The sequence below is a fragment of the Kibdelosporangium philippinense genome (genome assembly GCF_021390435.2).
GTDB lineage: Bacteria > Actinomycetota > Actinomycetes > Mycobacteriales > Pseudonocardiaceae > Kibdelosporangium > Kibdelosporangium philippinense.
In genome coordinates, this window is the sequence record NZ_JAJVCN010000006.1 from 56,521 (window position 1) to 98,499 (window position 41,979).

General features: G+C 64.9%; 42 protein-coding genes and 4 pseudogenes (1 of these 46 only partly in view). 27 read left to right on the forward strand and 19 right to left on the reverse strand.

What is annotated here, in order from left to right; all coding sequences use genetic code 11:
• Both LWC34_RS56310 and LWC34_RS56315 read left to right on the forward strand, forming a co-directional pair.
• Positions 1 to 586, forward strand: partial view of an ATP-binding protein gene (locus LWC34_RS56310; RefSeq protein ID WP_233735165.1) — the 3' portion only. 2,141 nt of this gene lie to the left of the window's left edge; 586 of the gene's 2,727 nt are visible here — the last part of the coding sequence; its start codon lies off the left edge, out of view; it ends in the stop codon at positions 584 to 586.
• A 58-nt stretch (positions 587 to 644) separates the two neighbouring features.
• A pseudogene (locus tag LWC34_RS56315) lies at positions 645 to 947 on the forward strand (mycothiol transferase); the annotation flags it as partial.
• A 131-nt stretch (positions 948 to 1,078) separates the two neighbouring features.
• Here LWC34_RS56315 and LWC34_RS56320 read toward each other — a convergent pair.
• Both LWC34_RS56320 and LWC34_RS56325 read right to left on the reverse strand, forming a co-directional pair.
• The gene (locus LWC34_RS56320) at positions 1,079 to 1,831 is read right to left on the reverse strand and encodes an SDR family NAD(P)-dependent oxidoreductase (RefSeq protein ID WP_233735167.1); all 753 of its coding nucleotides are present in this window, start codon (positions 1,829 to 1,831) and stop codon (positions 1,079 to 1,081) included.
• 62 nt (positions 1,832 to 1,893) lie between these two features.
• Positions 1,894 to 2,754, reverse strand: coding sequence for an RNA polymerase subunit sigma-70 (locus LWC34_RS56325; RefSeq protein ID WP_233735169.1), 861 nt, complete (start codon positions 2,752 to 2,754; stop codon positions 1,894 to 1,896).
• Positions 2,755 to 2,779: 25 nt separating this feature from the next.
• Here LWC34_RS56325 and LWC34_RS56330 point away from each other — a divergent pair, with 25 nt between their 5' ends.
• A complete protein-coding gene (locus LWC34_RS56330) occupies positions 2,780 to 3,232 on the forward strand; it encodes an SMI1/KNR4 family protein (RefSeq protein WP_233735171.1) in 453 nt (150 codons plus the stop codon).
• Complete coding sequence (locus tag LWC34_RS56335) at positions 3,217 to 4,719, forward strand: amidohydrolase family protein (RefSeq protein WP_235731566.1); 1,503 nt, start codon at positions 3,217 to 3,219, stop codon at positions 4,717 to 4,719. The genes LWC34_RS56330 and LWC34_RS56335 overlap by 16 nt, the downstream gene beginning before the upstream one ends.
• Here the strand turns inward: LWC34_RS56335 and LWC34_RS56340 are convergent.
• The 3 genes from LWC34_RS56340 to LWC34_RS56350 are packed head-to-tail and all read right to left on the reverse strand — an operon-like array spanning position 4,608 to position 7,310.
• Positions 4,608 to 5,846 (reverse strand): MFS transporter, encoded by a 1,239-nt coding sequence (locus tag LWC34_RS56340; protein ID WP_233735173.1) that lies wholly within the window; start codon positions 5,844 to 5,846, stop codon positions 4,608 to 4,610. The two genes, LWC34_RS56335 and LWC34_RS56340, sit on opposite strands and share 112 nt — an antisense overlap.
• Positions 5,843 to 6,382: a TetR/AcrR family transcriptional regulator gene (locus LWC34_RS56345; RefSeq protein ID WP_233735175.1), complete on the reverse strand. Its 540-nt coding sequence runs from the start codon at positions 6,380 to 6,382 to the stop codon at positions 5,843 to 5,845. Before LWC34_RS56345 ends, LWC34_RS56340 begins: the two co-directional genes overlap by 4 nt.
• A 22-nt stretch (positions 6,383 to 6,404) precedes the next feature.
• A complete protein-coding gene (locus LWC34_RS56350; RefSeq protein WP_233735177.1) occupies positions 6,405 to 7,310 on the reverse strand; it encodes an NAD(P)H-binding protein in 906 nt (301 codons plus the stop codon).
• Between the two features lie 79 nt (positions 7,311 to 7,389).
• Between LWC34_RS56350 and LWC34_RS56355 the strand changes: the two genes are divergently transcribed.
• The 3 genes from LWC34_RS56355 (at position 7,390) to LWC34_RS56365 (ending at position 10,340) form a co-directional block, all read left to right on the forward strand.
• The gene (locus LWC34_RS56355) at positions 7,390 to 7,851 is read left to right on the forward strand and encodes a GtrA family protein (RefSeq protein WP_233735179.1); all 462 of its coding nucleotides are present in this window, start codon (positions 7,390 to 7,392) and stop codon (positions 7,849 to 7,851) included.
• A gap of 16 nt (positions 7,852 to 7,867) precedes the next feature.
• Positions 7,868 to 8,626 (forward strand): alpha/beta fold hydrolase, encoded by a 759-nt coding sequence (locus tag LWC34_RS56360; protein ID WP_233735181.1) that lies wholly within the window; start codon positions 7,868 to 7,870, stop codon positions 8,624 to 8,626.
• Between the two features lie 118 nt (positions 8,627 to 8,744).
• Positions 8,745 to 10,340 carry a hypothetical protein gene (locus LWC34_RS56365; protein ID WP_233735183.1) on the forward strand — a complete coding sequence of 532 codons (1,596 nt, stop codon included), beginning with the start codon at positions 8,745 to 8,747 and terminating at the stop codon, positions 10,338 to 10,340.
• 61 nt (positions 10,341 to 10,401) lie between these two features.
• Here the strand turns inward: LWC34_RS56365 and LWC34_RS56370 are convergent, their stop codons facing one another.
• The 7 genes from LWC34_RS56370 to LWC34_RS56400 all read right to left on the reverse strand — a co-directional run bounded on the left by LWC34_RS56370 (position 10,402) and on the right by LWC34_RS56400 (position 16,323).
• The gene (locus tag LWC34_RS56370; protein WP_233735185.1) at positions 10,402 to 11,550 is read right to left on the reverse strand and encodes a fibronectin type III domain-containing protein; all 1,149 of its coding nucleotides are present in this window, start codon (positions 11,548 to 11,550) and stop codon (positions 10,402 to 10,404) included.
• A gap of 172 nt (positions 11,551 to 11,722) precedes the next feature.
• Positions 11,723 to 12,517, reverse strand: a complete 795-nt coding sequence (locus LWC34_RS56375; protein WP_233735187.1) for an SDR family oxidoreductase — start codon at positions 12,515 to 12,517, stop codon at positions 11,723 to 11,725.
• A 61-nt stretch (positions 12,518 to 12,578) separates the two neighbouring features.
• Complete coding sequence (locus LWC34_RS56380) at positions 12,579 to 14,174, reverse strand: thiamine pyrophosphate-binding protein (protein ID WP_233735189.1); 1,596 nt, start codon at positions 14,172 to 14,174, stop codon at positions 12,579 to 12,581.
• On the reverse strand, positions 14,171 to 14,920 hold the full coding sequence (locus LWC34_RS56385) for a cyclase family protein (RefSeq protein ID WP_233735191.1): 750 nt from the start codon (positions 14,918 to 14,920) through the stop codon (positions 14,171 to 14,173). The genes LWC34_RS56380 and LWC34_RS56385 overlap by 4 nt, the downstream gene beginning before the upstream one ends.
• Positions 14,907 to 15,254 (reverse strand): GNAT family N-acetyltransferase, encoded by a 348-nt coding sequence (locus LWC34_RS56390; RefSeq protein ID WP_308200335.1) that lies wholly within the window; start codon positions 15,252 to 15,254, stop codon positions 14,907 to 14,909. Before LWC34_RS56390 ends, LWC34_RS56385 begins: the two co-directional genes overlap by 14 nt.
• On the reverse strand, positions 15,211 to 15,507 hold the full coding sequence (locus LWC34_RS56395; protein ID WP_233735193.1) for a GNAT family N-acetyltransferase: 297 nt from the start codon (positions 15,505 to 15,507) through the stop codon (positions 15,211 to 15,213). The genes LWC34_RS56390 and LWC34_RS56395 overlap by 44 nt, the downstream gene beginning before the upstream one ends.
• 3 nt (positions 15,508 to 15,510) lie before the next feature.
• Positions 15,511 to 16,323: a PaaX family transcriptional regulator gene (locus LWC34_RS56400; protein ID WP_233735195.1), complete on the reverse strand. Its 813-nt coding sequence runs from the start codon at positions 16,321 to 16,323 to the stop codon at positions 15,511 to 15,513.
• Between the two features lie 75 nt (positions 16,324 to 16,398).
• On the opposite strand from LWC34_RS56400, the pseudogene LWC34_RS56405 reads away from it, so the two are divergent.
• The 7 genes and pseudogenes from LWC34_RS56405 to LWC34_RS56435 all read left to right on the forward strand — a co-directional run.
• Positions 16,399 to 16,977 (forward strand): annotated as a pseudogene (locus LWC34_RS56405) (SDR family NAD(P)-dependent oxidoreductase); the annotation flags it as partial.
• Positions 16,977 to 17,420: pseudogene (locus LWC34_RS56410) on the forward strand (amidohydrolase family protein); the annotation flags it as partial. The pseudogenes LWC34_RS56405 and LWC34_RS56410, both read left to right, overlap by 1 nt.
• Positions 17,417 to 17,875 (forward strand): MaoC family dehydratase, encoded by a 459-nt coding sequence (locus tag LWC34_RS56415; protein WP_233735197.1) that lies wholly within the window; start codon positions 17,417 to 17,419, stop codon positions 17,873 to 17,875. The pseudogene LWC34_RS56410 and the gene LWC34_RS56415, both read left to right, overlap by 4 nt.
• Before the next feature lie 56 nt (positions 17,876 to 17,931).
• Positions 17,932 to 18,612, forward strand: a pseudogene (locus tag LWC34_RS57850) (AMP-binding protein); the annotation flags it as partial.
• Between the two features lie 67 nt (positions 18,613 to 18,679).
• Entirely contained in the window at positions 18,680 to 19,327 is a 648-nt protein-coding gene (locus LWC34_RS59440; RefSeq protein ID WP_284052018.1) for an AMP-binding enzyme, read from the forward strand.
• A gap of 40 nt (positions 19,328 to 19,367) precedes the next feature.
• Complete coding sequence (locus tag LWC34_RS56430) at positions 19,368 to 20,201, forward strand: class I SAM-dependent methyltransferase (protein WP_233735199.1); 834 nt, start codon at positions 19,368 to 19,370, stop codon at positions 20,199 to 20,201.
• Complete coding sequence (locus LWC34_RS56435; protein ID WP_233735201.1) at positions 20,201 to 20,770, forward strand: TetR/AcrR family transcriptional regulator; 570 nt, start codon at positions 20,201 to 20,203, stop codon at positions 20,768 to 20,770. Before LWC34_RS56430 ends, LWC34_RS56435 begins: the two co-directional genes overlap by 1 nt.
• Here the strand turns inward: LWC34_RS56435 and LWC34_RS56440 are convergent.
• Entirely contained in the window at positions 20,763 to 21,755 is a 993-nt protein-coding gene (locus LWC34_RS56440) for an alpha/beta fold hydrolase (protein WP_233735203.1), read from the reverse strand. The two genes, LWC34_RS56435 and LWC34_RS56440, sit on opposite strands and share 8 nt — an antisense overlap.
• 96 nt (positions 21,756 to 21,851) lie before the next feature.
• On the opposite strand from LWC34_RS56440, the gene LWC34_RS56445 reads away from it, so the two are divergent.
• Positions 21,852 to 22,460, forward strand: a complete 609-nt coding sequence (locus tag LWC34_RS56445) for a class I SAM-dependent methyltransferase (RefSeq protein ID WP_233735205.1) — start codon at positions 21,852 to 21,854, stop codon at positions 22,458 to 22,460.
• Positions 22,461 to 22,504: 44 nt separating this feature from the next.
• Complete coding sequence (locus tag LWC34_RS56450; protein ID WP_250109487.1) at positions 22,505 to 23,305, forward strand: AfsR/SARP family transcriptional regulator; 801 nt, start codon at positions 22,505 to 22,507, stop codon at positions 23,303 to 23,305.
• Positions 23,306 to 23,307: 2 nt separating this feature from the next.
• On the opposite strand, the gene LWC34_RS56455 is transcribed toward LWC34_RS56450, so the two are convergent.
• From LWC34_RS56455 to LWC34_RS56465, 3 genes are all read right to left on the reverse strand, one after another.
• A complete protein-coding gene (locus LWC34_RS56455; protein ID WP_233735209.1) occupies positions 23,308 to 26,418 on the reverse strand; it encodes an ATP-binding protein in 3,111 nt (1,036 codons plus the stop codon).
• 82 nt (positions 26,419 to 26,500) lie between these two features.
• Entirely contained in the window at positions 26,501 to 27,118 is a 618-nt protein-coding gene (locus LWC34_RS56460) for a VC0807 family protein (RefSeq protein WP_233735211.1), read from the reverse strand.
• A gap of 119 nt (positions 27,119 to 27,237) precedes the next feature.
• Positions 27,238 to 27,450 (reverse strand): hypothetical protein, encoded by a 213-nt coding sequence (locus LWC34_RS56465; RefSeq protein ID WP_233735213.1) that lies wholly within the window; start codon positions 27,448 to 27,450, stop codon positions 27,238 to 27,240.
• Between the two features lie 204 nt (positions 27,451 to 27,654).
• Here LWC34_RS56465 and LWC34_RS56470 point away from each other — a divergent pair, with 204 nt between their 5' ends.
• Together LWC34_RS56470 and LWC34_RS56475 are read left to right on the forward strand one after the other, a co-directional pair.
• Entirely contained in the window at positions 27,655 to 27,948 is a 294-nt protein-coding gene (locus LWC34_RS56470; RefSeq protein WP_233735215.1) for a hypothetical protein, read from the forward strand.
• A gap of 14 nt (positions 27,949 to 27,962) precedes the next feature.
• On the forward strand, positions 27,963 to 29,081 hold the full coding sequence (locus LWC34_RS56475) for an alpha/beta hydrolase (protein ID WP_233735217.1): 1,119 nt from the start codon (positions 27,963 to 27,965) through the stop codon (positions 29,079 to 29,081).
• On the opposite strand, the gene LWC34_RS56480 is transcribed toward LWC34_RS56475, so the two are convergent.
• Together LWC34_RS56480 and LWC34_RS56485 are read right to left on the reverse strand one after the other, a co-directional pair.
• Positions 29,046 to 29,852, reverse strand: a complete 807-nt coding sequence (locus LWC34_RS56480) for a cytochrome c biogenesis CcdA family protein (protein WP_233735219.1) — start codon at positions 29,850 to 29,852, stop codon at positions 29,046 to 29,048. The two genes, LWC34_RS56475 and LWC34_RS56480, sit on opposite strands and share 36 nt — an antisense overlap.
• Complete coding sequence (locus LWC34_RS56485; protein WP_233735221.1) at positions 29,853 to 30,341, reverse strand: redoxin domain-containing protein; 489 nt, start codon at positions 30,339 to 30,341, stop codon at positions 29,853 to 29,855. It lies immediately after the preceding gene.
• A 69-nt stretch (positions 30,342 to 30,410) separates the two neighbouring features.
• Between LWC34_RS56485 and LWC34_RS56490 the strand changes: the two genes are divergently transcribed.
• Positions 30,411 to 31,253 carry a spermidine synthase gene (locus tag LWC34_RS56490; RefSeq protein ID WP_233735223.1) on the forward strand — a complete coding sequence of 281 codons (843 nt, stop codon included), beginning with the start codon at positions 30,411 to 30,413 and terminating at the stop codon, positions 31,251 to 31,253.
• Between the two features lie 159 nt (positions 31,254 to 31,412).
• Here LWC34_RS56490 and LWC34_RS56495 read toward each other — a convergent pair whose 3' ends face one another.
• Positions 31,413 to 31,970: a DUF6000 family protein gene (locus LWC34_RS56495; protein WP_233735225.1), complete on the reverse strand. Its 558-nt coding sequence runs from the start codon at positions 31,968 to 31,970 to the stop codon at positions 31,413 to 31,415.
• 113 nt (positions 31,971 to 32,083) lie between these two features.
• Here LWC34_RS56495 and LWC34_RS56500 point away from each other — a divergent pair, with 113 nt between their 5' ends.
• The 8 genes from LWC34_RS56500 to LWC34_RS56535 all read left to right on the forward strand — a co-directional run bounded on the left by LWC34_RS56500 (position 32,084) and on the right by LWC34_RS56535 (position 41,755).
• Complete coding sequence (locus LWC34_RS56500) at positions 32,084 to 32,524, forward strand: L,D-transpeptidase (protein ID WP_233735227.1); 441 nt, start codon at positions 32,084 to 32,086, stop codon at positions 32,522 to 32,524.
• 361 nt (positions 32,525 to 32,885) lie between these two features.
• Positions 32,886 to 33,887, forward strand: coding sequence for an extracellular solute-binding protein (locus LWC34_RS56505; RefSeq protein WP_233735229.1), 1,002 nt, complete (start codon positions 32,886 to 32,888; stop codon positions 33,885 to 33,887).
• 14 nt (positions 33,888 to 33,901) lie between these two features.
• On the forward strand, positions 33,902 to 35,374 hold the full coding sequence (locus tag LWC34_RS56510) for an ABC transporter permease (RefSeq protein ID WP_233735231.1): 1,473 nt from the start codon (positions 33,902 to 33,904) through the stop codon (positions 35,372 to 35,374).
• A 34-nt stretch (positions 35,375 to 35,408) separates the two neighbouring features.
• Positions 35,409 to 36,404: an ABC transporter ATP-binding protein gene (locus LWC34_RS56515; protein WP_233735233.1), complete on the forward strand. Its 996-nt coding sequence runs from the start codon at positions 35,409 to 35,411 to the stop codon at positions 36,402 to 36,404.
• A complete protein-coding gene (locus LWC34_RS56520; RefSeq protein ID WP_233735234.1) occupies positions 36,401 to 38,773 on the forward strand; it encodes an AMP-binding protein in 2,373 nt (790 codons plus the stop codon). Before LWC34_RS56515 ends, LWC34_RS56520 begins: the two co-directional genes overlap by 4 nt.
• Before the next feature lie 39 nt (positions 38,774 to 38,812).
• The gene (locus LWC34_RS56525) at positions 38,813 to 39,811 is read left to right on the forward strand and encodes a FecCD family ABC transporter permease (protein WP_233735235.1); all 999 of its coding nucleotides are present in this window, start codon (positions 38,813 to 38,815) and stop codon (positions 39,809 to 39,811) included.
• Positions 39,808 to 40,812 carry a FecCD family ABC transporter permease gene (locus LWC34_RS56530; RefSeq protein ID WP_233735237.1) on the forward strand — a complete coding sequence of 335 codons (1,005 nt, stop codon included), beginning with the start codon at positions 39,808 to 39,810 and terminating at the stop codon, positions 40,810 to 40,812. The genes LWC34_RS56525 and LWC34_RS56530 overlap by 4 nt, the downstream gene beginning before the upstream one ends.
• A gap of 16 nt (positions 40,813 to 40,828) precedes the next feature.
• Positions 40,829 to 41,755 (forward strand): ABC transporter substrate-binding protein, encoded by a 927-nt coding sequence (locus tag LWC34_RS56535; RefSeq protein WP_233735239.1) that lies wholly within the window; start codon positions 40,829 to 40,831, stop codon positions 41,753 to 41,755.
• The last annotated feature ends 224 nt before the right edge of the window (positions 41,756 to 41,979 follow it).

Consider the following 41,979-nt stretch of genomic DNA (forward strand, 5'->3'; position numbering starts at 1 on the left):
GTCGGTGCTGTGCGGTTTGGTCGTACTGGCCGCGCAATTCGGCGACAAAGAAACGGCATCGGTTGCGTACCAACGGTTGTTGCCGTACGAGGAGCTCATTCAGTGTGGCGGGGCCGGTGTGGTCACCATTGAAGGGGCTGTCGCTGGCTCCTTGGGGCTTGCGGCGGCTGTGTGTGATCGCCTTGACGACGCGGTCCGTCACCTCCGGAAGGCCATCGAGATCAACGAACGCGTTGGGTTGCCGCCGTACGTCGCCATGGCAATGCTCGACTTGGCCCGGGTGCTGACGCGCCGCGACCGACCCGGAGACGCCGCCGAATCCGTCGCGATCGCGCTGTCCGCACGCGCGATGGCTGAGCAGATGGGCATGCGTCGCCTTGTGGCTTCCTCGGAATCCCTTACTGGGCCTAGAGTTCTGTCGCCACGGGAAGGCGAGATCGCCCGGCTCGTCGCACAGGGCTTGACGAACAGGCAGATCGCCGCGGCCGTGCACATTTCCGTGCGCACTGTGGAGACACACGTGCAGAACATCCTCGGCAAGCTCGGCGCGACCGGCCGCGCCGAAATCCGAGCCAAGATGCCCTAATTTGCCGGAACAGCAACTTTCCGTGCCAGATCGTGGCCTGGCGGGCGAGACTGAGCGCATGCCGACAACAGCCCGCCGCCGCAAAGACACCCCGCCGCCCCGGACCGGAGGCAGCGAGATGGAAGTCCTCCGCGGCTTCCTCGACTACCTCCGGACATCGATCCCCGCAAAGGTCGACGGCGCGCCCGAACCTGACGTCCGAACAGCCGCCGTACCATCGGGCACGAACCTGCTCGGCCTGCTCAACCATCTCACCTTCGTCGAGCGTTCGACCTTCCTCGGCGTCAAAGTGACCAATTGGAAAGCCACATTCCACGCCGCGCCAACGGACAGCGTGGCCGATGTCGTTGCTGAAGCCCGTGTCCACCGTTCCTGAAGGGTGTGTCCACCACTCCTGCATGCCGTGTTGACCGTTGCTTGCGAGCGTGTTCGGCTTTGGTTGCCGGTTTATTTTGCTTTCCAGCGTCGTGGACACCTCCGATGCCAGCGGGGCTAGTCCACTGCCGTGCCGCAGGTCATGTTGATCTCGGTGCCGGTGATCGTGCGGGCCCAGTCCGACGCCGCGAACGCTGCCACGTTGCCGACATCCTCAAGCGAAGCAGTACGGCCGGTGAGCGTTCCCTTCTTGAAGCTTTCGACGATCATCTCGCGGTTTTCGTAGTCGAGGGGGATCGACTCCACCAGGCCACTGGTTCGCAAAGTGAGCACACGGATCCCATACCGCCCCAGTTCCACCGCGAGTTGGCGGCGCATCGACTCCACCGCGTCGAACGTGACTTCCATGCCGCCGAAGTTGTAGTCGTGCATCAGCGGGCTGCGCTCCACCGACCCGCCGAAGGCCATGATCACGCCGGACTTCTGCTTGATCATGTGCCTGGCCGCCGCGCACGAGGTGAGGAATTTCGAGCTGACGGCCGTGATCAGCGGGCTGATGTAGTCCGCGAGGGTCATCTCGACCATCGGGGTGCCTTGGATGTCCGTGTCCGTGATGACGTTCATCGAGATGTCGATACTGCCTGCCTGCTCGACGACAGCGTCCGTGTGCGCGTTGACCTGGCGTTCGTCGAGGGCGTCGACCTGGGCGATCGCCACGTTTCCGCCGATGCGTTCCGCGGCCTTCTCCAGGGTCGCCAGTGTCCGGCCGACCAGGAAGACCCGGGCGCCTTCGCGGACGAAGGCGCTGGCCACGGCCGTACCGACGGTTCCGCCGCCGTAGATGATCGCGTTCTTTCCGTCGAGCAACATGCCTGCCTCCTGGGTTGTGTTTTGCCTCTACAACCCGGCAGGTCAGCCGAACTCATCGCGGTTCAGGCAGGAAGTTCGGCAGGCAGCCCGTACTTGGGGAAATCCGCGGTCAGGAACGACACGACCTCGGCGATCCGGTCGCCTTCGAACCGCAGCAAGTCCAGCCCGGTGGGTAGGTAGCGGGCACCGTCGAGGCGGTACGTGCCGAACGCGAGTTGGCCGTTCGCCCGCACCGGCAGGAACTTCCAGCGGAACTCCAGCGGTGTCGCCAGGAAGCCGCGGATGGCCTCGTGGCCCTGGTACCACTCGGGCAACGGAGGCATGGCGTACTTCGCGTCCTCGGTCAGCATGGCCACGATCGCGTCCACGTCACCTTCTTCCCAGGCCGCGGCGTACTGATCGGCCGCCTTTTGCAGCTCAGGCCCGGGTTCGACGTACTCGCGCGGTGTGACGATCTTGCGTGCGCGCTGCAAAGCGCTGTTCACGGCAGCGACCGTGGTGTCGAGCTGCGAGGCGACCTCCTGGGCTGAGAACCCCAGGACTTCGCGCAGGACGAGCACGGCCCGTTGGGTCGCCGTCAAGTGCTGCAACGCGGCGACGAAGGCGAGCTCGATGCCTTCTCTGGCCAGGTAAGTGGCCTCGGGGTCGTCCGGGTAGGGCTCAAGCCACACGGGATCGTCGGTGTGGGACAGATCGGTCGGCAGCTCCCGTTTCGCTCGTTTCTCCAGCAATGTCAGGCACCTGTTCGTGGCGATCTTGTACAACCACGCCCTGAGGTGCACGCCGTCGAACCGGTCGGCCGTGCGCCACGCCCGGACCATCGTCTCCTGCAGCGCGTCCTCGGCGTCCTGCACGGACCCGAGCATCCGGTAGCAGTGTGCCTGCAACTCGCCGCGCAGCACGTCGACCTCAGCCCATTCCACCAGGTCAGCGTATACAGTGCGGCCCATGCAGGCGTGGGAGAACTGGTTGGCCGTGCTGGAGTCCCATGGTTTCGCGGCACGCGCGATGACAAAGCCGGGCGCGTCCGAGCAGGACATCGCGGCGTTCAGTGCCAAGACTGGCATCCAGGGCGAACTGCTGGACCTCTACCGGATCAGCGACGGCCAGCTCGAACCGTGGCGCAGTGAACTGCCTGGCGCTACGGATCTGTTCCCGTGCGCCAGGTTCGTGCCGATCGCCGACGCTCTTGAGCTGTGGCAGGACTGGCAGGAGCCGCGTGTTCCGTTCACTTTGGACGCTGGCGGCGAGTCGCTCGCGGTGGCGCTGTCCGGCGAGGTCGTCGATATGGAGACCGGTGCCGTCCACGCTGCGACATTGGTGGGGTATCTGGCTCAGCTGGCCACATCGCCGCTGGAGATCAGCGATGATGATGGTGTGCTGACTTGGGACGTACGCTAGTGGACTTGGTGCTGACCGGCGGCCGGGTGATCGACCCGGAGAGCGGGTTCGACGAGGTCGCGGACGTCGGCATCGCCGGTGACCGGGTCGTGTCGGTGTCGACCGCGCCGCTCGAGTGCTCGAATCGCATCGACGTGTCCGGCCTGGTGGTGTGCCCTGGGTTCATCGACCTGCACAGCCACGGCCAGGCGATTCCCGAACAACGCCTGCAAGCGTTGGACGGCGTGACCACGGCGTTGGAACTCGAAGCAGGCACCACGACTGTCGCTGCCGCGTACGCGCATGCCGCGTCTCAGGGACGGCCGCTGAACTACGGCTACGCCACCTCGTGGGCGCTGGCCAGGATGATCGAGCTGATCGGTGCGACGCCTGCGCCGAATCTGCAGGCGATCCTCAAGCATTTGGGCAATCCGGCCTGGCAGGTACCTGCTTCGGTGAAGCAGCGGGCGCGGATCTTCCAACGGCTGTACCAGGATCTGGCCGACGGCGCGCTCGGCATCGGGATCCTGGTCGGGTACGCGCCACAGGTCGATCCCGACGAGTTCGTGATGGTCGCGGGGCTCGCGGCGCAAGCGGGCGTGCCCACGTACACCCACGCGCGCCCGTTGATCGAGGTCGACCCGGGCGTCCCGGTCGACGGCGCCTCGGAGATCATCCGGGCCGCTGGCGAGACCGGCGCGCACATGCATTACTGCCACGTCAACAGCACCTCGGCGCGGCGCATCGAGAAGGTGCGGACACTCCTGGACAAGGCACAGGCCGAGGGCGCGCCCGTGTCGGTCGAGGCCTACCCGTATGGCGCCGGATCCACCGCGATCGGCGCGGCTTTCCTTGCCCCGGAAGCGTTGAAGCGCTCAGACCTCAAGCCGAGCGACATTGTGGTCGTCGCGACGGGCGAGCGGATCGCCGACGAGAAACGCCTGCTGGAGTTGCGGGCCGCGGATCCCGGCGCGTTGGTGATGGTGTACTTCCTCGACGAGACGAATCCGGTTGACCACAAGCATCTGGAGCGCGCCCTGACCTATCCGGGCGGCGCGATCGCCAGCGACGCAGTGCCGTTGACGTGGCCAGGACAGCCGCCGCCACCGATGACCTGGCCGTTGCCGCCTGGGACCCTTGTACATCCGCGCAGTGCGGGGACTTTTGCCAAGGTATTGCGGACTTTGTGGCGGGAAAGCGGATTGCTGTCGCTGCCAGAGGCGATCGCGCGGTGTTCACTGATTCCCGCGCAGATCCTGGAGAAAGCGGTGCCCGCCATGTGTCGTAAAGGACGGCTCACGGCGGGCAGTGACGCGGATGTACTGGTTTTCGACCCTGTTCGGATCGCTGACCAAGCGACCTATGTGGACGGTGTGCGGCCGTCGGTCGGCGTGGTTCACTTACTCGTCAACGGTTCCTTTGTGGTCCGTGACTCGTCGCTGGTACTGGATTCGTTGCCGGGCAGGCCGGTTCGCGCCTCGATGTCCCTCAGTGCGAACGCCGAGTAGAGAGCGGCGAGCAGGCAGCCCGCGCCCATCAGGACGAACGCGAGACCCGCGCTCGCTCCTTCGAGCAGCGCGCCGGTCAGCGACACCCCGATTGGCCCGGCGATCAACGCGAGCGACGCGATACTGCCGATCACCCTGCCGCGCAACCGTTCCGGCGTCCGTTCCTGGATCAGGACGGCCGTGATCGGGTTGATCGGCGCGGCCGCGACGCCGACGAGCGCGGCAAGCACAGCCATCGGAATGCCCGACGCGAACAGCATCAGCCCGACCCCGGTAATCACCAGGCCCCACAGGAGAACCGGGCGACGCCGGAGCTTGGTCGCGATGGCTCCGTACACAATGGCGCCCACAATGCCGCCGACCCCGAACATGGTCATGACCAAGCCAAGCAACCCCGGGTTGCCCATGCTCTGGGCCTGTGCCGTCAGCACGATCGAGATCGGGGCGACGAACAGGATCAGCAGCATGGCCGACAAACCGGCGCCACGCAGAATCGGCTGACGCCAGACGAACGTGAAACCCTCTGCCACGGAACGGAAGTAGTGATCCGGGGCGGCATGCCTTGTGTCACGCGGGACCGTCAGTCGCGTGAGGACAACGGCACCGAAGAACATGCCGACCGTGACCCACAACGTGTTGGTGGCACCCGCAAGCGCGATGAACAATGCGGCAAGCCCTGGTGCCACGATGTTCCCGAGACCTTCGATCGCTTCGCCCCACGCGTTCACCCGTTCAAGCGGGATCTTCGCGTGCCTTGCCACGTCTGGCCGCAGTGATTCCCGTGCCGCCATACCGGGCCCGTCGAACAATGCGCCGAGCGCGACAAGGATCGCGATGAGGGCCGTGTTCAGGCCGAGCGTGCTGTCCAAAATGGGTAGTGCGGCCACGGCGAGTGCGCTGAAGATGTCGGCGATGATGCTCAGTCGCCGGCGTCCCCATCGGTCGATCAGCGCGCCGCCGAACAATGTGGACAGTGCCAACGGACCGAGCGCGGCAGCGGCAAGCAGACCGGCGAGCCCTGGGCTCCCGGTCCGTTCCAGCACGAGCCACGGGATGGCGATACCGGTGATCGCGTTGCCCGCGACCGAAAGACCGGTGGCGCTGAGCAAGCCGATGACCGCAATCATGTCCCGAGGCCCTGCATGACGGTTTTCATCACGAGCTTCGGCGCGTCGAGCGGCGCGAGCTTGCCGAGGGAGATGGCTTCCCACGCGGTGTAGAACGCGGCGTCCAACGTGGACAGAATCCACCAGTCCGGCACGTCGGTCCTGAGCTTGCCAGCCTCCTGGCCACGCCGAATGAGCCGCAGCAGCGGCTCGCCGGACTGTTCGTAGCGGGCAAGGAGGTCGGGCACGTCGTCGAGGCCGATCTGGCGGTACATGAACTCGATCCGCGGCCCTAATGGGATCAGGGCCGTGATCGCCCGCTCAAGCGCCTCGACGACGTCCTTGCCGGGCACGTCGAGCTGCGCGTCGGTCATCGCCTTGTCGACGCGGTCGTAGGCATCGTGCGCCAACGCGACGAGGAGGTCCTGCCGGGTGGCGTAGCGTTTGTGCAGCGTGGTGCGGCTGACCCCGGCCGCTTTCGCTACGTCCCCCAGCGAGGCACTCGGGTCAGCCAGCAGCACGGCGGTGGCTACATCCAAGATCGAGTGAACACTCATGTTCAGAAGTGTACATGAGTGTTCACCGTCTTGCGTGCACGGTTTCCGCGATCTCCGCGTCCAAAGAGCGTGGCGCCGTGAGGTCCAGGTACATCTCGTGCCGGTACACGTCGTCCAAATACCCGATATCCAGGATCTGAGCGGGCATGCGGGTCAGCTTCGCCACCGCGCCGCCGAACCGGGCCATCCGCTGCAGCACGTGCGTCGGAACCTCACGCACCGCGGGTGATTTGCCAGAGGCGGCCGCCATTCGAAGGATCAACTCCTTCCACGACAGGTTTTCCTCAGCGACTGGGATATCGGCGTTCGATTGCTCTTCGAGTGCCGTCACAGTCGCGTCGCCAATGGCCTTGAGGCTGGCGACGGCTGTGCCGCCGGTGGGAACGACCACAGGGAAGGGGGAGCGCAACCACTTCACCCACACGGTCGACCATTCAGGCACTCGACCGGGTGCCACACCGAACACATAAGGAATCTGAACAGTCGCCAGCGACATTGACCCGGCAACTTCACGGGCCTCGTTCGCCTGCGATAACCGTGCCCGCACATACGGGTGCCGGGATAACCGCCATTCCGGGTGAAGACGCTGGAAGTGCACGAAATACGAGCCCAATAACACCGCCCGGGTGCAACCCGCGTCCCTTGCGGCACGCACAAACTTCACGGCCGGATCCACATAACCGGTACGCAGACGGTCCTCAACATGCGCAGGACCTTCATCCAGCACGCCGCCCGCGAACACCACCGCGTCGTAGCCAGCCAATAACTCGGTTAACGAGTCGTGGCTCGCGGTGCACAGGTCGACCGCGTGATCAACGCCTGACCTGCGGGTTCGTGCCATCACTGCTACTTCGTGCTCGCGTCGGCGGGCCTGCTGCACCACGTGGTGCCCGAGCAGGCCGCTACCACCGGCGACCATGATCATCATGGCTGCACCCTCTCATGAGTTTCGAAACACGTTGATCCTGAGTCGCCTTTTCGACATCTGTTCTTGCCAGGCTGCCCGCGTGCAGACAACCGCGGTCGAGCGGGGCCGCAAATTCAACAACGTCATGGCCGCGATCGCCGCCCGCCTCCCGTTCGGGCTCAGCCGGATCGTGCCACCGAGCCTGCTCGGCTTCGCCGTCATCAACAGCTTCACCTTCGGCGTCGATCTGCTGCTGCTCTTCCTGCTGCACGGCGTGCTCGACGTCGTGCTCTGGTTGAGTATCACGATCGCGTACGCATGCGCTTTCGCGCTGAGTTATTTCCTGAACCGGGCGTTCAACTTCCGGTCGCACGCGCCAGTTGGCCCGCAGTTCGGCATCTATGTCGTCGTTGTCGTCATCAACTATCTCGCGTGGATCCTCGGGGTCGGCAGCGGTCTCGCCGCTCTGGGCGTCGACTACCGGATCGCCAGACTGGCCGCTGGGGCATGCGAAGCCGTCTACATGTACGCCGCAATGCGCTGGGTGGTCTTCCGTAAATGACCACTAGTGTTCCCCTGTGGGGATCACTGTTTTCATCGTGCCCGGATTGGCGCTCGCACCAGCTGAATGGTGGCCGTTGCGTGATCGGATCGGCGAGTTCGCCGATGTGATCGTGTGGGAACGGCAGGCAACGGCCATCAAGGCGATCGTCGATGAGGCGGTCGACAGGCTCAAGAGCGTTGACGGACCGATTGTGCTCGTCGGGCATTCCCAAGGCGGCCTTTACGTCGACGCGATCGCCCGCGTGATCACCCCGAGTGGCATGGTTCTGCTCGATCCCGTGCATCCCCGAAACGACCGGCTCTGGGCGGAATTGCCCGCGAAGTTGTTTCGTAACAGCGGGTCGGATATCGGCATGCGCATGCGGACCGCCCGTTTCTTCACCAGGCTCAAGCTCGGCGGGCTGTTCAAATCCGCTCTGCTGAAGAACTATCAGGGGCATCCCGCTGTTGACAGTATCTGGCAGTACGTGAATCGCGTCGAGGTCTACGACAACGCCTTGGCCGAGTACGAGCGGAACATCCCGTGTGATCTCGACGAGTTCGGCCCGTTTCCGGACATCCACGTGGTCAACCTGGTACACGATCCCGGTGTCCTTATTGGACAGTTCAGGCTGTCCGCGGAGGACGGCCAGCGCGTCGAGACACTGTGGAGCGAACTACTGCGCGACCACCCCGGTACCGAGGTCGTCGAAGGCGCTGGGCACCTGATCCACATCGACCGGCCGGACGCCGTCCTGCACGCCGTGAAACGAGTCTGTGACCTGGTGGGGTGACGATTTGCCGGTTCGGCCACGGCGCGGCCTTGACGCTGTTACCGTGAGACGCCGAGTTGCGGACTGAGCAGCCGGGCCCCACGATGAGGCCGGTTTGAGTCCGATGTGGAGGGGAACAGTGTCCAGCGGGGGACGACTCACGGTTCTGTTGTGTGCCGGTGCATTGCTGCTGACCGCGTGCGGCGGGGACGGCAACAAGTTCGCCTACCTGTTCGGCGAGCAAGGGGCGACCGGCGGCGAGCAGCCACAGGCTGAGGCCCCGTACGTACCGGACTACCCGGTCGCGGACTACGAGAAGGAGAACATCCCGGTCCTGCAGGCCCTTCGCCAGATCGACCCGTGCGCGATGCTCGACCTCGAAGTGATCAAGAAGATCTCCGAAGGCCCCGAGCTGAACTCGATCGCCCCCGGCGACCTGCTCAACGAGTGCACGGTCAGCGTCGGCCAGAACGATCTCAAGGAGACCTGGTCGTTCGAGGTCATCGCGGGCGTGCCGGTTGGCGCGGACGGTGCGGAGGACATCGCCGGGGTGCAGTTCACCAAGTTCTCGTCCAGGCCAACCTCGTGCAATTACACCACCCCGATGAGTAAGACGTTCGGCCTCGCGCTGCAGACGACGTGGCACGGCCTGAGCAGTGAGCAGCCGCCGAAGCCCTCGTGTGACGTGGCCAAGCAGTACCTGACCGACACGATCGCCAGGTGGAAGACGCCGCCGAAGCGCTCGGAGCACAAGACCACGCCCGCGTTGCCGCTGGCCACGATCGACCCGTGCATCGCGGCGAAGACTCTGCTCGGCACTGGCGAGGGCCACGTGCGGATCTCCGCGCCATATCGCTGCTCGGTGCAGCCGAAGCAGGGCGACCGGCCGGACAAGACGGCCCCGAGCCAGAACATCGACGTCTCGTTGTTGTTCGGCAACGATCCGGTGCAGCAGATCCCGGTCAACCCGACGAGCTTCAAGCCAGCGCAGATCAAGGGCAAGCCCGCAGCCGTCTCCCAGTCGAGGTCAAGCTGCCGGATCACCGTTCAGTACAGCGCGGATACCATGGTCAAGGTGGACGAGGCCAAGGGGCAGGAGCCGGCCCGTACCCAGGTCATCGAGGTCAATGCGGGCACGTGCGAGGCCGCGAACGCCGCAGCGGAAACGGTCGTCGGCCGGATGCTCGAAGTGAAGGTTCCGCCCGCTCGTCAGCCAGCGCCGGGCGCGGTCAAACTCGGCGACCTCAACCCGCCCAAGTCGTGGCAGGAAGTCGGCGCGCCAGCCGACCCGTGCACGGTGATCGGCTGGGAGGCGTTCCCGCCGGAAGCCCGTGACTCCAAGGGCCTCAAGCCAACCCGCCGCCCGCCGGAGAAGGACAGCGTGTTCAAGGCCGCGTGCCGGTTCGAGGCAGGCGGCGCGGAACTCACGGTGGACAAGGACAAAGGGGCGACCTCGAAGCTCTCGGTCATGATCGCGCTGATCGTGTGGGGCGACGACGCCTCCGGCATGAGCGCCGATCCTGCGAAGCGCAAGGGATCCGTGGCCAAGGAATACAGCGGAAAGCCAGGACTTGAGGAGGGCGGCACGAGCTCGAACGGCGACCCGGAATGCCTTGGCATTGTGCAGACTTCCAAGGGCTACTGGGGTATTTCGGTCACCAACGCCGCGTTCCCGAACGTGCAGCCCTGCGCGATCAGCAACAGCGTGCTGACCGCGATCGCCGCCAAAATGTGAGGTCAACCCTCGTGAGTGGTTACGCCGGTTAGAACCGGCGTAACCACTCACGAGGAGTTCTCTAGCACGAAGTGGACAGTACGTCCCGCAACGTGAAGTCGACCCAGGCGAAGCCGTGCGCCTGGCGCGTCACGCCACTGAGCTTGCGGCTCAGCGTTTGCGGGATCGGCTTGGCTTCCTTGCTCCACCAACCCTGGTCGGCCTCGTAACCGATCTGGTACAGCACCGGGTTCGGGTGGTAGAGGTCCGCCCATGCCTTCATCTCGGCCACATAGTCGGTGACATTGGTGAAGTACTGCGTGTCATCGACGAACACGATCTGGCCGCGGTAGGTCTTCGGCAGCGCCGCCGGGCTGAAGTGCTTGAGGAACAATGTGTACTGCGCATTGTGGCTCTTCACGCGCGATTCCCACTGCTGCGCGAGCGAATCCGTGACCGGGTCGTTGAGGTCCGCGCCACGCGGGTTGAACCACTCGACGTCGACACCGAACCCGAGCACGCTCGGGTGATGCTTGTAGCGCTTGAGCACGAGGTCGATCAGCGTTGGCATGTCAGCGAAGCCGGACTCGATCTGCAGCCAGACCTTGATGCCGTGGGTGTCGAAGTAGTCGAGGAACGGCTCGTGCTTGTCACTGCTCGCGAACTTGATCCGTGAGCCATAGTTGCGGCCGTCGCCAGGGTGCGGGAACTGCAGCGCCACACCGTTGTTGGAGATGTTGCCGACGATCCAGACGTTCGCTGGCGTCGACCCAGGGAAGTAGCCGGCCATTTGCTTGGTCGCCGTCTCCCAGCCACACGAGTTGGGGAAGGGGCTGATGCCGTAGCTGGAAGAGCGTGCGCCACCCCAGCGAACCGGGCCGTTGCCACCGCCCGGGTCACTCGTGGTGGTCAGGGTGAAGGGCGCGGAGTCGGGCGAAGTTCCGCTGGACCCCTTGGCACGTACGCGGAAGGTGTACGAGGTCGACGGGTTCAGACCGGAGATGACCGCGTTCGGGATGGTCGCCCCGATGACCTTGGACGAACCGGTCCATCTGACTTCGTACTCGGAAGCACCCGACGATGTGTTCCATTCCAGCGTGACCGAGGTGCCGGTGACACTGAACGCCCGGACATTGGTCGGAGCAGGCGGAGCGGCGGCGGCGGTTGCAGGGAAGGCGGTCGCGACAGTGGCCGCGATCGCCAAGAGGACCAGGGACTTTCGGAATCCCATGGAGGTGTCGCCTTTCGCTGACGCGCGGCAGTACCCGGAGCGCGGGCATTGGCGGCGACCGCGATAGTTAACAAACTTTCCTAATGAATGATGCCAGTCCTGTCAACAGGCTGGTCCAGCCTCGTGAGTGGTTATGCGCGTTCTAACCCGCGTAACCACTCACGAGGGCTCATTAACTCTGCTGGGCCGCATTCCACAGGTCTTGCATGGCCTCCAGGTAGACCTCTGAGTCCACGGCCCTCAGCCTCGCCGCCGGGATGATGTCGTCGGGATGGGTCTGGATCAAGAACCGTTCCTCAATCAACCCGCGCACCGCGATATCGGCCACGTCAACCGGGGCCATCGCATGATTGTCCAAGCCCATTCGGACGGCTCGGCCGACGGGATCGTCGTCCACCGCGAGCATCAGCGGCGTCTCGACCAACCCCGGGCACAGGCACGAGAAGCGAACCCCAGTGTGGCTGTACATCACGGCATAAGACTCCGCGAGCGCCAGAGCCGCGTGTTTGGTCACCGTGTACGGCGCCGCCCCAGGAGTCATGATCAAGCCGGCGGCGGAAGCCGTGTTGACCATGTAGCCCTCGCCGCGCTTGATCATCGCGGGTAGCAAGGCGCGCATCGCCCAGATGTGCGACATCACATGCACATTCCACTGCAGTTGCCAGCCTTCGTCGGTGACCTCAAGGCCGCCGATCGGCAATGGGACGCCCGCGTTGGAGAAGTACACGTCGATCTCGCCGTAGCGCTGTTCGGCTTCCGCGATCAGCCGAAGGATCTCCGATTCCCTGCTGACGTCGGCTTCGATCGCAAGACCGTCCACACGGAACGCCGTCTCCTGCGCGCCTGCGAAATCCTTGTCCGCGATGGTGATCCCTCGCGGACACTCCTTGGCGAACCGTTCGGCCAGCGCGGCTCCGATTCCGCTACCGCCGCCGGTGATCAGGACATGCCTGCCGCCGAACTCCATACTTTCAATTTTAGTTGCGACAACTTCCTATCGTCTGTCAACTTCTTGCCACTCGGGGGCCTCAGCCGAAAGCCTCGGCCAGCCACCACGACCCGCCATCAGACGCGATCTTCGCGTCGATCAGCAACGGGCGATCACGGGGTCCGTCCACCCATTCTGCCACGCCGTCGAGGTCGCCGACACCGTGGACCGTGAGCGCGGCACAGCCGAAACCGCGCGCTATCTCGGCTATTCCGGGATCCGGAAAGACTACAGTGGACAAATCGGCATCGTGTCCGAAGTGGTGGATCTCGGCACCGTACGCCGAATCGTTGTAGACCACGATCACCATCGGCAACTTGAGCCGGACGACCGTTTCAAGCTCGGCGATGCTCATCATGAACCCGCCGTCCCCGACCGCGGCGACCGGCAGCCGGTCCGGCCGGGCAAGCGCCGCGCCGATCGCGGTGAACAGACCGAGCCCGATCGACTGGAACGACTGGGTCATGCAGTACCCGAACTCGTCGGGAACGGACAGATAGGCGCTGGGATAACCCATGAAGTTCCCGGAATCCACCGAGACGAGCCGGTCACGCGGGAGCAGTTCGTCCAGCCGAGCGGTCAGCTCACGCGGGTCGATGTGGGTGTCGGTGGACAGGTCCGGCACCGGCCACCCTGGACCAGCGGCGAGCCTGGATTGGACGGAGTCGCTGCGATATCCCTCGCGGACAGTGACCAATTCCGTCACGTCCTGTGCGGTCTGCCCGGCGTCGCCCTGCACCACCAAATCGACGGGCTGGTGCGCCTGACCGCCGATGTCCACCTGCGCGGTCGTGCCCGTCAGCAGCTTGCCCCGGCGCGTTGTCCACTTCGTGAACGCCGAACCCCAGCCCACGACCAGGTCGGCCTCGGTGATCAAATCGGCGGCCAGCGAAGACGAGAACCCGCCGGAAATGCCCAAAGACCACGGGTCGTCGTGGAAAAGCCCATGCGCTACGGCCGTGGTGGCCAGCAAAGCACCCGTCTTCGCGGCCAGCTCACGCAGTTCTTTCGCCGCGCCACGCGCACCACGCCCGGCGATGAACACCGGCCGTTGCGCCTGTTCGATCATCGCGGCCAAATCCTCGACTGCCTTGCGGTTGGGCCGCATTGGCAGCAACGGTTCGACCGGCGAGAACGTCGCCGGGACGGCAGGAGCGGCCTGGACGTCCAACGGCAGGTTGAGCACGACGGTCCGGCGCTCGTGCACAGCCGTCCGGTAGGCCCGCACGGTGTCCGCGACCGCGGTCTCCGCCGAATGCACACGTTCGGACGTCGCACCCACCGCGATCACGGCCGAGTCCTGATCGATCCGGAAGTTGGCCAACACAGCCGAACCAGGGGTGTCCGCGGTGAGCACGATCATCGGCGTGCGCGCTTTGGCCGCTTCGGTGATCCCGGTCATCGCGTTCGTCAGGCCACAGCCCTGATGGAGGGACACCAGCGCGACCCGCCCGCTCATCCGGCCGTACGCGTCGGCCATGGTCGCCGCGCCCGCCTCGTGCCGGGTTGCGACAAAAGGGACGCCATGGGCACGAAGAGCGTTCGTCACATCGAAGTTGCCACTGCCCACAACGCCGAATGCCTGCGCCACACCAAGTTCCGCCAGCGTCTTGCCGACGATTTCAGCGACGTTCATCGTTCCACCATCGCAAAAACCCTGGCGGGGCTGCCCGATCCGCCGACGATCGGCAACGGCGACACCACGAGCATCGTGCCTGTCGCGGGCAGCGTCTCCAGGTTGCGCAGAAGGGTGAGCCCGTGCTTACCCGCGCCCATCATGTAGTTGTGACACGGGAAAGGCGGGTCGAAACTGTGCGCCGCACCAGCATCCGTGCCGACGGTTTCCACGCCTACACCCGTTAACGGTGTCTCCTCAGCGAGCCATCGAGCGCACTCCGCCGACATGCCCGGATTACGCGCTTCGTTGAGGACGTCGGGCCGCGCGGACCAGCCGCTGCGCACGAGCAGCCACCCGCCGTCGGGCAGGGCTCCGTGCGCGGACTCCCAGCGCTTGACGTCGTCGATCTCCAGCAGGAAGTCGTCGTTTCCGGCGACTGCGCTGGACACGTCGATCACGACCGCGGGCGCGACCAGGGTCTTGATCGGGACCTGGGACACGTCGTGGCCGTCCTTGCCGGACACCCAGTGCACGGGAACGTCCAGGTGCGTGCCCGTGTGCTCGCCGGTGTGGATGTTGTTCCAGTACCAGGCCGGGCCTTTCTCGTCGTACCGGCTGATCTCTTCGAGCTGGAACGGGATCGTGTTGGCGAACGGGTCGGGCAGCTGCAGGATCGGCGTGCTGGACGAGAGTGGCGCGGTCAGGTCGATGATCTCGACTCCGCCGGTGGAAATCGCGTCACGAAGCTGATCAAGCAGACCCATCATCGTTCCCTTCGTCGGTTGGCAGCCGAGCGTGCAGGTGTCCGTCGTGCAGGCCGTCCACGTGCGACATTGCCGCCCGAATGGTGCCTTCGGGCGCGTATCCGGCGGTCGTCGCGACGCGGCACGAAGCAATGTTCGCCGTCGAGTGCTTCAAGAACAACCGCTGGAAGCCGGCCGCTTCGAAACACCACGTCGTCATCAACCGGACGGCCCTGGCCGCCAAGCCCGCGCCCCGCGCTTCGGGCAGCAGCCAGTAGGTCAGTTCGGCGACTGCGGACTCCAGGTCGACGCTACGCAGCCCGATCTGGCCGACCGCGCGGTCGTTGTCGGTGATCGCCCAGCTTGTCTTCGGTCTCGTTCTGCCAGCCGTGGTTCCATCTGACGATCCACGCCAAGGCTTCCTCGTCCGAGTCCATCCGGCGGGGGTGCCAGCGTTGGATGTCCGGCCAGTCGAACGCGGCCCGGACTACCGGGACATCCTCGGCACGCCACGGCCGCAGGGCGAACCGGTCATCGATCGCGAGGATTGGCTGGGTCAGCGCCTTCAACGAACCCGAGGGCAGAAGTGGTTCATACAGGATCGGCACTCTTCACGATCGTACGGGAATCTCGTCGATCACCTCGGTGGCGATGGCGCACGCGGGAGCGCGGTAGAAATCGGCCAGCGCGTTGAACGTCTCCTCGGCGCGGATCGCGGGCCAGTCGCGGGCGAGGTGCTCGGCGGGCAGATGCGGGTCCTGGCGCACCAGGTTGAGCCAGTCGGTGTGCAGGATCAGTTGCCGTGCCAGGTCGTCGCGTGCCGAGGGCAGCGGGTCCTTGATGTCCCAGCGGGCAAGGAACTCCTGATAACGCGCCGCGATCGCCTCGGTGTCGAACGCCTTGTGCACGAGATCGGCGGATTCGGTCGGTTTGGCGTGCTGCGCGGTGAAGACCGTGACGTTTTCGGCGAGGTCGAGATGCTCGACGATCGCGCCCGCGTCCTTGATGCCGGGCGCGATCCACAGACCGTTCTGCAGCAGGCCGAACCCGGCCCAGATCAGCTGGGAGCGCAGGTCGTGCCGGTCGCTGCGGCGGCCTTCCGGCATGGAGAAGGCCACCACTGTCCAGTTGCCGTCCCAGTCCCGGTTCACCGCGCCGGTCTGGAACATCCGCCGCTTGCCGTCCGCCAGCACGTCTGTGGCGCGCTGGGAGAGTCCGAAGTAGACACGGCGGCCCTTGCGATGGCGTTCGAGCAGACCTCGGCCGGCCATTCGGGTCAGCGTCGAGCGGACCGCTTCCTCGGACACCCCGACGCGATCGAGGACGTCGATGATGCTGCCCGAATACACCGCCGAATCGCGTTCGAGCAGGTAGATGCCCAGAAAGCTGAGCATGAGCGGCTGCGGTCGTGCCTGGTCCTCCACATCGGCAAGACTAGGTCACGCCAATGTTGTGCACAATGTTGACGCTCGTCATTAATCTGACGTACGTTGCCTGGCATGGACCTGACAGGCAACGTCGCGGTCGTCACGGGAGCGGGACGCGGCCTCGGTCGTGCCTACGCCGAAGCCCTCGCGGCCAACGGCGCCGCAGTGGTCGTGAACGACGTGGACGCGCAAGCCGCCACGCAAGTCGTGAAGGCGATCGGTGATCGTGCGGTCGCGGCCGTTGGCCCAGTCGGCAGTGCGGAAGTCGCGGATCAGTTGGTGGACAAGGCCGTCACGGAGTTCGGGCAGCTGGACGTGATGGTCACCAACGCGGGCATCCTGCGCGACCGGGTGCTCTGGAAGATGACGGACGAGGACTTCGACGCGGTCATCGACGTCCACCTGCGCGGCACGTTCACATGCGCCCGAGCCGCGGCGAACCGGATGCGGGAACAGGGGAGCGGCGGTCGTCTGATTCTGATCTCCTCACCCGCTGGCCAACGCGGCAACTTCGGGCAGACCAACTATTCGGCTGCCAAGGCCGGGATCGTCGCGATGGCGCGGACGTGAGCGATGGAGCTGGCCAAGGCACGGATCACGGTGAACGCGGTCGTGCCGGTCGCGGCGACCGACATGACCAAGACCATCCCGAGGCGATCGAGGAACTCGGCGTCCCCGCGTTGTTCCACACTGGACAGACCGGGATCGGCGCCGGCGTGCCGGGCGGTGGCGGGATTCGGCTGAAGTACTCCAACCCGATGCTGATTGACGACGTGGCGGTGGACTTCCCGCAATTGCGGATCATCCTCGCGCACCCGTCCTTCCCTTGGCAGGACGAGGCTTTGGCGGTCGCGACGCACAAGCCGTACGTCTACATCGACCTGTCCGGTTGATCGCCGAAGTACTTCCCGCCGCAACTCGTCCGGTACGCCAACTCGTTGTTGCAGGACAAGGTGCTGTTCGGCTCGGACTATCCGGTGATCACGCCGGACCGCTGGCTGGCCGACTTCGCCAAGCTGGAGATCAAACCCGAAGTGCGGCCCAAGATCCTGAAACACAACGCGATCCGACTTCTACGCCTGGAGAAGACATGACCACGCGCGCGCACGGGCTTGCCGGACTCAAGGCACTGGCAGGCAAAGACCTCGGCCACACCGGCTGGTGGGAGATCACGCAGGACCGCGTCAACACCTTCGCCGACGCCACCGACGACCACCAGTGGATCCACGTCGACCCGGCACGCGCGGCCGAAGGTCCATTCAAGACAACCATCGCGCACGGCTACCTGACGCTCTCCTTGCTGCCCGCGCTTTCCTCGGAGTTGCTGGTGATCGAGGGTGTCGGGATGGGCATCAACTATGGACTCGACCGGGTGCGGTTCCCAGCTCCCGTACCGGTCGGCAGCAAGATCCGGTTGACCGGGATCGTCGTCTCGGTCGACGAGGTGCAGGGTGACGGCGTCCAGATGGTGCGGGACCTCACCGTCGAGATCGACGGTTCCGAGAAGCCCGCGTGTGTTGCCCGCTGGGTGTCCCGCCACTACGCCTGAAGGAGCGCGCGATGACCAACGAAGGACTAGGCGGCTGGCCCGCGCGCCGGGCGTTGATGACGCCGGAGCGTACCGCGATCATCTATCAGGACAAGGCAACGACGTACGGCGAGTTCTTCACGCGGGCGACCAAAGTGGCCTCAAGGTTGCGCGCGGACGGCATTGAGAAGGGAGATCGGGTCGGCTATCTCGGGCCGAACCACCCTGCCTTCGTGGAAACCATGTTCGCGGCCCACATGCTCGGCGCGATCTTCGTACCGCTGAACTTCCGGCTCGCCACACCGGAACTCGAGTACATGATCTCGGACGCGGGCATCAAGATCCTGGTCCGTGACCCGGCGACCGCCGAGGTCACCGGAACGAAGATCATCTCACTCGACGACTACGAAGCCTGGCTGGCCGCGGGTTCGGCCGACCCGATCGACGCGCCGGTCGCGCAGGACGAGATCGCGTTCATCCTCTACACCTCGGGCACGACCGGGCGGCCGAAGGGCGCGATGCTGAGTCACGCCAACCAGATCTGGAACAGCTACAACGTGCTGGTCGCGTTCGACGTGGCCGGTGACGAGGTCTCGCTGATCGCCGCGCCCTTGTTCCACGTCGCCGCGCTCGGGCAGTTGCTGCTGCCCACGTTTCTCAAGGGCGGCTGCTCTGTGCTCACCCCGACTTGGGACGTTGATGCCGCGTTCGACCTCATCGAGCGCTACCGGATCACGTGGATCTTCGGTGTGACAACGATGTTCGCCTCGCTTGTGCAGTCTTCCCGTTGGGCGGAAGCGGATCTGTCGTCGGTGCGGAGCCCTGATGTCCGGTGGCGCACCGATCCCGGTGTCGTTGATCGAGGCGTACCAGGAACGCGGACTGGTGTTCCAGCAAGGCTATGGGCTCACCGAGACCTCGCCAGGCGCGACCCTGCTCGAGGCCAGCCAGAGTATCCGCAAGGCCGGATCCGCTGGTGTGCCGGTGTTCTTCGGATCGATCAAGGTCGAGGCGCCGACCGGGCGACCCGGCGAGGTGCTGATCAAAGGACCGCACGTCACGCCGGGTTACTGGAACAACCCCGTGGCGACCAACGCGGCCTTCGATGATGGCTGGTTCCGCTCGGGGGACCTCGCGATCCTGGATGACGAGGGCTACCTCTACGTCGTCGACCGGGTGAAGGACATGTACATCTCCGGCGGCGAGAACGTCTATCCGGCCGAGGTCGAGGGCGTGATCTTCGGGCATCCGGCGGTCGCCGAGGTGGCCGTGATCGGGGTGCCGGACCCGAAGTGGGGTGAGGTCGGCAAGGCCTTCGTCGTCTGCCGCCCCGACACCGAGCTCACCATTACGGACCTGCGCGGATTCCTGGCAGGCAGACTGGCCAAGTACAAGATCCCGGCCTATCTCGAACTGGTCGACGGGATGCCACGCACCGCGTCCGGCAAGGTGCAGAAGGCCAAGCTGCGTTGACAATCCCCGGTCGTGAACGTATGTTCATGAACAAGCGTTCATGACGATCCAGGGGGCGACGATGAGCATCGTGAATTCCGCGCAGGCCGAGGCTTGGAACAGGTACGAGGGCCAGCACTGGGCCGCGCACGACTCGCGGTACGACGCGCTGAATGGCGGCTTCAACAAGTTCGTTCTCGAGCAGATCGGGCCCGACGACCGTGTACTCGACATAGGATGTGGCAACGGCCAGCTGACTCGGCAGGCCGCACGGGCTGCCAGGTCGGCGATTGGGGTCGACCTGTCAGCTCCCATGCTGTCGGTCGCCCGCCTACGGGCCGCCGACGTGCCCAACGTGACGTTCACGCAGGGCGACGCGCAGGTCTTTTCCTTCGAGGACAGCGCGTACGACATCGCGATCAGCCGGTTCGGGGCGGTGTTCTTCGCCGACCCGGTCGCCGCGTTCAGCAACATCCGCCGAGCGTTGGCGCCGGGCGGCCGGACAGCGTTGCTGTGCATGACTGCGTTGCGGGACACGGATCTCGGCACGGTCTTCGACGCGATGGTCGAGTACCTGCCGTGGCCGACAGGAAAGGACGGTTCGGGCCCGACCTCGTTCGCGGACCCGGCCAGGGTCGAGTCTGTGTTGTCGGACGCCGGGTTCACGGACGTCACGTGCACTCGTGTCGAGGCGGACCAGGTCTGGGGCCGCGATCTCGCCGACGCCTTGGAGTTCTTCACCGACTGGGGACCGGTGAAGTACAACATGGGTCTCGCGGGTCCGGAAGCCGCGGCCAAGGCGAAACAAGCGGTTGCTCAGGCGCTGGAGTCCTTCGTGACGCCGGAGGCCGTGAAGCTGCGCGCGAACGCCTGGCTCGTCCAGGCAAACGCCTGATGCCTCGGAAAACCAACCTGCGGGAGCAGTTGATCGCCACTGCTGCCGGGATGATCGCCTCGCAAGGTACCGCAGGGCTGACGGTCCGGGCGATCGCCAAACAGGCAGGCGTCGCGGATGGCGTGCTGTACAACCACTTCAGCGACAAGGAAGAGCTCCTCGCGCAGTCGTTGATCACGCATGTCCGCAACGTCGAAGCCACACTGGGTGAGCTGCCCGAGGCAGGTTCAGGCAAGGTTGAGGCGAACCTCAAGGCGCATCTGGAGTACGGCCTTGCCCTGCACAAGGCCATCCTGCCCGCGTTCACTGGCCTGATCGGACAGCCAGCGGTCCTGGAACGTCTTGGAGAGCTGGAAAACGACAGCTGGCGCGAGCGCTTCACCGCGTATCTCCACGCGGAACGGGAACTCGGCAGGCTACGAGCCGACGCCGATGTCGACTCGGCGGTGGCCTTGATCGTCGGCATCTGCCACGAGACTGTCCTTTCCGGACTGCTGCCGCACAACCCGGTGACCCGGGACCCTGACACGGATCGGATCGTCGCGGCCGTGCTGACTGGGATCAGATAAGGCCGGACCGTGCCGCGTGTGCCGCGGCCGCGGTGCGGGACGGCAACCCCAGTTTGGTTCGGATATTCGCGACATGCCGGTGCACGGTATGCGCACTGAGATTCAACCGCTGCGCTATTTCATGGTCGCTCAGGCCCGCGGCGACCAACCGGAGCACGTCGAGTTCCCGTGCCGACAACGATGACGTTGTGTCCGCTGTGGACGATTTGGCCACACCGACGAACCGGAAGATGTGCTCGATCACCGCATCCGATTCGCCAAGCCATGGCATGTGGTTCGCGCCGTCCAGCGCTACCAGGGTCGCGTCGGGGATCTGCGCGGCGACGGCACGGCCGAGGCGGAACGGAACCACGCGGTCGGCGCGGCGATGCAGAACCATTGTCGGCGCCTGAACCCGCGGCAGGTGCTCGCGTACGTCGAACTTGTACACCGCCTGCAGCGAGGCGGCCGCGACCTGTGGGCTCATGGTCGCCCGCTGGAACCGGATGAACTCCTGGCGTTCGGCCGCGGTGGCGTCCGGCAGGAACAGCTCGGCGAGAAACCTCGACCCGACGCCCCAATGCCGGGCCAGGATGTCCACAATGGATGCTTGGGCCTCCGGCGTGGTGATCTCGGCGCCATATCCGTACGCCCCGTAGAGCACGAGCCGGTCCACTTGGTCTGGGTACATCGCCGCGTAGGTCGCGGAAATACAGCCACCGGAAGACGCGCCGAGCAACGAAACCGGCGCGCCGACTTGCCGGACGATCGCGTCGATCGTGGCCAGTTGCTCGTCCAGTGACGGCCCGCTCGCCCGGCCGTAACGAACCAGCGTGACACCGCCAGCGAGCCTCGTCATGAAGTCCCGGAACGCCGACATCTGCCATTCCTGCTCGAGATCGCAGCACCACCACCCGCCCGCGATCAGTGGTGGGCCGGAGCCCGCGGCAGCCCAAGGCACTTGGTGGCTGCCCACGCGCGCGAATCGGACCAGCGGTGTCGTCACGCTACTAAGCGTAACCGCGTGGCCGGGATCGGCCAGTAGCCAAAATGGCCTGTTCCGGTGATGCGCCCGGGTCGGTGTGCCAACGAAGGTTCACATATGAAAGAGAGTTTCTTCGCCGCGATCTACGATCCTTTCCTGTGGCTCGGAGAGCAACGCGGCATGCGAGCCCGCCGTGCCGCGCTGCTGAGCGAGGCAAAGGGCCGGGTTGTCGAGATCGGCGCGGGAACCGGGCTGAATCTCAGGCACTACACCAGTGACGTGAGCGAACTCGTGCTCACCGAGCCGGTCGAGCCGATGTACAAAAGACTGCGCGAAAGGGCAGCGGGCAGGCCGGAAGTCGTTGTGCGCCAGACATCCGGCAGTCGGTTGCCCGCCGCACAGGACAGCGTGGACACCGTCGTGTCGACGCTTGTGCTGTGCACAGTGCCGGAAGTCGAGCCGGTGCTTGACGAGATCGCCAGGGTGCTGCGGCCGGGCGGGCTGTTCTTGTTCTGCGAGCACGTGATCAGCGATGACGAGAAGCGTGCACGCACACAGCGGCGTATCGCGCCCTTCTGGGAGAAGTTCGCGGGTGGCTGCCACCCGGATCGCGACACCGCCAGTGCCGTGGCTGAACGTTTTGAAATCAAACGAATGGAGGACGAGCGATGGCACGGCATGCCATCCTGGGTACGCCCGTTGGTCACCGGTGTGGCGGTGGCCTGACTGTGTGGCACACCCATGGCACGCCCGCGTCACGCCTATAGGTCATGGGTGAGTACCGGGGTGGAATGAACTATTGGCAGCGGGCGACGGGCAGCTTGCAGGTGCGGCTGGTCGGCGAGGTCGCTGTGCACGGAGTGGACAGCACGTGGGAAGCGCCCGATGTCGGCAGCCGCAAGGCACGGACTTTGCTGGCGTTGCTTGGCGTGGCACACGGGCGGATCGTCACCGTTGAAGCCATTGTCGAGGAGCTGTGGGGCAATACCCCGCCGCAGCAGCCGAGAGCCAACGTGGCCACGCTGGTGTCACGGCTGCGGGCCAGATTCGGAGCTGACGTGATCATCGGCGGTCGCCGTGGGTATCGGCTCGGTGACACGATCAGGGTCGACCTGCACGATGCCGCGCAGGACATCACCTACGCGGAATCGGCGTTGAGCACCGGTCGGCCGGGGGCCGGTCTCACCGCCGCGGAACACGGCCTCGAGCAGATCGGCGCGAACGTGGTGCTGATCGACTATCCGTTGCCCGAATGGGCAGAACGGGCGCGCGCGATGCAAACCGGGTTGCTGCGTCGCGGGCGGCACGCGGGCGCGGAGTGCGCGTTGCGTGTCGGCCAAGCGGCAAAGGCACGGGCCATTGCCGAGGCTGCGATCATCGCGGATCCGTTGGACGAGCGGGCTTACGGAATGCTGATGCGGGCTCACGATGCGTTGGGTGAGCCCACGAGGGCGCTGCTCGCGTACGAAAGGCTGCGGACGACGTTGGCGACCGAACTGGGCACCGGTCCGGCCGCCGCGATCCGTGACCTGCACGTGTCGATCCTGCGTGCCAACGCCGTTTCGGCGTGAACTCAGGGATCCCGCTGCACACGCCACTGCCGGGTGGTCGGCGTGTAGCGGCAGGAGGTGCCGGTGGTGACTGCCGTCCGCAGTTCACCACCGAGCACTGGATCGTGCTCGTTGATCACATCGAGGGCACGTTTGATGGCCTTGCGTACGGCCGTGCGGGCGCGTTCGGGGGAGGACGCGAAACCACGGACTCGTCCGCCCAAACCCATGGCGCGGACGAGTTCGCCCGCCACCGCGTCCCGTTCCGAGCGCAACTGTTCCGCCTTGGCCAGATCGCCGTTCACTTCGGCGTCGTCGATCGCGGTTTCCAGATCACGAACTCGCCGCCGGTACGCGTCAAGCGCGGTGTCGTCGAGCAACTCCTGGCGTCCAGTGAGGACAGCCGAACCGACCAGGTCCACCGCGGCGAGATCCTCGCCGGGGCTTTCCAGCAGGCGGCTGAGGTAGTCCAAGCCGATCAGATCAGGCAGCCGGTACGAGTTGCTGCCTGTTCGTACTGTCCAACCGGAACTCCAGCACAGTTCGGCCGGAGTCGTCGACGGCGCCAGCGTTTCCGCCTGCGCGGTCCACTGTTCGACTCGCGTGGTCATGCCCATGGCATCGGCTTCGGCGAGTGCCTGCGCCAACACGGCCCTGGCACGTTCGAGATCGCCGGGCTTGCCGCGGCAGACAAGGGCTTTGGCCAGTTGAGCGCGGCTGTTGGCCAGCGCGGGCCGGTTGTCGATCCGGACGTTGACCTCGATCGCTTTCTCCAGGAACGCCACTGCGCCAACGGGATCGCCCGTGACGAGCGCCGCGATGCCGAGCGACGTGGCCACCGCGCCAAGGCAACAGACCGCGAGCGACACCATGACCGGCAGATCCTCGAAGGGCCGCAACAACTCCACGACCTCCGCGGCCAGCGCAGCGTCGTTGAGCAGCGCGGCCGCGTCCGCCAGGCCGACCATCGCGGCCAGCCACGTACTGGACTTGGGAATGTTGGCCAGGCCGATCTCCAGCATCGGCGCCAAAGCTGCCCGGGCTTCGGCATACCTGCCGTCCCTGGCAAGGACCATGACGGCCGACGCGCGGAAGCCGTACTCGCCGACCGCCAACGTCGCGGAGGACAGGGTTTGCGTGACCAGATCGGCCAGTTCGGCGTCCCTGCCTTGCAGCCAGCGGATGTCCAGCAGTTGGGCGGCGTAGTAGCCGGTGGTGTCCGCGTCGCCGACTTCGAGGCCCAGCTTCAGGCATTTCCCGGCGGCCACCTCGGCTTCGTCGAACTTGCCTGCCCGGATCAGGCGCATCACGTCCATACAGGCCACGATGAACCCGGTGGACGCGACGCCAAGCGTGGCCGACCGTTGCCGCAGCTCGGTCAGTGAACGCTCGGCGCCCGGATTGCCGAGCAGGTACAGATCCGTTGTGCGCCACAGCAATCCGAACAAGGCGAGGATTCCGTCACCGGCTGCGGAGGCAGCGGCGATTTGCTCCTCGGCGAGTGGCAGGCGCATCTCGGCGTGCTCAGGGCTGAGCAACGCGTGGTGTGTCAACGAAAGCGCGTCAGCCAGGGCGTGCGGGTCGCCGATTTCCCTGGTTCGTTCCATCGCCTGGATGACTTCGGCGACGGCCGCGCCTTCGTACACGGCCTCTGCGGCAAGCCTGACTGACAGCCTGCACCGCAGAGACCGTTGGTACTGCGGCAACATCGCGAGCGCGGCGCGTTGACGGGCAAGGACGTGACCACGGACAGCGGCATTGCGGTGTTCGTGCACCCAGACGCCACCGAGTCCCAGGACCGATCGTGCCAACAACACTGGGTCGCCAGCTCGCTCGGCGGCGTCGGTGGATTCCTCGAACGCCGCCCTGGCGTCGCTGAGACGGCCACACGCGAGCACGGAGTCGGCGTATTCGATCAGTAATTCGGCACGTCCTGGCAGGTCAGGGCTGTGCTGCGCGAGCGTGACCGCTCGGCTGAGCAACTCCGCCGCGCGCTCGTAGGCGTAGCCACGACGCATGGCGTCCGCCGCCGCACGACACGCGCTGATCGCGATTTCCGCGTCTGCGTTGGAGCGCATGGCCGCGACGAGGGCGTGATGCGCTGTGCGTTCCGGGTTGCCGTTGAGGATCGCGGCCGCTTTGGCGTGAGCGTCGAGCAGTTCGTTCGTGTCGAACTGGTCGAGCGCGGCTTCCCTGACCAAGTCGTGGAAACTGCATCCGTTCGGCCTGAGTTCGACGAGGCCTTTGGTTTGCGCCGCGGTCAACGCCTGCAGTACGTCGGCAGGGGAGTGGCCGCTGATGCTCGCGACCTCGCTGACCGAACCGTCCACACCGAGCAGTGCCGCGAACGCGAGAATCCTGCTGTGCTGAGGGTTTAAACGAGTGAAGGCCTCGGCGATGGCATGTTCCAAAGTGGCCGGTCCGGTTCCGGTCCACCCGCGATCCACCGCGCGGGCAAGGTAGAGCGGACTGCCGCCGGTGACCCGCAGCAAAGTCGTGGCCGCCGCGTTGTCAGGACTTGGCTGGCCGTGGGCGTCGAGGAGTGCCGTCACGTCGTTGAGGTCGAAGGGACGCAGCGCGATGGTCGTGGCTCCCGCTTGCAGTTCACCGAGCAACGCTTCGGCTGCGGCGCTGCTTTGGGACGGCGTGTTCCGTCTGGTGAGAACCACGACCAACGGCAACCGATCGAGCGTCGCCGCGAGGAATCGTGTGAGCAGCAACGCACTCTCGTCCGCGTAATGCACGTCATCGATAACGATCATCGTCGGCGTCTTCCCGCGTGACGCCATCAGCAGGTCGCTGACCGCGGCGAAGCGCGCGAACCGTTCCGGGTCAACGTGATCACGACCGGAGTCGGCGGCGAGTAAATCGGCGCCGGCCGGACCGGCCAGTGCGGGAAGGACTGCAGGCCACGGCCATAAAGCGGGCGCGCCACCGTGCGGCCAGCAGCGGCCCCAGATCACTTCGAACCCGTCGCGTTCGGCCTCGGCCGACGCGTGTTCGGAGAACCATGTCTTGCCTACGCCCGCTTCCCCCGCGACCACGACAAGCTGGCGGCGCCCGGCAGCGGCCAACCTTCGCGCTTCGGCGAGGACGGTGAGTTCATGTGTACGACCGACGAATGTGGCGACCATTGGGGCCAAGTTTGCCGTACTCGTCGCAGAACCCAAGGGGCGGTGGTTGCTCGATGTGATCACCAAGAGTGCAGAGCGTCGATCATCGGACGACTGGCTCGGCGACTCGTGCCTCACCAGCCAAACGCCTTGCCCGGGCACGCTTTGCGACCTGAATGGTGATCAACAGGAGTAGTGCGATAGTCCCAATGGACAGTCCAGTTGAGACGCCGACCATCGTGCTGACGGGCAACTGGTACGCCAGGACTGCCCTTACGGTCGCCTCAAGGAGCAGCCCGACGCCCCACACCGCGCTCACCAAACGCATGACTCTTTCATGTTTCTTGTCCAGGTCACCACCGGTCGCCCGGTGATAGGCCAAATAGGCCAACGGTTTGCCGACGACCGTGCTGACGAGGAACGCCGCCCCGATCGTCCCGGTCACCAAGGACGCCTTGAGGATGACGAACTTCGGGTCATTGAACGCGACCGCCGCGATCAGCCCGAGCGCGAAGATCGACAGCATGAAGGCGGAGAAGACGTCGAGGCGCCGGGAGCGGACGGCATCCGCGCCGAGCAACGCGCCGGAGACGAGCGTGCCGCCAAGCAGGGCGACCCAGTCGTTGGCTCCGGCCGCGTGCAGGACGTAGTAGATGGCCACCGGCGGGAGGATGTCCTTCGCCAGGACCGGGATCAGGGTTTTGACTGCTGCGTTCGCCATGATTCGACGCTATGAGCCCCGGCGTGCCCTGGCATCGGCGTTCCGTCACGGGTTCACCCTGACATCCGTCATGCTCAGCCCTCGTGAGTGGTTATCCGTGTTCTAACCCTGATAACCACTCACGAGGTTTTCCTGCGTTTCTGGCCGGCCCAGCCGATGGACGCGACCACGAGGCCGAGTACGCCGATCGCGATACCGCTGACCGGCTGCCATTCCAGCGCCCAGTTCATCAGCTGCCAGTTTCCGCCCCAGACCTGAGTGACCAGTGCCGAGCCGAAACCCTGCACCATTCCGATGATCCCGATGATCTCGAAGGCAATGAACAGTCCCATGTGGTTTCTCTCCCCAGTTGGTCGGTTCTTCTCCGCGGTGACGCTAACACCGTGTACCGGCCGGAAAGGCGATTGTCGTACCAAGGGATGACCCGCAATCGATCCATCGGCTGGCCTCAGGGATGATCAAGGGATCTTCCCTGAGGTGGCGCTCGGCACGGTCATGGTCGGATGGGCGCTCACAACGAAGGCAAGGGGGGATCTATGCCTCGATTGCGGTTGATTGCCGCTGTGTCCACAGTGGCCTTGGCGGTTTCTTTGGTCGTCCCGTCGAGCGCGCAGGCGGCAACCACGCTCGCGTGGGTCGATTGCCCGAAGAAGGGCGATGTGGAACCGCCGAGGGACGTTCGGTGCGCCACACTGAAGGTGCCTGCTGATTGGGTCACCGGGCGCGGTGAGATCACCCTTCAGCTGGCTCGCAAAGAGGCGACTGGCGAGAAGATCGGGACTGTCATCTATCTGCCCGGTGGCCCGGGAGATTCGGCGTCGATCAGTTGATCGGCGGGATGTGGTTGTCCAAGACCGCAGCCGAACGATTCGACACGGTGACCCTCGACCCTAGAGGCACCAACGCCAGCACGCCGGTCACCTGCAACCCCGACGTGATCAATGACGCACCCGATTTCAACCCCGAAACTGGGGGCACGTTGCGTGTGGTCGTGGAATACGGCAGGAATGTGGAAGCCAGCTGCAGTAAGCCGTCCCGTGCGGTGATCGATCACCTTGACAGCCGCCAGGTCGCGCGTGACGTCGAAGCGATCCGTGTCGCCATTGGCGAGCAGCGGGTTTCGCTCTACAGCCGGTCATACGGCACGCTCCCGGCCCAGACATACGCGGAAATGTTCCCGCGCCGAGTGCGGGCCGTGGTTCTGGACAGCGTATTCGACCACAATCTCTCGACCAGGCAGCTCCTGCAGTCGTCCGCGCGTGCGGTTGAGGATGCGTTCAACGCTTTCGCCAAATGGTGTTCCATGACCCAATCCTGTGCGCTGTATGGCAAAGACGCTGGTGCGGTCTTCGACGACCTTTGCCGCAAGGCCGAACGTGGTGAACTGACTGAGCCGAGCAATCCTGCGGCCAAGATCAGTCCGACTGGTTTGTCGTGGCTCACGATGCGTCGGTTCCTGTATCGGCCGGACTGGGCACCGCTCGCTGACCGGCTTGCCAGACTGGCCGGTCTGCTGCCACCTGGTGCTGCGGTTTCGTTCCCGAAGTCGAACGGTTCCTTTCCGTACGCGTCATTCTGCGCGGATCACCGGACCACGTTTTCGTCCGAGTACGAATGGCGCGGGGAATGGGCGCGGATGAAGGCACAGGCGCCACACCTGCGGACGCATATGGTGTGGCAGATCGTCTCGATTTGCGCGGGGTGGCCGATTCCGGCAACGAATCCCCAGCGCAAGCCCAACATCCGTGTTCCGGTGCTGGTGCTCAATTCCCGGTACGACCCGGCGACCCCACATGAATGGGCCGTGAACGTGACTCGGCAGATTCCGCGTAGTGCATTGCTGACCTACGAAGGCGCTGGCCACGGCGTCTATGACCGTACTGCGTGCACATTGGGGATCACAGACCGGTATTTCATCGACTTGGTGCTACCGGCGCCTGGCACGAGTTGCCCAAGCGCCTAGGAACACCACCACACCGAGGGCGATGACCGCGGTCAAGGGCCCGATCTGGTCGACCCATTCGGCAAGCTGCGTCTGCAGTTTGCCAGCGGCGTCCACGATCGGGTCCTCGACCGACCGGTCCGCGTGGAACAGAAGCAGCTCGTAAATGCCGTAGTACGCCACATAAAGGCCGGCCACGATCAGGATCACGCCGCCAATGCGATGCACGAACGGCAAAACGCGCCGCAACTTCGTCGTGAACGCCGACCCAGCGACCGCCACGGACACGGCCAGCACCCCGACGACCGACGTCATGCCCAGCCCATAGGCCACATAAGCCGCAACCCCGGTCCAGATCGAACCCGCCCGAAAGGTCGCGCCCGTCACGGCAAGAAATGGTCCGATCGTGCACGACAGTGACACAACCGCGTAGCCAAGGCCGTAGCCGAACATCGACGGCAACTTGGCCGTCGGTGCGCCCCTGGCCGTCGGTGGCCGGATGCCGAACTCCCGTCCGGCGACCATCAGCCCGCCAACGACGGCCATTGCTAACCCGATCACCACGGTCAACGCAGGCAGGTATGCCTGGATCGACGTGCCTAACGGCGTGATGACCAGACCGAACGTCCCGAAGATAACGAGAAAGCCCAGCGCCATGAACGCCGTCGCGGCCAACGCCCGCAGCACAGACCCGGCCGCGACAAACGTGAGATACGCCGGCAACATCGCGAAGCCGCACGGGTTGACCGCGGCGAGCATGCCCGCGGCCAACGCGACACCGAGAACCTCCACCTACGGCGCCGTCAGCTTGGCGACCCGTTCGTTCAACCCAATCTCGCTGAGCTGCTGTTTGACGAGCTCAATCGTGCCGTCGGCGTAGGCGAACGCGTATGCGGGCTGCTGGGTGATGCCGAACCGGGTCCAGACGGTTCCGTTCACGTCGGCGAGGTGCGTGAAGCCGCTGACCTCGTTCTCCGCGACGAACTTCTTCATCGCGGGCACCTGGTCCTGCGCGCCGACGCCGAGGAAGGTGATCTTGCCCTCGTACTGCTTGGCCAGCGCGCCCATGTGCGGCGCCTCGCCTTGGCAACGCGGGCACCACGGCGTCCAGAACCAGATCACCGCGGGCTTACCGGCAAGGGTGGCACCATCGAAATCCTTGTCGTCAAGGGTCTTGGCGGTGAACTGGAATTTCGGCTGTGCCGGTGTCTTGGCAGCTGGCGGCGCTTCGGCAGCGCAGCCGGTCAACACCAGCAGAACGGCGACAAGCAGGGCCTTCATACCCGAGATCCTCGCCCATGAAGCCACCCCTTGGGGACAACTGATGAGCCTCGGACATAGGGTGACGCCATGTCGAAGGGCCACAGGGCGCGCGGCGGCCGTCGCGACGTGCGTTTCGGCATGGCCGAACTGATCCGTGACCTGGACCGCCCGGACGGCTGGTTGCTGAGCGTCGACGGGGTCGCGCAGTCATACGTGGACCTGGACGACCCGACCCACCTGGAGTTCGACTACGTCCGGCGAATCGGCGACGTGATCGACTGCTTGCCCGCAGGGCCCCTGAACACCGTGCACATTGGTGGCGGTGCGTGCACGTTGCCCCGCTATGTCGCGGCGACCAGGCCGGGGTCACGTCAGCTTGTGCTTGATCCGGACGAAGAGTTGATCGACCTGGTTCGTGAGCGGTTGGACCTGCGTAGCGTGCCTTCGCTGCGGGTGCGGATCGCCGATGGCCGGGAAGGCCTTGCGACTCGGAACGCGGAGTCGGCTGACTTGATCGTGCTGGACGCTTTCGTGTCGGCTGAGATGGCCAGCGGGATGGCGACGGTCGAGTTCGTCCGGGATGTTCGGCGGGTGCTGCGGCCTCACGGGACTTACTTGGTGAACGTGACCGACGGGCCTGGATGGCAGTTTGCCCGTCGGGTGGTGGCCACCGTGGCCGAGGTGTTCGGCTCGATGCTGTTGCTGGCTGATCCCGGCGTGATGCGGGGTCGTCGGTTCGGCAATCTCGTGGTGGCCGCGTCCGGGGAGGCTTTGCCCGAGGCTGAGCTGGCACGTCGGGCGGCGTCGGCCGTGTTTCCGGCCCGGTTGGTCACGGGCGCGAAGCTCAGCGACTTCTATCGCGGGTCGAAGGTGATCACGGACGCCGAGGAACTCGCCGCGCCCACTCCACCCGAAACAGCCTTCAGCTAGCCCGCCACCCTCGAAGACGCCTCCTTACTCTCCTGAGCCCTCGCCGCGACTGCATCTAGTACTACGAACACGATTAAATAGTTTGTGACGAAAAGACGACGAACCGCACCGAGCGGGCGCCCTGGCTCCTGGAGCCAGGGCGCCCACTGTCCACCTAGGTCACGGAATGCACTCCTCAGAGAACGAGTACACGTGACTGAACATCATGTGGTGATGCTCCGGATCCTGTTCCCGAGCCGGAAGTGCTGCGGCCCAACGCTTCCACAGCCCACCCTCGCCAATGAACCGGTCAGCCTCGCGAGTTCCCAGCCGGGCATCGAGATGCATCAACGCACCCATTGCCCACGTCTGGTCATACCGGCAAGCGGATTGTGGCAGAAAGTGGCTCAGATAGGCGACAAGCCGCCAAGCATCCTCCCGCCCCGAAAACCGGGCAAGCGCGAGACAAAACCCTTGCCCCGCATAGGTCATCTCGCTGGCGAGCAGCTTTTCCCCAATACGGTCCCGATATTGCGTGCGATGCGACAGCCCCGCCAGCCACGCGGCTGTGATCTGATCCCGCCAGTCCGAGTCGAACAGCATGTCGAGTTGGCCGTTGGTGATGCTCTGCGCGTCCGCTGCGATGGCTCGGGTGAACTCGGCGCGCTCGTCGCCTCTCAACCCCACCACGTTGCCGTGCAGGAGTTTGACATAGCGAGAGCGGTCCACAGGCGACATGGGGACATCCTGACGCGGGACGCCCGATCATGTGGGGCGAATGGGTGAAAATCCCACACAACGTGTGTGCGTTCGCGAATTGTGGGTAGTCCATGGTCGAGGTGGTGATAACGATGCGTGTACGTCGCATAACCGCAGCGATCGCGAGTGTCCCGCTTGGACTGGCGCTCACCGTGGGATTCGCTGGTGAAGCACAAGCCGCGTCGACGCCATGTGGTCCAGCCGCGAAAGCTTGCCTTGATCTTTCGGCGAACAAGGCGTGGCTGACCAACAACGGCGCGGTCACCTACGGGCCGGTTCCGGTCACGCATGGCAAGCCAGGATGGGAGACGCCCCCTGGAACGTTCAAGGTGACCCGGAAGAACAAGCACCATCGCAGTAGTCAGTTCAACAACGCGCCGATGCCGTATTCCGTGTTCTTCAACGGTGGAATCGCCTTCCACCAAGGAAGTCTGAGTGAGAAGTCGCACGGGTGCATCCACTTGTCCAAGGCTGCTGCCGCGAAGTTCTTCGCCACGTTGAAGATCGGCGATCAGGTCCAAGTGGTCCGATGACCGGAGGCAAAGGCTGCGGTTGATCGAGTGTCGTTGGCGTCGGGTTCGATGATCGAGCCCGACGCCGTCGGCATGTGACTCGATGGCAGAAGCGAGTGGTGTGGTGTATGTCGAGCGATCGAGCCAAACGCAGCGGCCCCTTGAGGTCTGGTGCTAGTGGAGTTTGGTCGAGTGCCAATGGCCCGTTTCGAGGTGTGGTGTCCTCGATGGCCAGAGTGTCGGAGGTGTCATCGATCAAGCTGATGTTTCAACTTGGCCTGTAACCGAAGAGAGTCTTGTTTTGACGTAAGGCGAGGCTTACCTTGGCGTGGATAGCCTTAACTTACCTGGTGGGGGCAGGTGGTAAGCCAAGGAGGAGCCGTTGGCACCCCGCCGGAGCATCGCAGTACTACTGGCCATCGCGTTGGTCTCACCAGCGGCATGTTCGGACACCGACGACACGCTGGTCATCTATTCCGGCCGCAACAAGGAACTTGTCGGCGGGATTCTGGAACAGCTCAAGCAAACCATCGGCGGCAACGTCGAAGTACGCTACGGCGGCAGCGCCGAGATGGCCGCGCAGATCCTCGAAGAAGGCGACGGTACACAGGCCGACGTCTTCTTCTCGCAGGACGCGGGCGCCCTCGGCGCACTGACCGAGCAAGGCAAACTGGCCGTGCTCCCACCGGATGTTCTTGGCTTGGTGCCGGAAAAGTACCGGGCCGACAACGGCACATGGGTGGCGACCTCGGCACGATCAAGAGTCGTCGCCTACGACCCCGGGCAGGTGACCGAACTTCCGGCGAACGCCGATGCGATTCTGGATCCCAAGTGGCGTGGCAAAGTTGGTTATGCCCCAACGAATGCGTCCTGGCAGGCATTCGTCACCGGGTTGCGGGTCATCCGGGGTGAAGAGGGTGCCAAACAGTGGCTCGCCGCGTTCAAAGCCAACGAACCCAAGCGGTTCGAGAACAACATCGCGATCCTCGACGCCGTCGACAAAGGACAGCTGGCTCTCGGGTTGATCAACCACTACTACTGGTACGCCCGAGTGGCCGAGCGAGGCGCCGACACTGTCAAAGCCAAACTGCACTTCGTCGGCGGCGGTGATCCACTTGGTCTGGTGAATGTCGCGGGCGTCGGCGTGGTGAACGGCAGCGCGCAGAACGATGCCGCCATCAAAGCAGTCCGGTTCCTGGTGTCGGATCAAGCTCAGCGCTACTTCGCTGACCAGACCGCGGAGTATCCGGCGAACCCGGATGTTCCACCGGGTAAGCACCAATTGCCGCCGCTAGGGTCGCTCCACGGGCCCGACATCGACCTCTCCAAGCTGTCGTCCTTGCAGCGAACGCTGTCCGTGCTGCAGGAGGTGGGTCTGTCCTGATCGGACTGAGCCGCGTGCGCAGTGATGCGCCGGTACTGAGCGCGGCGGCCGTCATCGCTGCGGTCGCCGCGCTGACTCCCTTGGCCTACTTGGCCGTCCGCTCCTTTGAGCGCGGATTCGACACGGTCTGGCAAGTGCTGTGGCGTGATCGCACGGTCGAGTTGGCCTTACGTAGCCTCGCATTGGCAGGCGCGGTCACGGCGGCGTGCGTTGTGCTCGGAGTGCTGGGCGCATGGCTGCTCGTTCGCAGTGACATTCCGGCGCGACGCATAGTTGCGGTCTTGCTCGTGCTGCCGTTGGCCGTTCCTTCCTATGTCTCGGCATTCACCTGGATCGCTGACGTGCCATGGCTTTCTGGGTTCAGTGGGGCGTTTCTGGTCCTGACGCTTGTGTCCTTTCCGTACGTTCTGCTGCCCGTGGCGGCGTCATTGCGGTCGGCGGATCCAGCGATGGAGGAAGTGGCCAGGTCCCTTGGTAAAACGCGATGGCAAACGTTTGTTCTGGTGACATTGCGGCAGATCCGACCGGCCGCGACAGCCGGTGGGCTGCTGGTTGCCTTGTATGCCTTGAGCGACTTCGGGGCCGTGTCACTGATGCGGTACGAGGCGTTCACGATGGGTATCTACACCAGTTACCGTGCGACATTCGACCGTACTCCGGCGGCCATTCTCGGCTGTGTACTGGTGGTCTTGGCGCTGATCCTCACCGTCGGCGAGCGCAAGGCCAGGGGAGCGTGGGCAGCCAGGTCCTCGAAGAACGCTGGCCGGACGGTAACCGTTGTGCCACTGGGTAAAGCGCGCGGCACGGCGATGTTCGCGGTCGTCGTGCTGGTGATCCTGTCGCTGGGTGTGCCGGTCTTCAGTCTTGTTCGGTGGCTGGTCATCGGTAGTTCGGCGGATCTGGCCGGGCTGTGGTCGGCAACCTGGGGCACAGTGACGGTCTCCGCGCTGGGTGCGTTGTTCGCGGTGATCTTGGCAGTTCCGGTTGGCGTGTACGTGGTCCGGCACAGTGGTCGGCTGGCCAAGGGAGTGGAGCTTGCGAGCTTCGCCGGGCACGCCTTGCCGGGGATCACGGTCGGCCTAGCGCTTGTTTTCTTCGCTGTGCGGTTCGTGCCAGGGCTCTATCAACGGACCCCGATGCTGGCTTTCGCCTATGCGGTCCTGTTCCTGCCCTTGGCGGTTTCCGCGGTACGGACCGCTGTCGCGAACGCGCCACCCGTGTTGGAGGATGTCTCGCGTTCGCTTGGCAAAGGCCGGGCCGCGACTCGGATGCTGGTCACGATCCCGCTCGCGGTGCCTGGTGTGCTGACTGGTGCCGCACTTGTGTTTTTGACTTGTGCCAAGGAACTTCCTGCCACGCTGATGCTCAGACCAACTGGTACGGACACATTGGCCACCGAGTTGTGGAGCAAGACCGACATCTCGGCCTTCGCCGCGGCGGCGCCGTACGCGGCCGTCTGCTCGTGGTGGCGGCGATTCCCGCGTTGATACTTGACCGATTCCTCCACAAAGGAGGGGTGAGATGACCGGGTTGATCGTCAAGGGATTGGTCGCCGGTTACGACGAACCGGTCCTTCGTGGACTCGACCTCGTCGTTCCCGAGGGTGCCTTGGTGGCCGTGTTAGGGCCATCTGGTTGTGGCAAAACAACCTTGCTGAGAGTGGTCGCTGGTCTGCATGCGCCTGTTTCGGGACGGATCGAGCTCAACGGCCGCGACTTGGCGGGTATTCCACCGGAACGTCGTGGGATCGGGATCGTGCCCCAAGAAGGCGCTTTGTTCCCGCATCTGAACGTCACCAAGAACGTCGCTTTCGGACTCGACAGGGACGATCGGCGCAATGGCCGAGTCAGTGAACTCCTGGATCTCGTGGGGTTGGGCGACTTCGGCAACCGTATGCCAAGCGAACTGTCAGGTGGGCAGCAGCAACGTGTCGCGCTGGCACGTGCCCTCGCGCCCAAACCCGGTGTCATCCTGATGGACGAGCCCTTCTCGTCACTCGACGCGGGACTGCGAGACGAGCTGCGCAGTGACGTCCGGGCGGCCCTCAGGGCGACGGGCGCAACGGCCCTGCTCGTCACACATGATCAGGAAGAAGCGCTGGGCATCGCCGATCTGGTGGCCGTACTGCGTGCCGGAGTGGTGGCGCAACTCGGTACACCGCAAGAGATCTATGCCTCGCCTGCGAATCTCGGGGTGGCGTTGTTCGTCGGCGAGGCCGTGACATTTCCTGCCACTGTCATACGGGGATCGGTGGACACGCCGTTGGGCAGGTTCGAGGTGAAAGGCCAAGGCGAAGGGAAGGTCCTTATTAGACCAGAGCAATTGAGCCTTGGCACGGGAATCGAAGCGACCGTGGTCGATGTCCGATTCCATGGGCACGACGCGACTGTGTTGTTGCGGTTACGCGATGGCACGCGGGTGCGTTCCAGAGTTCTTGGCACGCACCTCAAACCGGGGGAGAACACTGCGGTGACCGTACGGGGGCCGGTGCTGTTCTTCCCTGGGAAAGGGCCATGAGTCAGACAATCGAGACCGTTGGTGCACTGTTCGATCTAGACAGACACGGACATCGACTCGCCGTCGTGACACCGGACGGCACTGAATTGTCCTATCGCGACCTGGCCGACCGAGTGTCCGAAGTGGTCGACGAACTTGGCCCGGATCGGCGACTTCTTTACGTCACAGCGAAGAACGACCTCGATTCCCTGGTGACCTATTTGGCCGGTTTGCAAGGTGGTCACGTAGTCCTGCTGGCAGCGGATGACAGCCTGCGGACGGTGTACGACCCGGAGATGGTTCACGACCTGCACCCGGATCTCGCGTTGCTGCTGTCCACATCGGGATCGACCGGTTCGCCGAAGCTGGTCCGGCTTTCCATGGCGAACCTGCGGGCGAACGCCGAAAGCATCGCCAAGTACCTCGACATCAGGGACACTGACCGGGCATCCGCGACGTTGCCGATGCACTACTGCTACGGCCTGTCGGTGATCAACAGCAATCTGTTGTCTGGCGCCGGTTTGCTACTGAGTCACAAGTCCGTCGTGGACAGTGAATTTTGGACGGAGTTCCACCGGCACGGCGGCACGAGCCTGCACGGCGTCCCGTACACGTTCGAGCTGCTGGATGAACTCGGGTTCGACCAGATGGACTTACCCAGCCTGCGGTACATCACTCAGGCGGGCGGCAGGCTCGAGCCGGCTGAAGTCCGGCGTTACGCCAACCTCGGCAAGCAACGCGGATGGCGATTTTTCGTCATGTACGGCCAGACCGAAGCCACGGCACGGATGGCGTACCTACCGCCTGAACTGGCCGTCGAGAACTCGGCGGCCGTCGGTGTGCCGATCCCGGGTGGATCGTTCGACCTTGCAGAGGATGGCGAACTGATCTACCGCGGCCCCAACGTGATGCTCGGATATGCCGAGAACCCGGCGGATCTGGCATTGGGACGGACCGTCGACGCGTTGCCGACCGGCGACATCGCCCGCCGTGACGAGACAGGACTGTACGAGATCGTCGGCCGGAAAAGCCGGTTCGCCAAGATGTTCGGACTGCGGATCGACCTGCGGAACATCGAAAAACTACTGGCCGACAACGGATTCCAAGCCGCTGGCACGGCCTCCGGCGATTCACTGGCTATCGCCATAATCGAAGAAGACAGTGAGCGCGCGCACGAAATTGTCCACGCTCGAACGGGTCTGCCACCGAGCAGTATCCAGGTGGTCCAAGTGGAGCGATTTCCCAGGTTGCCCAACGGAAAGATCGACTATCAGGCAATCGGTGGCATGGCGACGGATCGGTCGGTCAGAGAACGGACCGTACGCGAGGCGTTCGCCCGAGTTCTCGGTCGCCGCGATATCGCCGACGATGCCTCATTCGTGAGCCTCGGCGGCGATTCACTGTCGCACGTGAGAATGTCAATCGAGCTGGAACGCGTCCTCGGCCGGGCGCCGCACGGCTGGCACACCATGCCGGTCAAAAGGCTGGAAACGCTACGCCAAGGACGTCATGTCGGAGGCACGGTCGAGACCGACATCCTGTTGCGCGCCTTGGCAATCATCCTGATCGTCGGCACGCATGTCGGGCTGTTCGCCATCATGGGCGGTGCGCACGTTCTGCTGGTGATCGCGGGCTGGAGTTTCGCCAGATTCACCCTGTCACACGATCGCCCGAGCGGCACGCTTCTGCGCAGTGCGACCAGGATCGCGGTGCCGTCGATGCTGTGGATCACCTACCGGCTGTTCGTGTCGGACAATGTCACGCTGGCGAATGTGTTCCTGGTCAACAACTATCTGGCCGTCGGATCGCAGGTGTACTGGTTCGTCGAAGTCCTGGTGCAGACGCTGCTTTTGCTCGCGATTGTTTTCGCGATCCCGGGCGTCGCGCAGTTCGAACGGCGGCACAGATTCGGCTTCGCGGCCACCGGACTGTGCGCGGCGCTTGGTCTGCTTGTTCTGCTGGAGTCCAACAGGCTCTTTCCCGAATGGGGATTCACCACGCACGGCGTGTTGTGGTTCTTCATGCTCGGCTGGCTCGCGCAACGCGCGACCACAGGTGTCCGGAAAGGCGTCGTGCTTGGCGTGAGCCTGTTGCTGATTCCGGATTTCCTTGTCGATCCGGTTCGCGCGATCGTCGTGATCGGCGGCGTGCTCACGTTGCTGGTCGTACAACGGTTGACGGTCCCGAAACTGTTGGCACGACTGGTTGCCGTGCTCGCGGGCGCGTCGCTGTACGTCTACCTCACGCATTACGCGGTCTATCTGACTCTGTTGCCGTTCCTGCCGCCTTTTCCCGTTGTCGTGATCACGCTCGCGGTCGGGATCGTCGCTTGGCGTATTGCCGAGTGGGTCCGATGTGGATGGCGGAGGTCCGGTGCTTACACTTCCTGAGGACTTAGGCTTGGCTTACCTGATTTCAGTGAGGTGGCGGTGGGTGGACGGCGGCGGGTGCTGGTGCTTGTCGGCGCCAGTGTGCTGGCGATACTGGCGATTTTCGCCAGCCTTGCCGTCGGCAGTCTCGGCATCCCGCTCGGCGAGGTGTGGCGGGCCCTGGTCAGCCCGGACGGCTCGGCCAACAGCCTGATCGTCCAGACCCAGCGCATCCCGCGAACCGTGCTCGGCGTGGCTGCCGGGGTCGCGCTGGCGGTCGCGGGCCTGCTCATGCAGAGCCTGACCCGCAACCCGCTCGCCGATCCGCGGATCATGGGCGTGAGCTCGGGGGCGTCACTCGGTGTGGTGATCGCGATCTTCGTGTTCGGGGTCGACGCGCTGCCCGGGTTTGTCTGGTTCGGCATCTTCGGGGCCTTCGCGACCGGCTTGCTCGTGTTCAGCGTCGCCGCCAGGACCCGCACCGGATCGAGCCCGGTCACGCTCGCGCTGGTCGGCGCCGCGATCGACGCGTCATTCAGCGCGGTGGTGATCGCGATCCTCACGCTGGACGCGCAGACGTTCGAGCAGTACCGCTACTGGGTGATTGGGTCGTTGACTGGGCGGCCCGCAGAGGTTTCGTTCACCGTCCTGCCGTTCATCCTGGTCGGCCTGCTGCTCGCGCTGATCTCGGCACGCGGCCTCGACGCGCTCGCGCTGGGTGAGGACGTCGCGGTTGGCCTGGGTCAGCGCGTCGCGGTGACTCGGTTCGCGGCGGGTGCTGGGTCGGTGCTGCTGACGGGCGCGGCGGTGGCCGCGGCGGGGCCGATCGGGTTCGTCGGGCTGGCCGTGCCGCATTTCGCTCGTAACCTCGTCGGCAACGATCACCGGTGGATGCTCGCGGTCTCTGTGCCGCTGGGCGTGGCGTTCCTGCTGGGTGCGGACGTGATCGGCCGCGTGATCGTGTTGCCGGACGAGATCCGCGCGGGCGTGATCACGGCCGTGCTCGGCGCGCCGATCCTGCTGTTCCTGGTCCGTCGGCCTCGGTTGGTGACGGCGTGACGCGGCTCGTTGTGCGGCCCGCTCCGGCCGTCTCGTTCACGCTTCACCGGCGCGGTGTCATCACAGGTGTCGCGCTTGTTGCCGCTCTCGTTGTCGCTGTGCTCGCGTCGCTGAGCATCGGTTCGACGTTCGTCGAGCCTGGTGATGTCGTGCGCGCGCTGTTCGACATCCCGACGTGGGCCGAGAAGGTCGTCGAGTTGCGCACGCCACGGATCGTGCTCGCGATGGTCATCGGCGCCGCGTTGGGACTGGCCGGTGCGTTGCTGCAGGGCGTCAGCCGTAACCCGCTGGCCAGCCCGGACGTCATCGGTATCTCTCAGGGCGCGGGTCTGATGGCCACGATCGTGATCGTGGCGGGCGCGCCGATCGCCGTCTTGCCGCCGTTGGCGCTGCTGGGCGGTCTGGGTGCCGCCGCGATCGTGCTGCTGTTCGGTTCCGTACGCGCGAACCGCTTTGTGCTGGCCGGAATCGCGGTCGCGGTCGCGTTGAAGGCGTTGACCGAGGTCGTGATCATCGGCGCGGCCCCGGTTGACGGGCAACGCGCACAGGTCTGGCTCGTCGGGACGCTCGCGGGTTGGGGCTACGACGAAGCGTTGGTCGTCGCGCTCGTCATTCTTGTATTGACGCCAGTGCTGTTCTGGGCCGGTCGTGCGTTGGACACATCAGCGTTGTCAGATGACGTCGCGCTCGCGATCGGCGTGCGGGTTGGCCCTCGTCGCCTGGTCATGGCGCTGTCGGGGGTTGTGCTCGCGGCCGTGGCGACATCGCAGGTCGGGTCCGTGGACTTCGTCGCCCTCGCCGCGCCACAAATCGCGCGCAGGCTCGCCAAGGCCGAACGTCCACCGTTGTTTTGCGCCGCACTGACCGGCGCGTTGCTGACGGTCATCGCCGACACCGCCGCGCGGACCGTATTCGCTCCCACCCAACTTCCAGTCGGTGTGCTGACCGCCGCGTTCGGCGGCGTGTACCTCGTCTGGTTGCTAGTGCGCCGCAAGCGCTGAAGGAAAGGAACACCCCATGCGGAAGATCGCGACGCTGCTCGCCGCCGCGTTCGTGCTGAGCGCGTGCGGGACGGGCACGACGCCGCCAGGCGGCGCGCCCGCTGCAGAATCCGGCCAGACCCGGACGATCAAGCACGCCATGGGCGAGACCCAGGTGCCTGCGTCGCCGCAGCGTGTGGTCGTGCTCGACACCGACAAGCTCGACAGCATGTTCAGCCTCGGCATGACACCGGTCGGTGCGGCACAGGCCGCGCAGAACGCGACGATCCCGAAGTACCTCGGCGCGGGTTTCCAGTCGGTCAAGCCGGTCGGCACCCTGCAGGAACCGGACCTCGACGCGATCAGGGCGCTGAAGCCGGACCTGATCCTCGGCTCGAAGTTCCGCCAGGAGAAGTTCTACGACGAGCTCGCCACGATCGCCCCGACGGTGTTCACTGACCGCGTCGGTATCACCTGGAAAGAGAACTTCCTGCTCGACGCGGACGCGTTGAACAAGAAGACCGAGGCACAGGCGTTGCTGGACAAGTACACCCAGCGCGCCGCCGGGCTGAAGCGCACAACGCAGAAGGTCTCGATCGTGCGTTTCCGGCCGGACGAGATCCGGGTCTACGGGCCGGAATCGTTCTGCGGCATCGTGTTGAAGGACGCCGGAGTGCCAAGGACCCAGCGCCAGGAGCTGGCTGACAAGTCCGACAAGCGTTTCGACGCGGTGTCGCCCGAGCGGATCCAGGAAGTCGACGGCGACGTCATCTTCGTCTCGGCCTTCGGTGAAAAAGCCGCGCAGAAGCAGGCAGAAACGACCGCCGGTCCACTGTGGAAGACGCTGTCCGCGGTGGCCGCGGGCCGGGTGTACGTGGTCGACGACGAGGTCTGGATGACCGGCATCGGCGTGGCCTCGGCAAACAAGATCCTCGACGACCTCGAGAAGCACCTGACGGCCTAACCCCACCGGCGTGTCCACCTTTGCTGCACGAGGAAATACACGTTCCGGAACACTGAAATGCCCGGTGGACGAGGCCACTGGGCATTTCAGTGTCCGCAACGGTGGACACGGTGTGCTGGAACGGTGGACACGGTGTGCTGGAACGGTGGACACGGTGTGCTGGAACGGTGGACACGGTGTGCTGGAACGGTGGACACGGTGTGCTGGAACGGTGGACACGGTGT

What these genes read in the sequence shown, in the direction of transcription:
- LWC34_RS56320 (WP_233735167.1), bottom strand. Translation starts at nt 1,831, where the DNA reads ATGTTGCTCGACGGAAAGAACGCGATCATCTACGGCGGCGGAACCGTC.
- LWC34_RS56330 (WP_233735171.1), top strand. Translation starts at nt 2,780, where the DNA reads ATGCAGGCGTGGGAGAACTGGTTGGCCGTGCTGGAGTCCCATGGTTTC.
- LWC34_RS56340 (WP_233735173.1), bottom strand. Translation starts at nt 5,846, where the DNA reads ATGATTGCGGTCATCGGCTTGCTCAGCGCCACCGGTCTTTCGGTCGCG.
- LWC34_RS56345 (WP_233735175.1), bottom strand. Translation starts at nt 6,382, where the DNA reads ATGAGTGTTCACTCGATCTTGGATGTAGCCACCGCCGTGCTGCTGGCT.
- LWC34_RS56350 (WP_233735177.1), bottom strand. Translation starts at nt 7,310, where the DNA reads ATGATGATCATGGTCGCCGGTGGTAGCGGCCTGCTCGGGCACCACGTG.
- LWC34_RS56370 (WP_233735185.1), bottom strand. Translation starts at nt 11,550, where the DNA reads ATGGGATTCCGAAAGTCCCTGGTCCTCTTGGCGATCGCGGCCACTGTC.
- LWC34_RS56375 (WP_233735187.1), bottom strand. Translation starts at nt 12,517, where the DNA reads ATGGAGTTCGGCGGCAGGCATGTCCTGATCACCGGCGGCGGTAGCGGA.
- LWC34_RS56380 (WP_233735189.1), bottom strand. Translation starts at nt 14,174, where the DNA reads ATGAACGTCGCTGAAATCGTCGGCAAGACGCTGGCGGAACTTGGTGTG.
- LWC34_RS56385 (WP_233735191.1), bottom strand. Translation starts at nt 14,920, where the DNA reads ATGGGTCTGCTTGATCAGCTTCGTGACGCGATTTCCACCGGCGGAGTC.
- LWC34_RS56415 (WP_233735197.1), top strand. Translation starts at nt 17,417, where the DNA reads ATGACCACGCGCGCGCACGGGCTTGCCGGACTCAAGGCACTGGCAGGC.
- LWC34_RS59440 (WP_284052018.1), top strand. Translation starts at nt 18,680, where the DNA reads ATGTCCGGTGGCGCACCGATCCCGGTGTCGTTGATCGAGGCGTACCAG.
- LWC34_RS56430 (WP_233735199.1), top strand. Translation starts at nt 19,368, where the DNA reads ATGACGATCCAGGGGGCGACGATGAGCATCGTGAATTCCGCGCAGGCC.
- LWC34_RS56435 (WP_233735201.1), top strand. Translation starts at nt 20,201, where the DNA reads ATGCCTCGGAAAACCAACCTGCGGGAGCAGTTGATCGCCACTGCTGCC.
- LWC34_RS56445 (WP_233735205.1), top strand. Translation starts at nt 21,852, where the DNA reads ATGAAAGAGAGTTTCTTCGCCGCGATCTACGATCCTTTCCTGTGGCTC.
- LWC34_RS56450 (WP_250109487.1), top strand. Translation starts at nt 22,505, where the DNA reads ATGGGTGAGTACCGGGGTGGAATGAACTATTGGCAGCGGGCGACGGGC.
- LWC34_RS56455 (WP_233735209.1), bottom strand. Translation starts at nt 26,418, where the DNA reads ATGGTCGCCACATTCGTCGGTCGTACACATGAACTCACCGTCCTCGCC.
- LWC34_RS56460 (WP_233735211.1), bottom strand. Translation starts at nt 27,118, where the DNA reads ATGGCGAACGCAGCAGTCAAAACCCTGATCCCGGTCCTGGCGAAGGAC.
- LWC34_RS56465 (WP_233735213.1), bottom strand. Translation starts at nt 27,450, where the DNA reads ATGGGACTGTTCATTGCCTTCGAGATCATCGGGATCATCGGAATGGTG.
- LWC34_RS56470 (WP_233735215.1), top strand. Translation starts at nt 27,655, where the DNA reads ATGCCTCGATTGCGGTTGATTGCCGCTGTGTCCACAGTGGCCTTGGCG.
- LWC34_RS56485 (WP_233735221.1), bottom strand. Translation starts at nt 30,341, where the DNA reads ATGAAGGCCCTGCTTGTCGCCGTTCTGCTGGTGTTGACCGGCTGCGCT.
- LWC34_RS56490 (WP_233735223.1), top strand. Translation starts at nt 30,411, where the DNA reads ATGTCGAAGGGCCACAGGGCGCGCGGCGGCCGTCGCGACGTGCGTTTC.
- LWC34_RS56495 (WP_233735225.1), bottom strand. Translation starts at nt 31,970, where the DNA reads ATGTCGCCTGTGGACCGCTCTCGCTATGTCAAACTCCTGCACGGCAAC.
- LWC34_RS56500 (WP_233735227.1), top strand. Translation starts at nt 32,084, where the DNA reads ATGCGTGTACGTCGCATAACCGCAGCGATCGCGAGTGTCCCGCTTGGA.
- LWC34_RS56515 (WP_233735233.1), top strand. Translation starts at nt 35,409, where the DNA reads ATGACCGGGTTGATCGTCAAGGGATTGGTCGCCGGTTACGACGAACCG.
- LWC34_RS56520 (WP_233735234.1), top strand. Translation starts at nt 36,401, where the DNA reads ATGAGTCAGACAATCGAGACCGTTGGTGCACTGTTCGATCTAGACAGA.
- LWC34_RS56535 (WP_233735239.1), top strand. Translation starts at nt 40,829, where the DNA reads ATGCGGAAGATCGCGACGCTGCTCGCCGCCGCGTTCGTGCTGAGCGCG.